The sequence below is a fragment of the Bacteroides sp. LFL-34 genome (assembly GCF_027257075.1).
GTDB classification, from domain to species: Bacteria; Bacteroidota; Bacteroidia; order Bacteroidales; family Bacteroidaceae; genus Bacteroides; species Bacteroides ovatus.
In genome coordinates, this window is the sequence record NZ_JAPQKZ010000008.1 from 115344 (window position 1) to 166171 (window position 50828).

37 protein-coding genes (1 of these 37 only partly in view) are annotated in these 50828 nt (G+C 43.5%); 8 read left to right on the forward strand and 29 right to left on the reverse strand.

From position 1 onward, the window contains the following. Positions 1-189, forward strand: the 3' end of a protein-coding gene (locus tag N5O98_RS06750; RefSeq protein WP_008776058.1) for a magnesium transporter CorA family protein. The gene continues 741 nt to the left of window position 1, outside the view; 189 of the gene's 930 nt are visible here — the last part of the coding sequence; the start codon falls outside the window, past its left edge; it ends in the stop codon at positions 187-189. A gap of 127 nt (positions 190-316) precedes the next feature. Here N5O98_RS06750 and N5O98_RS06755 read toward each other — a convergent pair whose 3' ends face one another. The 4 genes from N5O98_RS06755 to N5O98_RS06770 form a co-directional block, all read right to left on the reverse strand. Continuing rightward, a complete protein-coding gene (locus N5O98_RS06755) occupies positions 317-1858 on the reverse strand; it encodes a DUF5723 family protein (protein ID WP_118161316.1) in 1542 nt (513 codons plus the stop codon). Positions 1859-2038: 180 nt separating this feature from the next. Beyond that, entirely contained in the window at positions 2039-2641 is a 603-nt protein-coding gene (locus tag N5O98_RS06760; RefSeq protein WP_004298244.1) for a ribonuclease HII, read from the reverse strand. Between the two features lie 89 nt (positions 2642-2730). Then, positions 2731-4935, reverse strand: coding sequence for a sodium-translocating pyrophosphatase (locus N5O98_RS06765; RefSeq protein WP_118161317.1), 2205 nt, complete (start codon positions 4933-4935; stop codon positions 2731-2733). Between the two features lie 476 nt (positions 4936-5411). After that, the gene (locus N5O98_RS06770; RefSeq protein WP_134978789.1) at positions 5412-8240 is read right to left on the reverse strand and encodes a two-component regulator propeller domain-containing protein; all 2829 of its coding nucleotides are present in this window, start codon (positions 8238-8240) and stop codon (positions 5412-5414) included. Positions 8241-8482: 242 nt separating this feature from the next. Between N5O98_RS06770 and N5O98_RS06775 the strand changes: the two genes are divergently transcribed. Beyond that, positions 8483-10852 carry a TonB-dependent receptor gene (locus tag N5O98_RS06775; protein WP_118161318.1) on the forward strand — a complete coding sequence of 790 codons (2370 nt, stop codon included), beginning with the start codon at positions 8483-8485 and terminating at the stop codon, positions 10850-10852. 82 nt (positions 10853-10934) lie between these two features. Next, positions 10935-13124 (forward strand): alpha-galactosidase, encoded by a 2190-nt coding sequence (locus N5O98_RS06780; protein ID WP_004298248.1) that lies wholly within the window; start codon positions 10935-10937, stop codon positions 13122-13124. Positions 13125-13501: 377 nt separating this feature from the next. On the opposite strand, the gene N5O98_RS06785 is transcribed toward N5O98_RS06780, so the two are convergent. The 8 genes from N5O98_RS06785 to rimP form a co-directional block, all read right to left on the reverse strand. After that, positions 13502-14713 carry an aminotransferase class V-fold PLP-dependent enzyme gene (locus N5O98_RS06785; protein ID WP_008776065.1) on the reverse strand — a complete coding sequence of 404 codons (1212 nt, stop codon included), beginning with the start codon at positions 14711-14713 and terminating at the stop codon, positions 13502-13504. 19 nt (positions 14714-14732) lie between these two features. Then, positions 14733-16076, reverse strand: coding sequence for a Fe-S cluster assembly protein SufD (gene sufD, locus N5O98_RS06790; RefSeq protein ID WP_004298250.1), 1344 nt, complete (start codon positions 16074-16076; stop codon positions 14733-14735). A 13-nt stretch (positions 16077-16089) separates the two neighbouring features. Continuing rightward, positions 16090-16842, reverse strand: a complete 753-nt coding sequence (gene sufC, locus N5O98_RS06795) for a Fe-S cluster assembly ATPase SufC (RefSeq protein WP_004298251.1) — start codon at positions 16840-16842, stop codon at positions 16090-16092. Between the two features lie 43 nt (positions 16843-16885). Beyond that, the gene (gene sufB, locus N5O98_RS06800) at positions 16886-18364 is read right to left on the reverse strand and encodes a Fe-S cluster assembly protein SufB (RefSeq protein WP_004307399.1); all 1479 of its coding nucleotides are present in this window, start codon (positions 18362-18364) and stop codon (positions 16886-16888) included. Position 18365: 1 nt separating this feature from the next. Continuing rightward, on the reverse strand, positions 18366-18899 hold the full coding sequence (locus N5O98_RS06805) for a CvpA family protein (protein WP_008776068.1): 534 nt from the start codon (positions 18897-18899) through the stop codon (positions 18366-18368). A gap of 186 nt (positions 18900-19085) precedes the next feature. Then, positions 19086-22184, reverse strand: coding sequence for a translation initiation factor IF-2 (gene infB, locus N5O98_RS06810; RefSeq protein WP_118161319.1), 3099 nt, complete (start codon positions 22182-22184; stop codon positions 19086-19088). Between the two features lie 91 nt (positions 22185-22275). Beyond that, positions 22276-23571 carry a transcription termination factor NusA gene (gene nusA / locus N5O98_RS06815; RefSeq protein WP_004298255.1) on the reverse strand — a complete coding sequence of 432 codons (1296 nt, stop codon included), beginning with the start codon at positions 23569-23571 and terminating at the stop codon, positions 22276-22278. Between the two features lie 2 nt (positions 23572-23573). Further along, entirely contained in the window at positions 23574-24041 is a 468-nt protein-coding gene (gene rimP / locus N5O98_RS06820; RefSeq protein ID WP_004298256.1) for a ribosome assembly cofactor RimP, read from the reverse strand. A 172-nt stretch (positions 24042-24213) separates the two neighbouring features. On the opposite strand from rimP, the gene N5O98_RS06825 reads away from it, so the two are divergent. After that, positions 24214-24609, forward strand: coding sequence for a hypothetical protein (locus tag N5O98_RS06825; protein ID WP_004298257.1), 396 nt, complete (start codon positions 24214-24216; stop codon positions 24607-24609). A 124-nt stretch (positions 24610-24733) separates the two neighbouring features. Here the strand turns inward: N5O98_RS06825 and N5O98_RS06830 are convergent, their stop codons facing one another. After that, positions 24734-25432, reverse strand: coding sequence for a YgjP family zinc-dependent metalloprotease (locus N5O98_RS06830; RefSeq protein WP_004309453.1), 699 nt, complete (start codon positions 25430-25432; stop codon positions 24734-24736). Positions 25433-25561: 129 nt separating this feature from the next. Here N5O98_RS06830 and N5O98_RS06835 point away from each other — a divergent pair, with 129 nt between their 5' ends. Further along, positions 25562-26344, forward strand: coding sequence for a head GIN domain-containing protein (locus N5O98_RS06835; protein WP_004298259.1), 783 nt, complete (start codon positions 25562-25564; stop codon positions 26342-26344). Between the two features lie 182 nt (positions 26345-26526). Here the strand turns inward: N5O98_RS06835 and N5O98_RS06840 are convergent, their stop codons facing one another. The 9 genes from N5O98_RS06840 to N5O98_RS06880 all read right to left on the reverse strand — a co-directional run bounded on the left by N5O98_RS06840 (position 26527) and on the right by N5O98_RS06880 (position 37221). After that, a complete protein-coding gene (locus N5O98_RS06840) occupies positions 26527-27006 on the reverse strand; it encodes a hypothetical protein (protein WP_004309452.1) in 480 nt (159 codons plus the stop codon). Continuing rightward, a complete protein-coding gene (locus tag N5O98_RS06845; RefSeq protein WP_004309451.1) occupies positions 26996-27505 on the reverse strand; it encodes an RNA polymerase sigma factor in 510 nt (169 codons plus the stop codon). Before N5O98_RS06845 ends, N5O98_RS06840 begins: the two co-directional genes overlap by 11 nt. Before the next feature lie 61 nt (positions 27506-27566). Beyond that, positions 27567-28340: an acetylglutamate kinase gene (argB, locus tag N5O98_RS06850; protein ID WP_032855921.1), complete on the reverse strand. Its 774-nt coding sequence runs from the start codon at positions 28338-28340 to the stop codon at positions 27567-27569. Positions 28341-28396: 56 nt separating this feature from the next. Next, a complete protein-coding gene (gene speA / locus N5O98_RS06855) occupies positions 28397-30289 on the reverse strand; it encodes a biosynthetic arginine decarboxylase (RefSeq protein ID WP_004309449.1) in 1893 nt (630 codons plus the stop codon). Between the two features lie 69 nt (positions 30290-30358). Further along, positions 30359-31429: a hypothetical protein gene (locus N5O98_RS06860; protein ID WP_004309448.1), complete on the reverse strand. Its 1071-nt coding sequence runs from the start codon at positions 31427-31429 to the stop codon at positions 30359-30361. Positions 31430-31437: 8 nt separating this feature from the next. Next, positions 31438-33204: an HSP90 family protein gene (locus N5O98_RS06865; RefSeq protein WP_004309447.1), complete on the reverse strand. Its 1767-nt coding sequence runs from the start codon at positions 33202-33204 to the stop codon at positions 31438-31440. A gap of 9 nt (positions 33205-33213) precedes the next feature. Next, a complete protein-coding gene (locus N5O98_RS06870) occupies positions 33214-35712 on the reverse strand; it encodes an SEL1-like repeat protein (protein WP_004309446.1) in 2499 nt (832 codons plus the stop codon). A gap of 256 nt (positions 35713-35968) precedes the next feature. After that, the gene (locus tag N5O98_RS06875) at positions 35969-36496 is read right to left on the reverse strand and encodes a shikimate kinase (protein ID WP_004309445.1); all 528 of its coding nucleotides are present in this window, start codon (positions 36494-36496) and stop codon (positions 35969-35971) included. Positions 36497-36618: 122 nt separating this feature from the next. Then, positions 36619-37221 (reverse strand): nitroreductase family protein, encoded by a 603-nt coding sequence (locus N5O98_RS06880; protein ID WP_004298268.1) that lies wholly within the window; start codon positions 37219-37221, stop codon positions 36619-36621. Positions 37222-37361: 140 nt separating this feature from the next. Between N5O98_RS06880 and N5O98_RS06885 the strand changes: the two genes are divergently transcribed. Then, on the forward strand, positions 37362-37997 hold the full coding sequence (locus N5O98_RS06885) for a ribonuclease H1 domain-containing protein (protein ID WP_004298269.1): 636 nt from the start codon (positions 37362-37364) through the stop codon (positions 37995-37997). Positions 37998-38026: 29 nt separating this feature from the next. Further along, positions 38027-39799 (forward strand): ArnT family glycosyltransferase, encoded by a 1773-nt coding sequence (locus N5O98_RS06890; RefSeq protein WP_032855917.1) that lies wholly within the window; start codon positions 38027-38029, stop codon positions 39797-39799. On the opposite strand, the gene N5O98_RS06895 is transcribed toward N5O98_RS06890, so the two are convergent. The 7 genes from N5O98_RS06895 to N5O98_RS06925 form a co-directional block, all read right to left on the reverse strand. After that, a complete protein-coding gene (locus N5O98_RS06895) occupies positions 39786-41765 on the reverse strand; it encodes an LTA synthase family protein (RefSeq protein WP_008776077.1) in 1980 nt (659 codons plus the stop codon). The two genes, N5O98_RS06890 and N5O98_RS06895, sit on opposite strands and share 14 nt — an antisense overlap. 46 nt (positions 41766-41811) lie before the next feature. Next, complete coding sequence (locus N5O98_RS06900) at positions 41812-42231, reverse strand: GtrA family protein (protein ID WP_004298272.1); 420 nt, start codon at positions 42229-42231, stop codon at positions 41812-41814. Further along, on the reverse strand, positions 42215-43171 hold the full coding sequence (locus tag N5O98_RS06905; protein ID WP_004309442.1) for a glycosyltransferase family 2 protein: 957 nt from the start codon (positions 43169-43171) through the stop codon (positions 42215-42217). The genes N5O98_RS06900 and N5O98_RS06905 overlap by 17 nt, the downstream gene beginning before the upstream one ends. After that, complete coding sequence (locus N5O98_RS06910; RefSeq protein ID WP_118161320.1) at positions 43168-43971, reverse strand: polysaccharide deacetylase family protein; 804 nt, start codon at positions 43969-43971, stop codon at positions 43168-43170. Before N5O98_RS06910 ends, N5O98_RS06905 begins: the two co-directional genes overlap by 4 nt. 14 nt (positions 43972-43985) lie before the next feature. After that, positions 43986-45821, reverse strand: a complete 1836-nt coding sequence (locus tag N5O98_RS06915) for an ABC transporter ATP-binding protein (protein ID WP_004298275.1) — start codon at positions 45819-45821, stop codon at positions 43986-43988. Positions 45822-45941: 120 nt separating this feature from the next. Further along, positions 45942-47075, reverse strand: a complete 1134-nt coding sequence (locus tag N5O98_RS06920) for an AAA family ATPase (protein ID WP_004298276.1) — start codon at positions 47073-47075, stop codon at positions 45942-45944. Between the two features lie 78 nt (positions 47076-47153). Then, positions 47154-49235 (reverse strand): BT4734/BF3469 family protein, encoded by a 2082-nt coding sequence (locus tag N5O98_RS06925; protein ID WP_004309440.1) that lies wholly within the window; start codon positions 49233-49235, stop codon positions 47154-47156. Positions 49236-49492: 257 nt separating this feature from the next. Between N5O98_RS06925 and N5O98_RS06930 the strand changes: the two genes are divergently transcribed. Continuing rightward, positions 49493-50828, forward strand: a 1336-nt coding sequence (locus tag N5O98_RS06930) for a transposase (RefSeq protein ID WP_269495570.1), incomplete at its 3' end; no start/stop codon positions are given.

Below are 50828 nucleotides of genomic sequence, written 5' to 3' on the forward strand. Positions count from 1 at the left end.
ACAATCATGAAACGCATGACAAGTCTGTCCATCGTCCTGATGCTCCCGACATTGATTGCCAGTTTCTATGGTATGAATGTGGATATTCATCTGGAAGAGGTACCCTTTGCTTTCTCTTTGATCGTACTATTTTCCATCGGATTGTCAACTCTTGCGTTTGTGATATTCCGGAAGATAAAATGGTTCTAATACAAAAAACAGCTTACCATCTGTGATCCTTTAGAGGATTCTAAGACGGTAAGCTGTAAATTATACGTTTTTTATTCTATAGAGAATTAATTAAAAGAGAATGTTTAGAGAGAGAAATTAAAATATCTTATCCTTCTTTACTTGCTTTTCTTCCGCCCAACGGAATAGAAACTCCAACGAATCCATTCACAGAGTTAGAGTTCTTGCCTAAGAACATATAGTCAGTTCCGACAAACAGAGGACCTAATTTCAGACCCAGACCGAAAGATTTACCGGCTGACTGGATAGCTGAGTAACTAAGTGCTACATTGAACCAGCTTTTCGGACGGTAGTTTGCAGAGAATGTTAATTCTGTAAGAGCATCAGGCTGTACAAAACGAGTGGTTGACAATACACCCACTGCTAATTTGTTATTGAAGAATCCATATTCTGCACCTAATACTAGGGTAGAAGCAAGACGAGATTTACGAGATTCTTTAGCATCGCTTACTTCGAGTTGCAACATGTCATAGTCAAGTACATCACCATTTGTTACACGGTCCATATATCCTTGAGCGTCATTCTGCAACTGATTTACAGCGTTCATAACAGTATTCGGATTATTCGGATCAACCATATTTGCATAGGTACTTCCTTTAATATCAATCGGATCCGGATTAGCAGATGCAATCTTTGTACTTGATTTTGACCAAGAGATAAAACCTAAGTCAAGAACAGAAGCAGATACAGTCAGATTATCCAATATTTTATAAGAAGCTCCTAAATCGATACCAAAACCGTACCCAGCTATACCCAATTTACCGCTATCGAAATCAAAGTCAGTTACATAATCTTTACCCTCTTCTTCTTGCAATTCCAAGCCTTTGAAAGAACTTTTCAGTTCGGCACCAACAGTCAAGTTTGCATGATAGTTATTAAACTTATCCTTTAATTCTTGTGCTGCCTGTGCTGCCTGTGAAGGGCTCATAGAATTCCAATAGCTCTCACTTGACCACTGATTTATTTGTTGATCACTAGGTAAATTAGCGCTCATTGCAACTCTATTAAGTTTCAACTCCATGTTACCAATACCCAATAAAGCTTTCACTCTAGCACCAACTGTCAAACGGCTATTAATCTGACGTGAAAGTCCTAAACCAATTTCAGTATAAGCATTAATGTTCAATTGCTGACCACTAATATCATAGTTACTATTTCTCCAGTTTTCTTCAACTGTTTCCATCTCATTCAAGAAGGTAAACATATTCTTTGTCAGGTTAGCACCGATATCTGTACGAAGACCGATATTGAATGACCAAAAGTTTTTTCCTTTATACCATCCTGCAGAAAGAATTTCTGTACTGAAGTTCACATTCAATTTATTATTATCTTTCAGACGATTCATGAAATCCGGTTTGGTGTAGAAATCATCGCCATCATCAATAATATCAATGATATCCTGATAGCCTAACGAAGTAGAACCAACCGTTGCATTAACAGCACCGATCACTGGAAGGTTAAAGTAACCTTTAGTCGGTGTTAAAGCCGGATTCAGTTGTTGACGATAGTGAGTACCTTCCATGAAATAGGAAGTACGTAAAAACTGTGCATTTGCAGAAAGAGTGCAAACCAACATAATAAAAAATACCCCAATGAGCTTAGAAGACCATAATAGCTTGTTCGTTGCCATGATTTTAAACTTTTTAATTCTTATTATTGTTCGCAAAGATATAGCATTTCAATAACAAATAAAAGCACTAGGCAACACTTTTTTAGCCTAAACGGAACAATTTCACGGTTATCCGTAACAAAATCGTGCTTATTCTGCAAAAAAATGTAGAAAATGTGTGTAAAATGAAACAAAGCGACTTTAGAAGCTCAAAGTCAACTGGCCATCTCCCAACAGATTGAACGTCATGCGATGGTAAGGAGTAGTGCCACGTTCGGCAATGGCGGCACGATGTTTTTTAGTTGGATAACCTTTATTGTGGTCCCAGTCATAATATGGAAATTCTTCGTGAAGACGGTTCATATAATCGTCTCGATATGTTTTGGCTAAAATTGAAGCTGCTGCTATCGAAAGATATTTCCCGTCTCCTTTCACTACTGTAGTATGGGGAACACCGGGGTATTTAGTGAAACGATTACCGTCGATCAGTAAATGTTGGGGACGGGTGGTCAACTGATCCACTGCACGATGCATCGCCAGAAAAGAAGCCCGCAGGATATTTATTTCATCAATTTCTTCCGGTGACACAATGCCAACTGCCCAAGCTATCGCTTCTTTCTCTATTACCTCACGCAATGCATAACGTTGCTTTTCGGTCAGTTGTTTGGAGTCATTCAACAGTTCATTCTTAAAATCCTTCGGAAGAATAACCGCAGCAGCATATACCGCTCCCGCCAAACACCCACGACCGGCCTCATCACATCCGGCCTCAATCAGATTCTCGTTCAAATAAGGTAATAACATATTTATCGCTTCTATTTTGATACAAAGGTAATTCAAATTAAAAAAGGAGACTTGTTTTGTCTCCTTTTTCTTATTTCTCTTCTGCTTTTTTAGAATAAACTCCAAGCAACCGTAAGTCCTGCCATCACAATGGCGACCATGCTCATAAGCTTTATCAAAATATTCAAGCTCGGACCGGAGGTATCTTTAAACGGATCACCTACTGTATCTCCTACTACGGTTGCTTTATGCACTTCACCGCCTTTTCCACCAAAGTTACCTTCTTCTACATATTTCTTTGCGTTATCCCATGCACCTCCGGCGTTAGCCATAAAGATAGCCAACACGAAACCACTGCTCAAGCCACCAATCAGCAGACCGAGTACGCCGGGAACACCAAAGATAAATCCTGTAAGAATCGGAGCAACAATAGCAATCAAGGAAGGAATAACCATCTCACGCTGCGCACCCTTTGTCGATATTTCAACACAACGTTCGTAATCCGGCTCGGCTTCTCCGGTCAGAATACCCTTTATATCACGAAACTGGCGACGCACTTCGTCAACCATGTGTCCTGCCGCACGCCCTACTGCATTCATTGTCAAACCACAAAACAGGAAAGCCATCATTGAACCGAGGAACATGCCCGAAAGTACTTTCGGATTCATCAAGTGTACTTCGTAATAATCCATGAAGTCGATAAAAGTGGCATTTGCTACGCTGATAGAACTTCCATCTGCAAAAGTCAGGTCCACATTACCAAGACGTGTCAGACCGATTCGGATTTCTTCAATATAAGAAGCCAGCAAAGCCAGACCTGTCAGCGCAGCGGAACCGATTGCAAAACCTTTTCCCGTGGCGGCAGTTGTGTTACCCAATGAATCGAGCGCATCAGTACGTTTGCGAACTTCAGCACCCAGGCCGGACATTTCCGCATTACCTCCCGCATTATCCGCAATCGGACCGTAAGCATCCGTTGCCAATGTGATACCTAAGGTAGAAAGCATACCAACAGCTGCAATACCGATACCATACAATCCCATGCCGACATTACCGAAATCACCTGCGGAAGCCAACAGATAGGAAGCAATGATACCAATCACTACCGCAACTACAGGAATAGCTGTAGAAAGCATACCCAAACCGATACCGGAAATAATGACAGTAGCAGGGCCAGTCTTACCGCTTTCACTTAGTTTCTGGGTAGGACGATAAGATTGAGAAGTATAATATTCCGTAGAACGTCCGATGATAATACCTACTACCAGTCCGACTACTACGGCACAAGAAATCCAAGTCCAGTTATCTAGTTGCAAAAGCCACAGGATTAAGAATGTAGCTGCAACAATAAGCACGGAACTAAGGTTTGTGCCGAAAGCCAATGAACCGAGCAAGTCTTTCATGGTCGCATTCTCTTTAGTACGGACAGCGAATATCCCTATAATAGAAAGGATAATACCAACAGCTGCAATCAACATCGGAGCAATAACTGCCTTGAATTGCATCACTGTATCTGCCGAATGGATAAAAGCAGCAGCACCCAGTGCAGCTGTTGCCAGAATCGAGCCACAGTAAGATTCATATAAATCGGCTCCCATACCGGCCACGTCACCTACATTGTCACCTACATTATCGGCAATAGTAGCAGGATTACGAGGGTCATCTTCCGGAATTCCGGCTTCTACTTTACCTACCAAGTCGGCTCCAACATCGGCTGCCTTCGTATAGATACCACCACCTACACGGGCAAAGAGTGCTTGCGTAGAAGCACCCATACCGAAAGTCAGCATGGTAGTAGTAATCACACAGAGTTTATGAGTAGGTGTCAGCGCATCAGCAGGAATCACTGCATTCAACAACAGATACCAGAAAGATATATCGAGCAATCCCAGGCCAACTACAACTAATCCCATCACCGCGCCGCTTCGGAAAGCAATCCTCAACCCTGCATTCAGAGAATTACGGGCGGCATTAGCGGTACGAGCCGACGCATAAGTCGCCGTCTTCATCCCTAAAAATCCGGAAAGCCCGGAGAAAAATCCGCCTGTAAGAAAAGCAACGGGAACCCATGCGTTCTGTACATGAAAGCCATAGGCCATAATTGAAAACAAAATAACCAATCCCAAGAATACCCAGCCTACTATTTTGTATTGCTGTTTCAGATAAGACATAGCTCCTTTGCGCACAGCAGCAGCTATCTTTATCATTTGGGGTGTACCTTCGCTCTCTTTCATCATTTGCTTATGAAAGTAATAAGCAAAGCAGAGGGCTAACACGGAAGCGACTGGAACCAGCCAGAAAAGAATGTTGTCCATAGGATCAATTTTTAAAGGGTTTACGGAGGCTAAAAGTATGGAAATCAAATGAAATAAGCAAGTAAAAAAGAAAGAATTTATAAAGCTGAATTATTCTATCTTTTAATCTCTTTAAACAAAATGGGCACACTGTAGTTATTTACTTCATTCCCTCATTTCTATACGGAAATGAACTAATTTCGAGCTTGTGCAGATTTATTTTTGATACCTAATGGGGTTATGGCTAATGATACATGAATTTATTCGTCTGGCAATTGTTGTTCTTTCGTCTGACAATTGTCAGACGAAAGAACAACAATTGCCAGACGAAAGTTCAACAACTGTCAGACGAATAAATCTATATATGATGAATATTAAATCATCGCATATTACCAATTAAATCTTAGAAGAACTAAGATTAGTTCATTCCAGTACCGAAAGGAGCTAAAACCTGTTCACCACCCCATGATAAAATAACGAATAATAGCCCATAGTTACTAATCCTCTGCCATTCTCTGCTTATTTTGTTGGGCAAACTCTGTAGGAGTAACTCCGAATTGCTTCTGAAATATCTTTGCGAAGTAAGAAGGCGACTGGAAACCTACTCTGTCAGAGATTTCGTTGATGCGCAATTCTCCCTCCTGCAATAGTTCTGCCGCACGTTTTAATCGGATGATACGGATAAAGTCGAGTGAAGAAAGATCGGTCAGCGCCTTAATCTTACGATGCAGGCTGGAGCGGGACATATTCATGGCTGCAGCCAATGCTTCCACATTATAATTGGCGTCGGAAAGATTCTCACGCACTTTGGCTATCAGTTGGGACATCAGTTGTTCATCAGCCCGTGACATCGCACCCCCTTGCGGAGTACAAGCTCCGTAAGTGATCTGATTAATAAACATCTCATGCGTACGATGGGATTCACGCTCACGCGCCAGTTCTGCCAATAATTGCTGCTCACGGATCTTTTGTACTTCCCGGCGGCGATAGGCGCGAAGAGTCAAGACAAAGCTGCCGGACACTACAATGATATAGATAAGGTAAGCCCACACTGTACGCCACCAAGGTGGAAGAATACGCACTGATAAAGTAGCTTCTTCCTGATTCCAGACACCATTATTATTACTGCCCCGCACACGGAACAGGTAGTCTCCCGGCGGGAGCTGGGCATAAGACGCTGTATGCACATCAGATGTATAATTCCAGTCATTATCTATCCCTTCCATTTTGTAGGCATAGCGATTTGCACCCGGTGAGGTATAACTTAAAGCTACAAAATCAAAGCTGACGTTAGAACGGTAAGGCAGTTGCACACCATCTGCCGTGAAAGGAGTTTCACGTCCCTGCACGTACATTTCGGTGATATAGACTGGAGGCACAAAAGTATTCGGATGGACAATTTGCGGATTAAAAGAGACCAATCCATTGATAGTTCCCATCCAAATAGTACCATCAGAGGCAGCCAAGGCCGATTTATAGTTAAACTGGTTATCAGGTAACCCGTCATTTCGGTTGAAGACTTGCAGGCTGTCTGTTTCCGGATGAAGACAAACCAGCCCACGGTCTGTTCCGAACCAGATACGATGTTGCCGGTCTTCCACGACTTTATATGTTACGTTGTCCGGAAGCCCGTCCGCTTTGGTGTATGTCCGGAATCTTCCGGTTTCGGGGTTAAAACGCAACAATCCACCCCGGTCTGTAGAAAACCAGATAAAGCCTTTACTATCCTCCGAAATACCTGTCACTTCATTCGTTCCGATAGAAGTGCTGTCCCCCGGTATACATTTATAGCTGACCATCTGATCTGTCTGCGGATGATACCGGAATATTCCACTGCCCATCGTTGCCACCCATATATTGCCGGATTTATCTTCGAGAATATCACGCATATAAGCATACCCGAATTGCTCCATTTTCTCAAAAGTCTGTCCTTTGTCGGCCGAACGGAAGATGTTCCAGCCATCACCCAACCAGATTGCTCCCCCACGATCGCGGTAAAGGGCAAACACGGAACCTTCACTGATACCAAGTTGTGCGGGATAGAACGTCTGAACCTGATCTTGAGGAACAATCAGGTCAATGCCCCCTTTAAAGTAACCTGCGCCAACCAAATCATCCGAAGCGAACAGGCTTAATACATTCTGACGGTCAGGCGACTGGGGAATTTTAGTGAAAGTCTGTGTTCCCGGATTCCAGTAGCAAACACCGCCATCCTGTGTACTAACCCACACCACTCCGTCTTTTCCTTCCGCCAATTCACTGATGCGTCGTCCGCTGACTGTACCGGGCGCTCCCGGAAGATAAACCGAAAAATCGAGCGTACGTACAGGCAGATAGCTGGCTCCTCCAAATTGCGTACAGATCCAGGTTCCCCCTTCACGATCACGATAAATCTTATCGACGATAGCATCTCCAAGCCCATACTTCCCTCCGGCATCGGCAGGAATATGTTGCACACTGTTGTGTTTCTCATTAATCACATAAACGCCATTCTGCGTACCCACCCACAGCTCGTCTCCGAAGCAAACAGCGTAGCGGATAATTTTTCGATGTACTTCGGGCGCAGGGAATATACTCACTTCTCCAGTCTTTTTATTGAACCGTTTCAGTTCCTCTTCATGCACTCCGACAATCAGTTCATCGCCATAATCGCACAGAGTAAAGATGAAATCCCCTTTAAGGGCTTCTGTTGCATAGGGCACAAACTTATCCTGCTCCGGACTGTAACGGTAAATTCCCGCTCCATACGTACCCACCCAGACCGTACCTTCTTTATCTACACAGATAGACTGCGGAAAGTCCTTGCTTTTATCCTTACTGGGACAGGGAATATAGCGGAACAGTTTACCCGTCTCCACCTGATAGCGGAAAACTCCCTGATTCGGTGCATTCACCCAGATATTTCCTGAATGATCTGCCAGAATATCTTCAATCCAGTTGTATCTGATTTGCTCTCCGCTCTCTGTGCGGGCATCAAAGAACGAAAACTTCCCGGTAGCAAGCTCTTGAATATAAACACCATCATCCGTACCTACCCATAATTGACGGTGATTATCCTCAAAAAGAGCGGATATGACCTGATTGCCATGCTGCAAAGTTTCGTCATAGCAGTTATAAAGCTTCATCGACACGCCGTCATAACGATTAAGACCGTTGCGCGTACCCAGCCAGATAAAACCGTAACTATCTTGAATAATGGACTTGACATGACTGTTCGAAAGACCGCTTCCTCCATCTACACGGATAAAGTTATACTGTCCCGTCGCGGCAAAATCCGGAAGGAAAAAACAAATAGAAAGGAGAAAAAGCAGCAATTTCCTTTTCATACACAGATATTAGATAGCGACAAATATAGTTTTTTTTACGCTAAATGCATAGGAAGGATGAAACATTTGTTGCACGGATGGCAATAAATGTCGCACTGCAAAGGGCTATCGCACACTTGAAACATCTCTTGCACATCTTGACAAAAAAGAGTATAGCCACTTGTTTCTCCTCCTCCTATCTTTGCCTTCGTCAAAATGACACAACCGATGTGAACTTCCAAATCTTTAAATGAATACAAGTGATGAAAAAAGTAACCTTTAGTTGCCTTACTCTAGCAACCCTGTTGCAACTGATTCCTTCCAACGGGAATGCAGCGAACATTCAGGTGAACAAGAAAAAGACGAACCGAACCGAAATGAAGCAGGATACGATTCCTGCCAACTCTACTAAAAAAGAATCAGAAGAAGGCGAACGCAATGTGATGCTGAATGCTTCTGACGCCAACAAACCCCGCGAAATTCAAATCGGCCTTCCCAGCGAGGACGTTAATGTCTATGAGAATGGACTTCCTGCCGTATATTCCTCTACCGTTCACAAACTTGCCGCTCATTGGCGTAGCGACAGCAGCCTGGGAGAAGTAGGACTTTTATCTCCTTCCGAATCGGCCATCACGACCGGTAATATTGCTTACTCCGTCAACTCATTCAGCAAACTGGGACAAAAGGATTTCCAAGGTATATTAAACTACCGCACCAATCATTTCGGTATGCAGAACTTCGACTTCAATGTTTCAGGAGCCATCAATAACCAATGGCTTTACACGGCAAGCATTTACCAGAACTTCGACCCGGGAAGTTTCGACCTGGAATTTACGAACTATGCAGACCGCACAGAGATTTATCATGCCGGCCTGACCCGTCTCTTCAACAACGGACGCGGCAAAATATCTTTGCTCTACAAACACTCCCGCAGTGAAAATCCGGCCAGCTATGCCAATGCAGCTCCTTTTATCTATGTCGGCGACGGCTCGGTCAAAGAGATAGACGGTTTCAAACTGGGAACAAATTCTTATGTTCCGCAGAACGGTTCTTTTCCATACATGGACGTAAGAGACGGAAAGATGAAAACATGGAATTTGGGCGATGGTTCTGAAAACCGTGCCAATGAGATTGCATTGATCTCCGATTATCGTTTCAGGAACGATCTGCTATGGAAATTCAATCTGAAATATATAGATGCTCCACGTGCCAACTATGTCGACTTCGGAGGCAGCACCATCAGCGAAGTAACCGCCAACGATGGTTTTACGCTATCAAACGGTGATCCGTATGAGGGACTGGCAGAAGGTCGCCGCACCTGGTTGCACGTAGGCAAAGTGAAAAACTTCCTAATCACTTCCGAGCTAAACAAGACCTTTGGCAACCATGATCTGCGTCTGGGAGTGAACGAATGGTATTACCATCTTGATTATTATTCCTCTTCTCTGCAATGGATGGCCACCGTACAGAACTATCCACAGTTGCTGACTTCCACAACTACAAGTTCCCTGGGCCCTACTCTGACCGGTCAGCGCGTACAGACATACGGGTACAACGAACTTAGTCCCGAATATACAAAGGGATATGAGAACAAACTCGCCCTTTACTTTACAGACAACTGGCAAGTAACTCCCCAATTCAATATCTATTATGGCGGACGCCTGGAATATTACCGGATGAGTGCCGATCAAATATCCGCTTCCCGTTTCCCGGGTTTCCGCATCGGCGACTTTACCACTTATAGCAAAGAGGAAGAAACAGGAAATATCATTGCCACACAACGCAGCATTCATCCCGCCAAAGTGGTAAAGGATAAACTGAACTATGCCGCCACGCTCCGCGCCACTTACAACGTAACCGGGCAATTCGGCCTGACTGCCGACGGAACAGTAGCCACCCGCTTCCCACGTATCAACGAATATGCCGGAACAGGTCCTACGGAAGAGCAATACAAACGTGTCACCATACCGTTAATCCGTGGCGGTTTGTTCTACAAGAACAAGTGGATCAACCTCACCTCTATGGTTACCTATATCTCTAAATCTAATAATATTGACCAGCAAAACCTGACGAAACCGGGAACGGAAGAAGGAAAGACCGTATTGCTTATTTATAATATCAAAACACTGGGATGGACCACATCTGCCGAAATCGACCCGTTCAAAGGTTTTCACCTGCACGCTCTGTTCACGTATCAGAAACCTGTTTACAAGAACTATAACGCAAGCGTCACATTCAACGATGGTTCGGAAATGTCTGTCAACGCCAATGGGATGATTGTAAAAGAGATTCCGCAGATTCTTGTCGAACTCGACCCAAGCTATAATATCACGAAGGACTTACGCCTTTGGCTTAGTTTCCGCTATTTCGGCAAGACTTACGCCAATCTCCAGGAAGCCCTCTATTTCAACGGTCGCTGGGAAACTTTCGGGGGGATCAACTGGAATGTAAACAAGCATCTTTCTTTAGGGGCAACAGTCATCAACTTCCTGAATCAGAAGGGGGCCAGCGGAACCATCAACGGTTCGGAACTGATTACCAAAGAAGAAGCTGCCCAGTATGCAGGCAACTATATGAGTGGAAATTATTTACGCCCATTTACCGTAGAATTTAGCGCAAGCATTAAATTCTAGTTCATTCCTGACGAATTATAATTATCTTTGCGGCATTCTATGCCCACAAACTAACTAATACCTAATTAATTATTAAAAAACCATGAAGAAACTTCTCGTATTACTTATGGCATTGTTTACCCTGGCGCAAGTGGACGCCCAGGAAAAGAACGTTATCCGCATCGCAACGGACAACACAGACTTAATTCTCCAAGTAGCTCCTAACGGACGACTCTATCAGGCTTATCTGGGCGATAAGTTACTGAACGAGAAAGACATCAACAACTTTTCTCCTTACGTAAAAGGAGGAAGTGACGGTAGCGTATCCACCCGAGGATGGGAAGTATATCCGGGCTCCGGCGCCGAAGATTATTTTGAACCGGCTGTAGCTATCACGCACAATGATGGAAACCCAAGTACGATTCTCCGCTATATATCCTCCGAGCAGAAGGCAGTGGCGGGCGGAACGGAAACGATCATTCAACTAAAAGATAATCAGTATCCGGTAGAAGTCACACTACATTACATCGCTTATCCGAAAGAAAACGTCATCAAGACGTGGAGCGAAATCAAACATGCTGAAAAGAAGCCTGTGACCTTATGGCGTTATGCTTCCACCATGCTTTATTTCTCCGGAAACGAATATTACCTGACAGAATTCAGTAGCGATTGGGCAAAAGAAGCACAAATGAGCACACAACCTCTGTTGTTCGGTAAAAAGGTGATCGACACCAAACTGGGAAGCCGTGCTGCCATGCACACCCACCCGTTCTTTGAGCTTGGTTTTGAACAACCGGCACAGGAAGCGCAGGGACGTGCCATGCTAGGTACTATCGGATGGACAGGAAACTTCCAGTTCACTTTCGAAGTGGACAACGTAGGTAACCTCCGTGTAATCCCCGCCATCAATCCTTATGCATCTGATTATGAACTGAAGCCGAATGAAGTGTTTACAACTCCTGAATTCATCTTTACTTTCAGCAACAACGGTACGGGCGAAGCCAGCCGCAACCTTCACGCATGGGCACGCAACTATCAGCTGAAAGACGGACAAGGCGACCGTATGACTTTATTAAACAACTGGGAAAATACTTACTTCAAATTCAATGAGGAACTGCTTGCCGAACTGATGAAGGAAGCTAAACATCTTGGTGTAGATATGTTCCTGCTGGATGACGGCTGGTTTGGCAACAAGCACCCACGCAACAGTGACAATGCCGGACTGGGTGACTGGGAAGTGATGAGATCCAAACTGCCGGGCGGTATTCCTGCCCTTGTACAGTCTGCCAAAGAAGCCGGAGTGAAATTTGGTATCTGGATTGAACCGGAAATGGTTAACCCTAAAAGTGAGTTGTTCGAAAAACATCCCGACTGGGCTATCCAACTGCCTAACCGCGAAACATATTATTACCGTAATCAGCTGGTACTCGATCTTAGCAATCCGAAAGTACAGGACTTTGTATATGGTGTAGTGGATAAGATCCTGACAGAGAATCCGGAAGTGGCTTTCTTTAAATGGGACTGTAACTCTCCAATTACAAATGTTTATTCTCCATATTTAAAAAATAAACAGGGACAGCTTTATATCGACCATGTACGTGGTATATACAATGTATTGAAACGTATCAAAGACAAATATCCAAACGTGCCAATGATGCTCTGCTCCGGCGGTGGCGCCCGTTGCGACTACGAAGCTCTGAAATATTACACAGAATTCTGGTGCAGCGACAACACAGACCCGATAGAACGTCTGTTTATCCAGTGGGGATTCTCACAAATCTTCCCGGCAAAAGCCATGTGTGCACACGTAACCAGCTGGAACAAGAACACAAGCGTGAAGTTCCGTACGGATGTGGCAAGTATGTGCAAACTGGGCTTTGACCTTGGACTGAAGGAACTGAATGCAGACGAACAGACTTACTGCCAGAATGCAGTTGCCAACTGGACGCGTCTGAAAAAAGTGATTCTGGACGGCGATCAATACAGATTGGTTTCTCCCTACGATGGCAATCACATGTCTCTCATGTATGCCTCACCGGATAAGAACAAAGCTGTGCTTTATACCTACGATATCCACCCACGTTTCGGTGAGAAACTGCTCCCGGTAAAACTTCAGGGACTGGATGCGAAGAAAATGTATAAGGTGAAAGAAATCAACCTGATGCCGAATTCCAAATCGAATCTGGCTGCCAATGAGAAAACTTATTCAGGAGATTATCTGATGAAAGTGGGAATCAATGCTTTCACAACAAATCAGGCTTTCAGCCGCGTAATTGAGCTGACTGCTGAATAAAAAGGAAGGAAATAATCGATAAAAAAGGGGGATTCGCTGTTATCAGCGTTTCCCCTTTCTTTTTACATACAATAATATTCAATTCATCTTCAATCGCAACAGCTGTTTCAATGGTTACAACTATTCTATTAGACGGAGGAAGTCTCTAAAAAAGTTGCAGCTACACCGTAACTTTTTACGATATAGCTGCATTAATGTTAAAGAGAGAGAATTTATATAATATAAGCATGGTCTCACGACCCTCCTGATATTCAATGAACATTTTGTTTCTTTACCTATTAGACGCACGAAAGCTCAAATCACTGCACTCGAGGCCCTCTTTTTTTAGTTAAAGAATAAAAAAAGCCGCTACTCCACAGGAATAGCAGCTCATATCTTTAAAACATCTTGCTGACACGTTCAATTCCTGCCACCAAAGTGTCTATTTCCGATTTGGTATTGTACATGGCAAACGAAGCACGTACAGTTCCTTCTATGCCAAGACGTTGCATGAGAGGTTGTGCACAATGATGCCCTGTTCTCACGGCAATACCTAGACGATCCAGCAACGTGCCGAGGTCGAAATGATGGATATCTCCCACCAGGAAAGAAATGACCGCTCCCCGTTCGGCTGCTTCACCAAATATACGTATATGGGGGATTTCTTTCAGACGTTGCAAAGCGTAAGTTGTCAGTTCATGCTCATGGGCGGCTATCTGTTCAATGCCATGTCCGTTCACATAATCAAGGGCTTTTGCCAGTCCGGTAGTTCCGATATAGTCGGGCGTACCGGCTTCAAACTTGAAAGGAAGTTCATTAAAAGTGGTCTTCTCGAAAGAGACATGCTGAATCATCTCTCCTCCTCCCTGATAAGGTGGAAGGCGATCTAACCATTCTTCTTTTCCATAAAGTACTCCGACACCTGTCGGACCATATATCTTATGGGCGGAGAATACCAGAAAATCGGCATCCAACTCCTGTACATCCACTTTCATGTGAGGAATAGACTGTGCAGCATCTATCAGGCAAGGTACACCATGCGCATGAGCTGTTGCGATCATCTCCTTCACCGGATTCACTGTACCCAGTACGTTCGATACATGAACTACGCTGACTATTTTCGTGCGTTCGGAAAATAGTTTTTCATATTCATCCAGCAGAAGTTCGCCTTTATCATTCATCGGGATGACTTTTATGGCAATTCCTTTACGGGCAGCCAACAGTTGCCAGGGAACGATGTTGCTATGATGTTCCATCACGGAAACAATCACTTCATCCCCTTCTTCCATAAACTCGTCGCCGAAGCTGGAAACAAGCAGGTTGATACTTTCTGTTGTTCCGCGTGTAAAGACAACTTCATTCGTGCTATGGGCATTGATAAACTCACGTACCGTTTCACGGGAAGCTTCATGCAGTTCCGTAGCTTGCTGGGAAAGATAATGTACGCCGCGATGCACATTGGCATTGACGGAATAATATTCATCCACCAACGCATCAACCACCAGACGGGGTTTCTGTGTTGTCGCACCGTTGTCGAAATAAACCAAAGGTTTACCGTAAACCGTACGGCTCAATATCGGAAAATCTTCACGTATCTTTTGAATATCCACGTTCATTATTTTTTAGTGGTTACTTACAAATGGCACAACCCTGACATCTATTCAACTCGCCACGGAAACGTTTCTCTACTAATAGATGCAAACGATCTTTCAGCGCTTCCAAACGAATGGTATCGATCACTTCGTTGACAAATGCGAACATCAACAGCAGACGGGCTTCTTTCTCTGCAATACCGCGCGAACGCATGTAGAATAATGCGCCTTCATCCAACTGGCCTACTGTTGCTCCATGCGAACATTTCACATCATCCGCATAAATCTCCAATTGAGGTTGTGTATACATTCTTGCATCACGCGTAGCACAAAGATTCCGGTTAGTCTGTTGGGAATTCGTATGTTGTGCATCGGGGCGCACGAGTACCAATCCGGCAAACGCACCTACCGACTGGTCGTCGAGCACATACTTGAACAGCTCATTGCTGGTACAGTTCGGTACGGCATGGTCAATACTTGTATGATTGTCTACGTGCTGGTTTTTATCGGCAATCGCCATACCACAAAGGTTTATTTCGGCTCCTTCTCCTGCCAGCAACACTTCGGTCGTGTTGCGGGTAGTACCATTATGCAAAGTCATTCCGTTGAGCAATACATTGCTGTTGGCCTCTTGCTTTACATACAGGTTACTGATACGAACTGTGCTTGTATGTGTTTCTTCCAGTTCATACATATCGAATACCGCATTCTCACCAGCAAATACTTCAATAACTTGTGTCGCCAGGAAGTTCACATTATCCATTGCATGGTCACAAATCAGCAAACGGGCTTGCGCGCCATCCTCCAGGATAATCAGTACGCGACGGTTCACCATAAAGTTAACATCTGCACGCAGGATATTTACCAACTGGATTGTTTTTTCCACCACCACATTCTTCGGCACATAAAAGACAACGCCATCTTGTGCAAAAGCGGTATTGAAAGCAGTCACACCATCTTTAGAGGTATCTGCCAGTTGACCGTAATATTTCTTCACCAATTCCGGGTGTTGCTCGGCCACTTCTTTCAGGCTACCGAAAATCACACCTTCCGGCAGATTTCCTGTGGGAAGCGCTCTATTATAAAATGTGTCATTTACCACAAAATACAAGGAGGTACTCATATTCGGCACATCACACTTAAACACTTCATACGGATTGACCGGAATAGCCAAACGATTCAAGTTCAAACCGAAATCCGGTTCAAAGTACTTGCTCACATCCGTATATTTGTACTTCTCCATCTTACGGGTCGGAAATCCGAGTCGCTCAAAATCGGCAAATGCTGACGCACGAGGTGCATTCAGCACTTCGGCACTATGCTTACAGATCATCGCTTCCGTCTGTGAGAAAAGTTCTATATATTGTTGTTCAACCATCATCGTTTTATATTTGTCATTCTCCTACTTCTTTCTTGATCCAATCGTATCCTTTTTCTTCCAGTTCCAGAGCAAGTTCCGGTCCGGCAGTTTTTACGATACGACCTTTATAAAGGACATGCACAATATCAGGCTTGATATAATCGAGCAAACGTTGGTAGTGGGTAATAACGATTGTACTTGTTTCAGGAGTTTTCAACTTGTTCACCCCTTCCGCAACAATACGGAGCGCATCAATATCCAAACCGGAGTCTGTCTCGTCGAGGATGCTCAAACGCGGTTCTAGCATAGCCATCTGGAAAATCTCGTTCCGTTTCTTCTCACCACCGGAAAAGCCTTCATTCACCGAACGGTTAGCCAGTTTATTATCCAACTCTACCACCGCACGTTTCTCACGCATTAGTTTCAGAAACTCACTGGCTGTCAGTGCAGGCAGACCTTTATATTTACGTTGCTCATTCACAGCAGCACGCATAAAGTTCACCATGCTCACACCCGGGATTTCCACCGGATACTGGAAACTAAGGAAGATTCCTTCATGGCTACGATCTTCGGGGCTCAACTCCAACAGATCCTTTCCATAAAAAGTGACCGAACCTTTTGTTACCTCAAAAGCCGGATTACCCACCAATACGGAGGAAAGCGTACTTTTACCGGAACCATTCGGTCCCATAATAGCGTGCACCTCACCGGGATTCACCGTCAGGTTAATACCTTTCAATATCTCTTTGCCATTAATGCTGGCATGCAGGTCTTTTATTTCTAACATGATTATATTTACGATTTTACGATTTACTATTAAAAAGTCAACATCACCCCACGCTTCCTTCCAATGAGATGGTAAGCAGCTTCTGTGCTTCTACCGCAAACTCCATCGGAAGTTTATTCAACACTTCCTTTGCATATCCGTTCACAATAAGTCCGATAGCATCTTCTGTCGGAATACCGCGCTGGTTGCAATAAAATATCTGGTCTTCACTAATCTTGCTTGTCGTAGCTTCATGTTCTACCACTGCCGTCTCATTGTGAATATCCATATACGGGAAGGTATGTGCACCACACTTATCTCCCAGCAACAGAGAGTCACACTGGCTATAATTACGGGCATTATCCGCTTTCTCGGCCACGCGTACCAACCCACGATAGGAGTTCTCACTATGTCCGGCAGAAATGCCTTTACTTACAATCGTACTACGAGTGTTCTTACCCAGATGAATCATCTTCGTTCCGGTATCTGCCTGCTGATAGTTGTTCGTTACAGCTACGGAATAGAATTCAGCGGTCGAGTTATCGCCCGTCAGGATACAGGAAGGATATTTCCAGGTGATTGCCGAACCGGTTTCCACTTGTGTCCAGGATAATTTACTGTCCACTCCTTTACAGTTACCGCGTTTAGTCACAAAGTTGTATACACCGCCCTTGCCTTCTGCATCTCCCGGATACCAGTTCTGAACGGTACTGTATTTTACCTCTGCACGGTCATGCACAATGATCTCAACGATAGCGGCATGCAGCTGATTTTCATCCCGCATCGGAGCCGTACATCCTTCCAGATAAGAAACATACGAATCATCATCCGCTACAATCAGCGTACGCTCAAACTGTCCCGTGTTACGGGCATTGATACGGAAATAAGTGGAAAGCTCCATCGGGCAACGTACTCCTTTCGGAATATACACGAAAGAGCCGTCAGAGAACACTGCGGAATTCAACGCTGCAAAGAAATTGTCCCGATAACCTACTACCGAGCCCATATATTTCTTCACCAAATCCGGATGCTCCCGCACGGCTTCACTGAACGAGCAGAATATAATTCCTTTCTCCATCAGCGTTTCCTTGAAGGTAGTCTTTACGGAAACAGAGTCCATAACGGCATCCACTGCCATTCCACTAAGAGCCATTTGCTCTTCCAAAGGAATTCCCAGTTTATTAAACGTCTTTATCAGTTCAGGATCGACTTCCTCCATGCTCTTCGGTCCTTCTTTCTTCTTTGTCGGATCGGCATAATAAGAAATCGCCTGATAATCAATTTCAGGGATACGGAGATGTGCCCAGGTAGGCATTTCCAGCGTCAGCCAATGGCGATACGCTTTCAGTCGAAACTCCAGCAACCACTCCGGTTCGTCCTTTTTCGATGAAATCAGACGAATGACATCTTCATTAAGTCCACGCTCAATGATGTCCGTATGCACCTCTGTGGTGAAACCGTATTTATATTTCTCCTCCGCAAATTTCCGGACAAACTCATTATCAGTCTTCTTTTCAAGTTCGTCTTTCTGATTGGGTTTCATTTTATTGGGTTCTTGTTGCATCTTTATCTTTATTCTCTAATATATATTGTTGCGTCATATTCTTCGCAGCAGGGAAAAAGATCCCCGCAAACGTTTCCATCGGATAATATAACAAAGATTCTTCCTTTTTTGTTGCACTAATTAACTTATTATCGCTGTCCACAAACTCTATCGCACCAATCACTACACTCGTTAACAACAGAAACTTAAGTGCTCCCAGCCCACTTCCTAACCAGCGATTCAACCAGTTCAACGAAATAGCCTGCATTGCTTTTGTCAATAGCGAGGCAATCAATACAAAGATCAATGGTACGGCAATCCAGATCATGATAAAAGCCAACACTTGCGCAACTGTCATTGAATCCGTCACTGTCGGGCAAAGCTTTTCCGCCAAAGAAGCATACAGAGCTTTCGCTGCCAACAGACCGACTATTAACCCCAAAATAGAAGCCAACTGACGAATGAAGCCTTTTACAAAACCTACAATCGCTCCGGCGCCTATTACAATAAGGATAATTATATCAATCGTTGCCACGTTTATTATGTTATAAGCTATAAACCAATAAGTCGTATATAAGCTGATTATAATGAGAAGGTGCCGAATGATAAAAAATAAGGTGGTAAGGTGGTGTTCTGCAAACAGTACCACATTACCACCTCTTTATCAATCATGACCTCTGCTATATTATAACATTATAATACACTTATAACCTTACTATATTTACAGCGTCTGTTTCACTTCTATTTCTTCGAATGTCTCGATCATATCGCCTACCTTCATGTCGTTGCAGTTCACCAGACTGATACCACACTCGAAGTTTGTACCTACTTCCTTCACATCGTCCTTGAAGCGTTTCAATGCGTTGATGTTTCCGGTAAAGATTACGATACCATCGCGGATCAAACGAGCCTTGTCGCTGCGTTTCACCTTTCCGGTCTTCACCATTGCTCCGGCTACAAGACCGACTTTCGTAATATTGAATACTTCGCGGATTTCGATGGTTGCAGTAATCTGTTCCTTTACTTCCGGAGCCAACATACCTTCCATAGCAGCCTTTACCTCTTCGATTGCATCGTAGATGACAGAATACTTACGGATGTCAACACCCTCTTGGTCGGCCATCTTACCGGCAGCACCCGAAGGACGTACCTGGAATCCGACAATAATCGCATCCGAAGCAGCAGCCAGAGAAACATCAGATTCAGAAATTGCTCCCACACCCTTATGGATAACATTTACCTGAATTTGTTCCGTAGACAACTTAATCAACGAATCGCTCAACGCTTCCACAGAACCATCCACGTCACCCTTAACGATGATGTTCAATTCCTGGAAGTTACCCAAAGCAATACGACGACCCAATTCATCCAATGTAAGGATCTTCTGCGTACGCAAACCTTGTTCACGAGCCAGCTGCTCACGTTTATTAGTGATCTCACGAGCTTCCTGATCGCTTTCGACTACATGGAATGTGTCACCTGCGGCAGGAGCACCATTCAATCCCAGAATCAATGCCGGTTCGGAAGGTCCTGCTTCCTTGACGCGTTGGTTACGTTCGTTGAACATAGCCTTCACACGTCCGTAGCTGGTTCCCGCCAATACGATGTCTCCTACTTTCAAAGTACCGTTAGATACCAATACAGTAGCTACATATCCGCGTCCCTTATCCAGTGAAGATTCGATGATGGAACCCGTAGCATTACGGTTCGGATTTGCCTTCAGGTCGAGCATTTCCGCTTCGAGCAATACTTTTTCCAGCAAGTCTTCCACACCCATACCTTTCTTGGCAGAGATATCTTGTGACTGATATTTACCACCCCATTCTTCAACAAGGTAATTCATTGCAGCCAGTTCTTCTTTAATCTTATCCGGATTTGCAGTCGGTTTATCTACCTTATTGATTGCAAATACAATAGGTACACCGGCAGCCATCGCGTGATTGATCGCTTCTTTCGTCTGTGGCATCACGTTATCATCGGCAGCCACAATAATGATAGCAATATCCGTTACTTTGGCACCACGTGCACGCATAGCGGTAAACGCTTCGTGACCCGGAGTATCGAGGAATGTAATACGACGACCGTCTTCCAATTGCACGTTATAAGCACCGATATGCTGGGTAATACCTCCGGCCTCACCGGCAATTACATTCGCCTTACGGATATAGTCAAGCAAAGAAGTCTTACCGTGGTCAACGTGTCCCATCACCGTTACAATCGGAGCGCGCGGTTGCAAATCTTCCGGAGCATCTTCTTCTTCAACGATAGCTTGTGCCACTTCCGCACTTACATATTCAGTCTTGAATCCGAATTCTTCAGCCACCAGATTGATGGTTTCAGCATCCAAACGCTGGTTGATGGAAACCATGATACCAATACTCATACAAGTAGCGATAACCTGGTTAACAGAAACATCCATCATCGTTGCCAATTCGTTAGCCGTAACGAACTCGGTCAACTTCAATACCTTGCTGTCTGCCATTTCCTGATCTTCCAGTTCCTGCATACGGTTGGAAGCCATTTCACGTTTCTCTTTACGGTATTTGGACGTTTTATTCTTACCTTTGGTTGTCAGACGTGCAAGGGTTTCTTTTACCTGTTTTGCTACGTCTTCCTCGCTCACTTCCTGTTTGATAACCGGTTTCTTGAAGCGATCTTTATTGTTGTTATTTCTTCTGTTGTTATTTCCCTGTCCGTTGGCCTGGCCACCCTGACCGTTACTATTGCCGCCTTTACCCTGTACATTAGGTCTTGGAGCAGCAAAGTTGGAAGTTGCAACATTGTTAACGTCCACCTTCTCTTTATTGATACGGTTACGTTTCTTCTTGTTAGCAGCCGCTTCCGCACTGTCCTTAGGTCCGCTCTTCGCCAATTTAGAATCATCCTTACGGATTTCCTTGATGATAGCTTCCTTCATCAACTTCTTCTGATCCTGACGGATTTTTTCCTTTTCTTCACGTTCGCGACGTTTCTCTTCCTTCGATTTCTTCTTGGGACGAGTAGACTGATTCAATGCAGCCAAGTCGATCTGACCGATCACATTAATCTTTGCGCCTAATTCCGGTTGACGGATTTTGAAAACACCATCATCCTCCGGAGCCTTTTCCGCTACCGGGGTTACTTCAGCCTGTGCAGTTTCCACCTTTTCTTCTTCTTTATGTTCTTCCGCCTTCACAGGTGCAGCTACTACTACCTTCGGCTCTTCTTTTTTCACTTCTTCTACTACTTTTTCAACTTCTACCGGCTTCGTCTCCACTACAGGTTCCGGCACTACTACGGGTTCAACCAGCACTGGAGTAGGCTCTACTACAGAAACAGGAGGTGTCACCACCTCTTCCTCCTTCACCTCGGGTTCTCTCTTCTCGGGCTCCTTTTTCACTTCGGGTTTAACGACAGGCCGTTCCACAACCGGTTCTTCCTGTTTCTGTTCCGGTTCTTTCTCTACCTTTTCAGGTTTACGACCGTTCAATTTATCCAAATCTATTTTTCCGACAGGTTTAAACTTCGGACGTGCATCCTCAGGTACGACTGTCTTAATCACATCTTCCGACTTCGGCTTTTCGGGCTGCTTTTCGAAGCCCTCAATCGATACCGACGCCTTATTACGTTCCTTATTCTGACGTTCCTGTATGAAACGCTCCGATTCAAGTCTAAGGTTCTTATCTGTACTAAACTCCTTTACGAGTATAGCGTATTGCTCCTCGCTAATTTTAGTATTAGGATTAGCCTCAACGGTATGCCCTTTCTTTTGCAGGAACTCAACTACCGTCGCGATTCCTACGTTCAAATCTCTTGTAACTTTGTTTAACCTTATCGTCATATTTTAAAATTAATGAATAAATGGAGCTTGTTTAATTGAAAATTGAGAATTAAGAAATAAAAGTCTGCTGCATTATATTGTATCGCAACTTTTAATCTTTAATTTCATCTTTATTTTCAATTGAAGGATCTTCTTCTTCAAACTCCGATTTCAAAATGCGTATTACCTCGTCCACTGTCTCTTCTTCCAAGTCCGTCTTTTCAATCAACATCTCACGAGGAGCATTCAACACAGCCTTCGCTGTATCGATGCCGATAGCTTTGATAGCGTCGATCACCCATCCGTCGATTTCGTCTCTAAACTCGTCGAGATAGATATCTTCGTCAGCTACATTCTCATCCAACTCACGGAACACGTCGATAGTGTACTCAGTTAACATACTGGCCAGTTTGATATTCAAACCGCCTTTACCGATAGCCAGCGAAACTTCTTCCGGTTTGAGGAATACCTCTGCTTTCTTCTCTTCCTCGTTCAGACGAATAGAAGAAATCTTAGCCGGGCTTAAAGCGCGCTGTATAAACAATGAGATGTTCGATGTATAATTGATTACGTCGATGTTCTCATTGCGAAGTTCACGAACAATGCCATGAATACGACTTCCCTTTACACCTACACAGGCTCCTACAGGGTCGATTCTGTCATCGTAAGATTCCACCGCGATCTTGGCACGTTCGCCGGGGATACGGGCAATCTTCTTGATGGTAATCAAACCATCATTAATTTCGGGTACTTCCATCTCGAACAGGCGTTGCAGGAAAACGGGAGAAGTACGTGACAAGATAATCTTAGGATTATTATTCTTGTTATCCACGCGAGCAACTACTGCACGGGCCGTTTCACCTTTACGATAAAAGTCGCTCGGAATTTGTTCGGTCTTAGGTAACAGCAATTCGTTTCCTTCATCGTCTAAAAGCAACATCTCTTTTTTCCAGATCTGATATACTTCTGCATTGATGATAGTACCTACCTTATCTATATATTTATTATAAATACTGTCTTTTTCGAGTTCCAGAATCTTGGAAGCCAGTGTCTGGCGAAGATTCAGGATCGCACGACGTCCGAACTTGGCAAAGATAACCTCGTCAGTCACCTCTTCACCTTCTTCGTAAGAAGCATCAATTTTCTGTGCTTCGCTCAACGAAATCTGCATATTCGGGTTAGTCAAATCTTCATCGGCCACAACTTCACGGTTACGCCATATCTCGAAGTCACCCTTGTCCGGGTTCACGATTACGTCGTAATTTTCATCGGTGCCAAACATTTTCGCGATTACGCTACGGAACGACTCTTCGAGTACGCTAACCATCGTCGTTCTATCGATATTCTTCAGTTCCTTAAATTCCGAAAATGTATCAATCAAGCTGATTGTTTCTTCTTTTTTGGCCATAACTATTTAAAGCTAATTAAGTATTTAGTATATTTTATTTGCTCATAAGTGAAGGTTTCGTCCTCTTCTACCAATTTCGGGCGCTTTGATCCTTCGGTTTTTACTTTCTTTTGTACGCCTACCGTAAACTTCTCTTCATCGGCATCTTTCAGTATACCGGCCAGCTTCCGTCCGTCTCCGGTCAGCACTTCCACCTCTTGTCCGATGTGGATATAATACTGTTGCAGAACTTTAAAGGGTTGTCCGATCCCAGCCGACCCTACTTCCAGTTCATAATCTTCCTCTTCGCGGTTCAGTTTCGACTCTATGAAGCGGCTAAGCTCCACGCAATCTTCAATCCAAACACCTTCTGCATGGTCTATTTCAACCACAATCTTGTCATCCGGGCTCACGGTTACCTCTACTAAAAAGTAGTCTTTTCCTTCCAGCCACTCTTCTACAATCTGACAAACAGTTTTCTTTTCTATCATTTATTAGCTATATAAGAACAAAAAAAGGAGCTTAATTGCCCCTCCACCTTTCATCCGTTTTCGGTTGCAAAGATATAAATAATCTGTTCGACTACAAAACATTAAAGAAAAAAAGTATGAATTAACAGTGCTATATTCGTATCTTTACGCCGTAATTCAAAAAATAACGACTATGGCACATCGTCTCAACACAAATAAACAGTTTATGGTAGGTAACGGAATTCTTGCTTTTGCCGTCATTTTTGTCGTGGTTATTTTTGTCTATATGAGCATGCGGCTACAACGGGAAAAGCAGGAAGAACGTCATTTCATCGAAAGCTATACGATCAGTCTGGTAAAAGGTTTTGCCGGAGATTCTATCTCTTTATTTGTCAACGACAGTCTGATCTCCAACAAAACCATGTCGGAAGAACCTTACACTGTAGAAATAGGACGTTTTGCCGAACAGAGCGCCTTGTTGATTGTAGATAATAACACAGAATTAGTGTCTACGTTTGATCTTAGTGAAAAAGGAGGAACTTATCAGTTCGAAAAAGAATCAGACGGGATTAAACAATTAGCCAAGTAATAAAGGTATTAACTAAGTCTGTGCCACCATATTGGCACAACCATGCCATCGCATTGTCACGACTGTGCCAGCGTGTTGACACAAGTGTGCCAACACGATAGCACTATCCTGGCAATAAAGTATTCTAAATCTCCGTACGATACTTTCTCAATTCCCCCCGCAAAGCCAATGCTTTTCCTTCTGTAAATTGATTGAGCAATACCCAAAATCGTTCGCTATGATTCATCTCGCAAGTATGACATAATTCGTGCAGCAACACGTAGTCTATCAAATGAGAAGGTAACAGAACCAGGTAATAGGACAAATTAATATCCTTTCGAGCCGAGCAACTGCCCCATCTGCCCTGACTGGAGTTTATTTTCACACTCGAATAAGGAAGTCCGCATTGCTTGGACAAGGAAGCCAAACGTGAAGGAAGGATACTTTTCGCATTCCGCCTCAACGATTCTTCAATCACCTTATGCAACCAGCTTTGCAGTTTCTCGTCCGTAAAATCCGCATGAGGCGGACAAACAATTTCCATAACCCCCAACCGGGAATTAGCCAGAAACTGATCCTTTTCACCGGACACCAAGGACAACTTAAAGTGTTCCGCATCAATTTTATAGTCCAAATCAATCAATGGCCGGGCTAATTTTTGACGGGAGGCCAGAAGTTTACCACGCAGATTCTCGATTGCCTGCTTCACTTCTTTCAATGTAGTGCCGGGAGGAACTGAAACATAAACAGCATCACTCTTTGTACGAAACACAAGACTCCTCGCACGTGAATTGACACGCACTATCAGACGTCCTAATTCGTCATCTTCTACGATCTTATCCATTATAATCCTCCTATCAACAGCCACAAAAGTAATAAAAAAGAAGATTCCAATGAAAAACTTCGCGGAAGATGCAACTTTATATCAGTTTCTTCCGTCTAACTGTCATATCAATCATAGAAAAACATAATTATGAAAACAAGTTTATTGCTCGTATTAGTCACCGGATTGTCTCTAGTACTTACTGCCGGCTCTTGCTTGCAGGGAAAACACGTAGTAGGCAGCAAAAACTACATCTCCCAAGAAGTAAAAGCCGATCATTTCAATGAAATCAAACTATTGGGAAGTGCCAATATCAGTTATCACCAAGACACACGCAGTCACGTGGAGATACATGGTTCCGACAACATTATACCACTTGTAGAAACGTATGTAGACGGTAATACATTAATGATAAAATTCAAGAAGAATGTCAGTATATGGAAAGGAAAACTGGAAATAAAAGTTTTTGCTCCGGAACTGAATAAGCTGTCAATCAACGGATCGGGAAATATAAAATTAATCAATGGAATACAAACCTCTAAAGATATCGAGTTCCATATAAATGGTTCGGGGAACATTCAGGGAGAAGGGCTTAATTGCCGAAGAATGGCTGTTTCAATTAACGGATCGGGAGATGTTAGACTGCAACAAATAGAGAGCCAGGAATGTCAGGCAGGAATTTCAGGTTCGGGTAATATTAATCTTAAAGGTAAAGCCATTCAAGCAAAATATGCTATTGCCGGATCGGGAAACATTCAGGCCGCAGATTTAGAAGCAGAGAATACGGATGCAAGTATCAGTGGATCCGGAAACATCAGTTGTTATGCAAGTCAAAAACTGGTTGCCCGCGTGAAAGGAAGTGGCGATATTGCTTATAAAGGCAATCCACAAGAAGTGGATGCTCCACGGAAAAACATACGGCAGATCAAATAAAGACAATTTGAACAAATACAGTCTAAAAGCATAAAAGGGCTACTGCATCACGCGGTAGCCCATTTATTTAGTTAGTTTCATTATAAAAATTTGAGAGAATTGAAAACTTCACAGTTTCGCCTTCGTTGTTGTTTTAATTAAGCACACTAACTATATTATATGTTTAAAGCAAATGAAAATGTCTATTCGTTTATAACTTGCACCTTATGGTTGATCTTCGCCAGGCTATCAGCCAGAACCTGTTCCGCTTTCACATCATTTGAGATAGCGACCGATGGTGCTGTTACTTGTTTACCAATGGTATCCGTTGCCAATACACTTCCGTCATCTCCGGAGAAAGAATGTTGTGCCACATTCCCCAAAGAAAGGATGATTGCAATCACGGCAGCGGCTTTGAATAGAGGAATAAAACGACCGGTCAGTGTCAAGCGTTTCGCTTTTACGACCGTAGGCTCCACCTCTGCCAGAATACGTGTATCAAAGTCTTCGCCCAGTCCTACTTCCTGCTGAACCTGTTGATAAACAAACAGGTTTTTATAGCGAAGCAAATGAGCCGGAACTTCCTCCTTTGCGAAGAAGTCGCGCAATGTTGCTTCCTCCTCAACGGAAGTTTCGCATTGCCAGTATCGCTCCAGGAGCTGTTCTATATCCTTATAATCCATATTCGTCAATTTTTAAATACCTTTGTTTTACTTTTTGTCTGGCTCTGAAGAGGTTCACTTTCACTTGTTCCTCTGTCAGATTCAGCAACCCTGCAATTTTCTTATAGCTTTCACCTTCAATGTCCCTCAGTTGCATGATAAGCCGCTGTTTTTCGGGAAGTTCGTTTACCAGTCTATTAATAATGTTCATTCTTTCATCATGAATCATCTGGTCATACGGACTGTTTGCATCAGGTTCTTCCTCCATTTCGGGGGTGAGTTCCACGTTTTGAGCTTCTTTCTTTTGACTTCGATCTATCGCCAGATTCTTTGCCACTGTCAGGCAATAGGCTTCGACCGATTCAAATTGAGACCACTCATCACGCTTATTCCACACTCTTATCATGGTGTCCTGAACGACATCCTCGGCTTCGGCCCTATCCAGGGTGATTCTGAGAGCCAATCGAAAGAGTTTATCCTTCAACGGCAAAATATCGTTTCGGAAGCTGATTTCTTGCATCTCTATAATAATGACGGGCTAGGATATGAAAAGTTACAGTCGCCCACTACTTTTTTTTGAATTATTTTTTTATTCTTGTTCCACCAGAGTTATTAATCGCTGATGCTAAGGTGATTACCACTTCAGATACTCCTGCATTTATTGCTTCAAAAGAATTCTCCAACTTGGGAATCATACCTCCCTGAATAACGCCATCAGCTACATATTGTTCAAATTCGGCACGGGTGATTTGGGGAATCACACTGTCATCATCATTCTCGTCACGCAACACGCCTTTCTTCTCAAAACAATATACCAATATCACATCAAACAAGGCCGACAACGCTTTCGCTGTCTCCCCAGCAATGGTATCTGCATTCGTATTCAGCATATTGCCGTGGCCGTCGTGCGTCAATGGAGCCATCACAGGAACAACGCCTTTATGTATCAAATCCGACAATAAAGTAGCGTCCACCTGTTCCACATCTCCCACAAACCCGTAGTCTACTTCTTTCACCGGACGTTTCACCGAACGGATTACATTCATATCCGCACCGGTCAATCCGAGTGCATTGACTCCGCGTGCTTGCAGACCTGCCACAATATTTTTATTCACCAATCCGCCATACACCATCGTTACGACTTTCAATGTTTCGGCATCGGTAATCCGACGACCATTTACCATCTTGCTTTCAATACCCAGTTGTGCGGCAATCTTTGTTGCCGAACGACCGCCACCATGAACCAACACTTTATGTCCGTCGATAGCGGCAAAGTCATTTAACAACTGACGAAGGGTGGCTTCCTCTTCTACGATTTTGCCACCCACCTTAATAACTGTTAGTTTTTCTCTCATTTCTTGATTTCTAATAAGTTCACCGAATGGAGAATCCGGCTCCGGCACCCTGCCGGTTATTCCAAATAAGTATATCCGTAAAGCCCCGAACGATAGTTGGAAAGGAATTCTTTTCCTTCTTCCAAAGAAATCTTTCCTTCTTTCACTGATTTCGTCACCCAAGTTTCGAGCGTACGTACCAGTTTCTTCGGATTGTACTGCACATAGTCCAACACCTCCGCTACCGTTTCTCCGTCGATAATCTGTTCGATATTATATCCTTTCTCGTTCACCGAAACATGCACGGCATTCGTATCACCAAACAAATTATGCATATCTCCCAAAATCTCCTGATAAGCTCCCACCAGGAACACAGCCACATAATAAGGTTCTGTTTTCTTCAGTGCATGTACAGGCAGATAATGAGCCACGTTACGGGTAGAGATAAAGTTGGCAATTTTGCCGTCCGAGTCGCAGGTTATATCTTGCAAGGTAGCCGAACGCTCCGGTTTTTCATCCAACCGCTGAATAGGCATGATCGGGAATATCTGGTCAATTGCCCAAGAGTCAGGAAGTGACTGAAACAACGAGAAGTTACAGAAATATTTATCGGCAAGCAGTTTGGACAATCCACGGAATTCATCGGGCGCATGCTTCAAACCGGCTGCAATCTGATTAATCTCACGTGTAATAGACCAATACAGACGCTCGATTTGTGCGCGGGTTTTCAGATCCACGATTCCATGACTGAACAAGTCCAATGCTTCCTCCCTGATCTGCTGCGCATCGTGCCATGCTTCCAACATCTTGTTCTGGTTCAGCGAATCCCAGATTCCATATAACTCCTGCACCAATTCGTGTGCATCCGGAGCAATTTCCTCCTCGTCATCCCATTCGGGCAATGTAGCGGTTTCAAGTACCTCAAAGATAAGAACAGAATGATGTGCCGTCAATGCGCGTCCACTCTCCGTTATGATATTCGGGTGTGGGATACCATTTTTATCGCTCACGTCCACCAAAGTAGAAATAGAGTCGTTTACATATTCCTGGATGGAATAATTCACGCTGCCTTCGCTATTGGACGAACGGGTTCCGTCATAATCCACTCCGAGTCCACCGCCAATATCTACAAATTCCACATTGAATCCCATCGAATGCAACTGCACGTAGAACTGTGAAGCCTCACGCAAAGCCGTTTTGATACGACGTATCTTTGTCACCTGACTGCCGATATGGAAATGAATCAATTTCAAACAATCCTTCATCCCTTTGCTCTCCAGGAAGTCGAGCGCTTCGAGAAGTTCACTGGAAGTCAAGCCGAATTTGCTGGCATCACCTCCAGACTCTTCCCACTTTCCGCTACCGGAAGAAGCGAGTTTGATACGTATACCGATGTTAGGCTGCACATTCAGCTGTTTTGCCATCTTTGCAATCAGCTTCAGTTCGTTCATCTTCTCTACAACGAGGAAGATACGTTTACCCATTTTCTGGGCAAGCAAAGCCAGTTCGATGTAACTTTCGTCTTTATATCCGTTACAGACAATCAATGAGTCAGAATCCGTATTGACCGCAATCACTGCATGGAGTTCCGGTTTGGAACCGGCTTCCAGTCCGAGATTGAACTTCTTTCCGTGGCTGATAATCTCTTCCACCACCGGGCGCATTTGGTTGACCTTAATCGGATAAATTATAAAGTTCTCGGCTTTATAACCATACTCTTCGGCCGCTTGTTTAAAGCAGGAAGACATCTTTTCAATACGGTTGTCCAAAATATCCGGAAAACGTATCAACATGGGAGAAGCCACATCACGCAATTGCAACTCATCGACCAGTTCTTTCAGATCGACAGTCACTCCGTCTCTACGAGGTGTAACAACTACATGACCTTTGTCATTAATACCAAAGTACGAGGTACCCCAACCTGTGATGTTGTAGAGTTCCTCAGAATCTTCAATACGCCACTTTCTCATTTTCTGTTATTCAGTGTTTTTAGTAAATAATTGGACGGCAAAAATACGGATTAATCTACATGTTGGCAATTAATTAGACATTAAATCTTTCAAACGGTCCATATAACCACTATTTCCGTTACGGGCGTCATAGCGACATGCCAGCTCTTCTGCCTGTTGATAGAAATAATTGCGAAGTTCGTTTACCTGATAAATTCCATCCGGACGATAAAGCGGGAACTCTTCCGGCAAAGACAACGAGACTTCCGGACGGGTTTCATATTTCAGAGCCTCTACCATATCACAGGAGAAACGATAACTCTTCAGCGTATTAGTACGCAAACTCCAACCGATACAGCGTTCGGCATATTCCCAAGCTCTTTCCGGCTTCGTCATCATATAATAGGCAATAAACAATCCCAGATAGAGCAAAAGATATTCATCCTTCTCTCTTCCCACCAATGCTTCTTCGGCACGTGCACACATATCGGCGGCAATCTCCGGTTTACCTGCTTTCTGCGCATAATAAGCAAGCTTCAAATAGGCCCGCAAATTGGCTTCATAACAAGTGACCTGCTTATTAATCAACGGTTGCGCGCGGCTGTAAGCCTCATCAAACTGTCCCGTTTCCAGATAATAATCCAGCATAAAGTTCAATTCACAAGCCTCACACGACTGATCGTCTATCTTCTCATTCAACATTTTATCAATGTATTCTTTCGCCTTGTCATACTGCCGCATCCAGACACATTCCACAGACCAGCGGTGATAATAACTCCGCAAAGAATATCCGTTCCGGAGGATACGGGTTTTATAATCCTCCCCAATTGCCTGTACCTGCTCCATCGGGATCTCCGGAAGATCGAACGTACAAGCCCATATCCACTTATATTTCCACAACAAGTCATCTTCCTTAATCACATCCTTGTGGTTCTCGTAATCATCCAGAATTTTAGAGAACACGGTAATCTCTTCAGCATCCGCCGAAAGAAGATTCAGTTCATAAATAAGATCCAGTCTCAACTCCGTAGCCCATTCCACATCTTCGTTCTCATCAGCGATGCGGATAGCTTCTTTCAATAGATTGGCTTTTTCGCGGGGATGCAGGTTGTTATTCTGTGTCTGCAACAGCAATTTTTGTATTTCAAGTGTGTATCTCATACTCTTTTTTAATTCAGGAAATTTATAAAATCATTCATTTTCGAAGTCATCAGTTCACTTAGCGAATGGTTGAAAAGCTCCATTTCTTCGCTGTTTACCGGATATTTACCTTGCAGAAGCGATTGTACATACAATATATGCACCACATGCTGAAACAGTTTATTGTCTCCTTGTATTTGCAATAAGGTCTGCACCATTTCATTATCCGCATTGAAAGTGAGTGTCGGCGGAATCTGCTTTGTAGTATTCACAGCTCCCAGTACAGCCGCCAACGGATTATTAGCACTTTTAGCAGCATTCTCCTTTTCCTCCGCCACAAAAATAACCGGAATATCCACCGGAGTAAAATGCTTCAGACGACAGATACAGCCAAATCGCTTCAACAACTCGTTCGCTTTCACCTCAAAAGCCTGAAACTCCTGGTTCGCCTCCACTTCACCAAACTGCTCCAGCAACCGTGAAGGAGATATTTCATCCAAAGTAAGCTCCGGATTCAGGCGGACATACTTTTTCAACAACGTTTCATCAAACGTATAAGCAGCATTCACGACCAGCCAACCCTGTGCTCCGGCTATACGCCGCACTTGCCGGAAATCCTCCAGATTCTTGGTATAACATATCACATTACTTGCCGAACGAATACTTCCAAAGCTACGTAACCCCTTATTGGTTTCAAAAGGAAGGTAATCCATAAACAAACGAAGCAATTCATTATCCTCCGAAGCAATCGCCTTGATATGAAAGTGATGAACATCCAGAATCCGGTTGAACATGGCACGGTCATTCTGCACCAATCCCCGCAAATAATCCTTGATAGCCACCCCGATCTCTTTCCGGGCATCTTTCAGTTGGTCATTACTCACCAAAGACTCCCGGGAAGCGGTAGACAGCAACCCGTCCGCATTCACCAGACAACGGATAAAGAAAGCCCACGACGGCAACAGATTGCAATCATCCTCACTCAACAGCATACGTTTGAGATAGACCTTATGAGAGTTGCGCACTGAAAATTGTGTACGGAAAGGCAGGACATAAAGCACCCCTTCCACCTTGCCGCTTTCAGTATAGATCCGGAAAGCATCGAGAGCAGACGACTGAAACACTTTCGCCCCATAATCCAGCAACTCCTTACGAGTCGCCTTCGGGTCAAGCCATACAGGCGAAGGCGTATTTACCAACTCCTCTTCCCCCTGATAATGCAGATAGATAGGATACGGCAGCATTTCTCCGTAACCGACCAGTATCTTCTTAAATGTTTCATATTCAAAAAGATGCATCCAATCTCCTTTCGGGTGCAATACTACCTGCGACCCGATGGGCCGTTCTTCGTCTGATAAAGTCAGCTGATACGTCCCATCCACTTTTCCACACCAGCAAACAGGCTGTCCGCCCATTGCAGAACGACTCTCTACGGTGATTTCATTGGTCACCACAAAACAAGATAACAATCCGATACCGAACCTTCCGATAAAATCGTCCGCATCGGGAGTATCCCGCTTTGAGCTCTCCCCGATAACAGTCAGAAAGCGATAAACTTCCTCCTCTTTCAGTCCGATACCATTATCCCGAAATACCACTGTCTTGTCCTCATTCAGAAAGACATCGATGCGACCTTTATAATTCTCGTCAATATTGCGTAGTGCCGTGATGGCATCTACGCAATTCTGCAACAGTTCGCGAACAAAAGTATTCGGGTTACTATAAATGTGCTCTGATAACAGGGCAATCATACCTTTAAGATTGACCTGAAACAGATTATTCCCTTCTTTTTCCATGTTCCTCTTTTACTTCCTCCTCCTTCCGGTGATTTTAAGAGCTTTCTCATTGCCATTCTCTGCGGCCTTTTCGAACCACTCCATTGCAATTTCATCGTTTTCTTCCACGCCATTTCCTGTCAGATAGGCATTTCCAAGTTCAAATTGTGCTTTATCGTTATTTTTCTCGGCAGCTTTCAGCAACCATTGCACTGCAGCTTCCGGATCAGGGTTACAACCTTCGCCATACATCATCATCTTGCCCAGATAATAAATTGCAGCGACATTCTCATTCCCCGCCGCATCCGTGAACCAGCGATAGGCCTCGGCATAATTCTGTTTCACACCTACTCCGTTATAATAGCAAAGTCCGGTACGATACATACTTGTCGTATTTCCATTATCCGCAGCCAGTGTATAATATTTAAAGGCTTCCGTTTCATTCTCTTCCACTCCGATACCCATTTCATAACAGATACCCAGTCCTTCACTATACCATTCATATTCGGCAGCTTTCTTGAAATAAGCAAAAGCCTTTTCCGACTCATTCAGGCTATCATAGTCATACAGATAATACTCACCCACACGCAGCATAGCCATCGGAATCTCATTAGCCACTGCCTTTTCATACCATTCCACTGCCGTTTTATTATCTTCCAGACAGGGACCGCAACCGAAGAAATAATAATCTCCCATCTTAAACTGAGCATAGCCATAATCCTGTTCAGCAGCCTTCATCATATATTCCACTGCCTTCTGTGGATTCTCTTCCACGCCATTACCATTCTCATAAGCCATCCCCAGTTCCGTCAGACAACGGGCTTCATTCTTTTCCGCCCCTTTACTAAACCATTCGAGTGCCCTATCCCAGTTTTCTTCCGTTCCGATACCTTCTCTATAGCAACGTCCCAAAGCAAAGATCGCATCATTATCGTCCGCTTCAGCTGCCTTTGTATACCAGGCAAAGGCCTCTTCCGGTTTCACTTCACCAAGAACACCCTTTTCCATATAAAGACCTACACGGAACATTGCATAAGGATAACCCTGTTCGGCAGCCTTGCTAATCAGTTCAAATGACTTTTCATAATTCTTCTCCACTCCATCGCCATTCTCATATAAGAATGCCAGTTCCACAAGGGCAAAGCAAGCACCCAGTTCGGCCGCTTTTTCATAATATTCCCTTGATTTTACAGGGTCCTTCACACCGCTATATCCATTAGCCAAATAAAGAGCCACACGGCAATACCCATCGGCATTATTCAGTGAAGCCGCTTTTTCATAAAACTCTAAAGCCTTCACATAATCCGGTTCTTCAGACAAGAAGCCACGTTCATACATCCAGCCCAAACGATAAGCTGCACTTCCCGAACCCAATTCAATGGCTTTCTCCAACAACTCTTTCGCGCGATTCATGTCTTCCGGCACCAAATCACCGTTGAAATAAATATTGGCCAGTCCTTCGATACCTTGTATATAATCATCCTCCACGCAACGGTTCAGACACATCAGTCCACGTTCCACGTTCTTATATTCATCATTATACAGGTAGATCAATGCCAGTTCATACGCACTGTAGGGTTCACAATAAAGCATGCCCTTTTCCAGCCATTCAATCGCCTTAGGCATATCCAGCCATTCCTCCTCCTGATAGTTATATCCCAGGAAATTGGCGGCAGACCACACACCGGCATACCAAGCCTTTTCCCAAAGTTCAAAGCTCAGTTCTTTCGGTTTATTCAGTTCCGGGTAACGGAAATAAAGCGTAGCCAGATTTTTAAGACTATAAAGATTGGGAACTATTTCCAGGGCTTTTTCGTAATAAGCAGCTTCCTCTGCCACGTTACCTTCCGCCCTGTCGAGCGCATCCCCCAACGCTGCATATACATGAGCACGCAAACGTTCACCTTCAGGCAGTTCGGCAAGCAGTTCATTCCGTATCTGTAATGCCTTTGCTTTATCCCCTGCAAATTCTTCGGCAAAAGCACGATAATGCTTTCCCCATAAAATAGCTTCGGGAGAAGTGAGAGCTGCAAAACGCCGTTCACCCTCTTCTTTATCTTGTTCGCAATAGAATCCCATGTATCGCCAATAGGCAACAGTTGCTTCCGCTTCAGCCCAACCCATATCGGCGGCCTTCTCGTAGTATGGAAACAAATAACTCATGTCCCGCTTTCCATAACGGGCTTCGGAATATTGTGCACCCTTCTGCGCCCATCCCGCACCGCTAAACTTTGCCACACGATCGCATACCTGCATCACCTTTTCCCACCAGAATTCATATTCTTCCGCGTTGAGTTCCACCTCTACGTTACAGTCAAAAGCACTGAATATCAGTTCAAAAAAATCTTCTGTTAATTTCTCGTCTTCTTTTGTGTCCAAAGCATATTCACATACAGCCAATGCTTCCCACCAGTTTTCCGCACTTAACAATGAAGCCGGTGTATACTGCGGAAACCATACCCTTGCAGGCTGTCCGGATGCTTTAATTTTAGCGGATAACTCCCCAAATTTCTCTTTTAAAGTTTTCATGATATAGAACTTTACCTTAATTTTGTGTTACTAGTCAATAAAAAATCTCATAACGAGTGCAAGGTACAAATATTGACCGAATGCACAAACAAGAGTCTCAAAAAAAACGAAGTTCCAACAAAAAGAGAACATTACAACTACCTGATTTCTGAATACAGTAAAATTCCTCCCAATAATCATTCATTATCAGGCACAAATTACACACATTCCACAGCTTTCCAAATGACGATTACACAAAATATAACGACTGTTACTTCTACAATCCCAAAAGTTGTCGCAAACATTGCACCGATGTTTCAATCTGCCAACGATCTTCCAATTCGTCTGCATTAAAGATATATTGTGCCTGATGATAAAAAGGAGCACGCTTCTCGAGTGCCTGAACAATGAACGCTTTCAGTTCTTCATCCTCTTTACCCTGAAGAATAGGACGTTGTTGTTTAGCCACACGCAAGCGCCTGAACAACACATCCGGATGCACCTCCAGAAAAACAGTCTTTCCGGTCCGGTTCATAAAATCCATATTATCATAAAAACAAGGCGCTCCACCCCCCGTCGAAATTACCACATTCTCAAACTCAGCTACTTCATGGAGCATATTTCTCTCCAGCTCCCTGAATCCTGTTTCGCCTCGTTCAATGAATAATTCTCCAACGGTTTTGTGAAAACGCTCTTCAATATACCAGTCCAGATCGATGAACGGTATATTCATTTGCCGGGCAAAAGCCTTACCCAACGTCGTTTTTCCGGCACCCATATAGCCGGTAAGGAAGATACGAACCATAAATGATTAATTTTGCTCACAAAATTAATCATTTAATGAAGAATGAAGAATGAATAATGAAGAATTGGATGGCATAATGGCTAAAATTCTTTATTCTTCATTCTTCATTCTTCATTCCCGATTTATTTAAAGATTCTCACCCGTTCTTCAAGCGGCTGGAATTCTTTTTCACCCGGTTTGCCGAGAGGAAGTCCGAACGGCATTTCCGCAATCAAATGCCAATGTTCCGGCAAATCCCATGCACGGCGCACTTCTTCATCAATCAACGGGTTATAGTGTTGCAGCGATGCTCCGAAACCTACATCTTCGAGCATTACCCAGATAGCTAACTGGTGCATGGCAGAAGTCTGCAATGACCATCCCGGGAAATTCTCCTGATAAGCCGGGAAAGCCTCCTGAAGCCCTTTCACAACCTTCTGATCCTCAAAAAACAATACAGTGCCATACCCACAGGCAAAGGAATGATCTATCTTCTCTTCTGTCTTGACAAACGCTTCAGCCGGTACAATCTTCTTTAATGCGTCCTTCACAATCTGCCACAATTTCTTATGCGATTCTCCCAATAGAAGTACCACACGGGTAGATTGCGAATTGAATGCCGACGGTACGTGGCGCACGGTCATATTAACGATACATTCGATCTCCTGATCGGATATAGGTGACTGATTAGTAATTGAATAGTAAGTTCGACGTTGTTTCAAAGCTTCACTAAAAGATCTTTCCATAATAGTTCCTTTCTTATTTTATATTCTTAAAACTCTCTTTTTTTTATAACAAGTAGCCCCCCTAACTTGTTCAGTTAGAGAATATATTTGTACCTTCGCAGCGTCAATTCATTGACTATCTAAAATTATCGTCAGAAAAAATGGCTAAACAGAAATTTTATGTAGTATGGGAAGGTGTCACCCCCGGAGTTTATACTTCCTGGACAGACTGCCAACTTCAAATCAAAGGATATGAAGCTGCCAAATACAAATCATTTGATACGCGCGAAGAAGCGGAACGCGCGTTGACAATGTCTCCCTATGCTTATATCGGCAAGAATGCAAAGGCTAAATCAGGAGGTCCTAAACCTTCTTCGGATACTTTACCTTCTTGTGTGATCGACAATAGCCTGGCTGTCGATGCAGCCTGTAGCGGTAATCCGGGACCGATGGAATATCGCGGCGTACACATTGCCAGCCGTCAGGAGATTTTTCATTTCGGCCCGATGAAAGGCACGAATAATATCGGCGAGTTTCTAGCCATCGTACACGGGTTGGCGTTGCTGAAAAAGAAAGGTTTCGATATGCCCATTTACAGTGACAGCGCGAATGCCATCAGCTGGGTGCGACAGAAGAAGTGCAAGACCAAACTCCCCCGAACCCCGGAAACAGAAGAACTCTTCCTGTTGATTGAACGGGCAGAAAAATGGTTGCAGGGAAACACCTATACCACCCGTATCCTGAAATGGGAAACCAAAGAATGGGGAGAAATTCCGGCCGACTTCGGCAGAAAATAAAAGAACATAAATTTCAATATAAGAAAAAGATGAAAACATTGACTTCAAGCAAAGCTTTCTGGCTGTTACTAGTCATTTGCGTAGTTACTATCCTGCCTTTCCTCGGTTTATCGGAGTACCACACCAAAGGGGAGCCTCGCGAATCTATTGTCTCCTACTCCATGCTGGATAGCGGAAACTGGATTTTACCCAGAAACAACGGAGGAGAAATGGCTTACAAACCGCCTTTCTTCCACTGGAGCATTGCTGCTGTTTCGGCAGCAGTGAATGGAGGGCAAGTCACAGAAATGACCTCCCGCTTGCCGTCTGCCATCGCCCTGATCGCCATGACCCTCTGCGGCTTTCTGTTCTTTGCCAAAAGAAAAGGAGTGGAACTGGCGTTGTTGGCCGCCTTTATTACCCTGACTAATTTTGAGCTGCACCGGGCCGGAGCAAACTGCCGGGTGGATATGGTATTGACAGCGCTCACCGTTGGCGCTCTGTATTGTCTCTACAAATGGTATGAGAAGGGACTCAAAGGTATTCCCTGGCTGGCCATTCTCCTGATGAGTTGCGGAACACTGACTAAAGGACCGGTAGGTACTATCATTCCATGTTTAGTGGTAGGCATCTTCTTGTTACTCCGGGGTGTCAACTTCTTCAAAGCATTCTTGTTACTTTCCGCCTGGGCCATTCTTTCACTCATCCTGCCTTTCTGCTGGTATGTCGCTGCTTACCAACAAGGTGGAGAAGAGTTCCTGGCATTAGTTATGGAAGAAAACTTCGGTCGTATGACTAATACCATGAGTTACAATTCATGCGTGAACCCCTGGCATTATAATTTTGTGACCCTATTTGCCGGATACGTTCCCTGGACACTGTTAGTCGTGCTCTCCCTGTTCAGCCTGACTTACCATAAATTCAGCATCCAACCGGCAGCCTGGTGGAAACGCTTCACCACATGGATAAAGAATATGGACCCGGTGGATTTATTCTCTTTCACCAGTATCGTTGTAATCTTCGTCTTCTACTGTATTCCGCAGAGCAAACGTAGTGTATATCTGATGCCGATCTATCCTTTCATTGCTTATTTCCTTGCCAAATATCTATTCTATCTGGTCAAGAAGCAATCTAAAGTCATCAAGGTATACGGAAGTATTCTTGCAGTAATCAGCCTGCTACTGTTCACCTGCTTCATCGTATTAAAATGTGGACTCATCCCTGAAACTATTTTCCAGGGTCGTCACGCGCAGGACAATATTAATTTCATGCGTGCAATACAGAATATCAGCGGAGCAGGGGCCTTATTCCTGATTGCCATTCCTACCATTCTCGGTATCTACTGGTGGTTCTATCAACGGAAAAATGCATTGAACAACCGTTTCCTATACGCTCTCGTTGTGCTTACAATGGGATTATACCTTGCATTGGACGGTGCTTATCAGCCGGCAGCATTAAATTCGAAGTCGGTCAAATTCATCGCTACAGAAATAGAAAAGGTTGCGCCGGAAAGCGAAGGAACGATGTACGAATTCATTGAAGAAAGTCTGCATGCAGCAGGTGACCCCGTACATTATTTCGAACTCAATTTCTATCTGCACAATCGTCTCGACAACTTCTATGAGAAACGTCCTTCGGAAGGTTTCTTGTTAATCGGCACGAATGATGCAGAGAAATATCTTCCCGAATTCGAGAAAGAAGGGTATCAGTTTGAGGAGGTATATGAATCCCCTAAACGAGTACTCCGGCAAATAGCCAAGATATACAAGTTCGTTAAAAAGCAACAGCCTGAAAATACCGAAACGACTCCTATTGTTGAGTAAAAGGTATAGAATTAAGCGTTTTTCCATGCTTCACAAGGAACTCCGCCGATTGGAGCATGGAAAAACTATATTCTTTTAAAGGCAAAAAGCTATCATCCATCGGAACAGCATTCAATTTGCCGTTACCGATATCATAAGTAAGTTCCTGCTGAGTCTCGTAATTATAAAGGTAGAGTAACGTGTCATTGCGTCCCACCACCATATTGTCAGCAGTATAGAACATACAGGGACGTTCTTCCTTCAGCAAGTCCACTCCAAAATTATTCTGTAGATAATCAATATTCAACAGCCCTAATATTGTTGGCTGTATATCTACCTGACCGCCAAATGCAGTTTTCTCTTCCGGCTGAATACGGTTGGAGTAAATCATCAGTGGAATATGATTATAAGATTCCGGCAGTTCACATTCGGCGTCTCCCACCAGTTTGCCATGATCCCCTTCCAATACGAATATCGTATTATCAAACCAGGGTTGTTTACGCGCCTCTTCAAAGAACTGACGCAAAGCCCAATCCGCATACTCAACGATCTGCATCTCCGGTTCACTTGTTTTCGGATGGAAGAAAGGAGGTATCACATACGGCGGATGATTACTGATGGACAGTAAAGTAGCAAAAAACGGTTGTCCGGTGGCAGCCCGCTGATTCAATACCGGAATTGCATAGTCATACAAGAAATCATCCTGCACTCCAAAGCTATTCACAACCTTATCAGCCGGATAGTCTTCTTGTGAAAACACTTCATCATAGCCGTTCGTCCGGAAGAAAGCGTTCATATTATCATACTGCCCTTCATGCGTCATAAAGAAAAGGTTGTAATAGCCGTTTTCTTTCAGTACGGTAGGCAGTCCCGAATAGCGGGGAATGACAGAGCCTTTCATCAGGTTCCGTTTCATCATAGCCGGAAAAGAATACAAGGTGGCATACAAACCATGGTTCGTATGGATTCCTGCCGAATAGAAATTGCGGAAACTGATAGAACGGGTATACAGGCTATCCAGGAAAGGAGTCAAAGTCTCCGATTGCCCGAAATGCTTCATAAACTTGGCGGACATAGACTCCATCATAATCAAGACGACATTAGGACGGCGTTGTTGCACGCTATCCGCTTTTGCAGCACGCCTGTAAACAGCCAACGGGGAAACATTCGCATCTCCCGGACGGTTGAGCAGAGCTTGCGCCTTGGTGATGGCTTCCTGTTCATCCATCAGATGCAAGTATTTATTTTCAGGCCTCATATCATCCATCACACTCGTCAGCAGGTTAAAAGTAGGACTTACTCCCAGTTGATTGAGAAAAGCATCCTGACAGAAATATGCCGCACTTACTTTGATCGGGTTATAGCCTGTACGCCCCCGGATTCCAAAGATGCAGAGTCCGATTAAGCAAGCACCGATCAGAACCGCCCCTCCTCGCTTCCAATAAGGAAACGGAGCGGAAATGGTAAGGCTACGATGATGGAAATAACGTGCCAGATAGATAAGCCAAACTACGAATCCGGCCAGAAAGAGAAGGAATAATCCGATGGACAGATAATAGGCACTTTCCCCCAATATCATTCCGGCGGTAGTTCCCGCATAACCGAACCATTCGAATATGGAAGAGTTGATATGTTTAAAGAAATAGGCAAAATAAGGAATGTCCGACGCACTGATTAAATAAACCAATCCATAAAAGACACTGAAAAAGATCGTAAAGAAACGAAACAACGCTTTCCCATAATAGTTGCAAACTCCACACACTACCGCAACCACCAGAGGCAACAGAAGGATGTAACAGCCTATCACATTGTCAAACCAGACACCATGCACAAAAGCAAGCATCGGAAGTGTCTTATCCGACAAGGCTTCAGAGGTCAACTGATGATAAGATGAGATAAAAAGCACCAGGCGAAACAGTCCTGCGATCAGTAAAGCCGAAACATGTATGGTAAGAATATATACAACAAGATTTAGAAAACGTTTCATAATAGCCTTTTCTTTTTATGAATTAAATGAAAGGGATTGAATAGTGTTATTTCCTCCCTTTATAGATATAAACGAAATGAAGAATCAGGAAATTGATAGGCACCACGATAATCATTACCAGTATCGGTGCAAGCAGTTCACCCGCCCCTATCCAGAGGAAGAGATTCAGTAAGCCGATCTCAAGCAGGTAATTAATCAGATGACTAAAACCAAAGCCGATCGCATTATGCGAGGATGGTTTGGAACGAAAGGTGAAGAAAGTAGTCAGGAAGTAGTTGCAGACAAATCCTACAGCATAGCCGGCCGTAAAGGAGATATTGGCATTCGCAACCAACAAGACCAGGCAATATACGCCGTAGTGAATGGCTGAAGATATAGTGCCGACAACTCCAAAACGAACAAACTGCCAGAACTTATCCCGCCAATCCGGGTGCTTCTCAAGTATAGCCTTACTTATTCTGATCATCGTACAACACTTCTTCCACATTATAGAGCGGACGACGTTTTACCTCTTTATAAATCTTGCCAATATACAGTCCGACAGCTCCTATGGATAATAAAACAACCCCGCCAACAAACCAGATAGACAACATCAAAGAGGCCCAGCCATGTTCCGCAGTACCCGAAATCAATGCGTAAAGAACATAGATTCCAATCAAAATACTGATAAAAACAAAGATACCTCCCAGATAAACGATTCCGTAAATGGGCTTTACCGAGAAAGAGGTTATTCCGTCCAAAGCCAGACTGAACATCTTTCTCACTGTATATTTGGAAGTTCCGGCTGTCCGTTCCCGGATCACATCATCTACCGTAGTAGAAGGGAAACCCAGCAACGGGATAATACCACGCAGATAGACATTACGTTCCTGATAATGAGACAACTGTTCCAGCACTCTCCGGCTTAGAAAACGAAAATCCGCATGATTGTAGATAGTCTCCACTCCCATCCTGTGCTGTAATTTATAAAAGGCTGTTGCAGAAAGACGTTTCAACACGGGGTCTGCCTGACGAGATACTTTCACTCCATATACAACATCATATCCTTGCGTATAGGCATCGATCATCTCCTCAATCGCATTCAGATCATCCTGCAAATCGGCATCAATGGTAATAACGGCATCACTCCAGTCTTTAGCGGTCATCATACCGGCCATGATTGCATACTGATGTCCCACGTTCCGTGCCAGATTCATTCCTTTTATATAAGGATTCGTTCCGTGCAGTTTCTTAATGATGCTCCATGTACGATCTTTGCTGCCATCATTCACAAAGAGCACAAAGCTGTCGGCACTGATCTTTTCTTTCGCCACCAACTCATCAAACAAGGCTGTCAAACGGGCGGCCGAATCTTCCAACACTTCCTCCTCATTATAGCAGGGGGATACAATAGCCAATTTTATCATTTTTCGTCCGGTTTATTTAGTTCAGCCAGTTTTATCTGTGCAAATTCCGAGTAAGTGATAAAAGCATATCCTTTTTCTTTCAGTTTGCGGATAAGCATATCCAGACGTTCCTCCATTCCTTTACCGGAATGATTGCGGATAATAAAAGGCATCTTAAATTCAGGATGTTCACCCAACGGGTAGAATTCCCACGGGTGGAAATAAGTCACAAAATATCCGTCATGCTTCAATACCCGGTTTACCAGGAGTTGATACAGCCACATCGGCAGATTATGACAAGACAACCAGAATAGCGGGAAACGAATCCACGGAGTTACAGAAGCCGGAATCTGAAGTAACTTACCCGTCATAAAGCAGGTACGGGGCTCCGACAAATGCATATATCTTCCGGGGATAAATGCGGGATTCAATGAGGAGTTATATACATACCCCATCCGTTCAAGTTCCGTATCTGATACGGGGAACATACGCGGCTGGCGATAACCTTGTATCGTCCTGCCGGTAAGGCGTTCCAGAATTTCTTTTGAACGACTGACATCCGAAGCCTGTGGCTGCCAATGGTCACATCCATGCGCAGCAACTTCATGCCCTTCGTCCATAATGCGCCGCATCACTTCCGGCGCATTTTCTGCAAAATTGCTTGTACAAAAGAAAGTAGCTTTCACCCCGTTTTTTTTCAGGCAGTCCAGTATCTTGTTCGTACCATAGACTGACACTTTCATTGCTTCATCCAGCGGAAAGTCTACACCATGCTCGCGAGGTACATCAAATTCTTCTGTATCAAAACTTAATAATATCATTGCAATATCAAGAATTACAACTGCTGCATATCATGCAGACGTTTATAGTAACCGTTTAACTCAATGAGTTCTTCATGCTTACCACGTTCCACAATCTCACCCTCATACAGTACACAGATTTCATCTGCATTCTTAATCGTAGAAAGACGGTGGGCAATAGCAATCGTCGTACGTGTTTTCATCAAACGTTCCAACGCTTCCTGTACAAGACGTTCTGATTCGGTATCCAAAGCAGAAGTAGCCTCATCAAGAATCAGAATCGGAGGATTCTTCAAAATAGCACGCGCAATACTGATACGCTGACGCTGACCACCGGACAATTTTCCGCCACGGTCACCGATATTCATATTATATCCTTCCGGTTTCTCCATAATGAAATCATGCGCATTGGCAATCTTCGCCGCCTCTACTACTTGTTCCATTGTCGCATTCTCCACACCAAAAGCAATGTTATTGAAGAATGTATCATTAAACAGAATAGCCTCCTGGTTTACATTACCAATCAAACTGCGCAAATCTGCAATACGTACATCACGAATACTTGTTCCGTCAATGGTAATATCACCTTCCTGCACATCGTGGTAACGCGGCAACAAATCGACTAATGTAGATTTACCGGATCCCGATTGACCAACCAGTGCGATTGTTTTTCCTTTGGGAACTGTCAGGTTTACATGCTTCAACACCTCTCTTTTACCATCATAGCTGAAAGAGATATCTTTAAATTCGATTCTATCATTCAAACCTTTCAACGGTTTCGGATTCGGAATTTCCTTAATCTTATTCTCTGCCTTCAGGATTTTGTCCACACGTTCCATGGAAGCCAACCCTTTCGGAATGTTGTATCCCGCTTTAGCAAAGTCTTTCAATGGATTGATTACACTATATAAGATAACCATATAGAAGATGAATGTAGGAGCATCGATGGTTGCATTCTTTCCTAAAATCAATGTACCTCCAAACCACAATACAGCTACAATCAGAATCGTTCCTAAGAACTCACTCATCGGATGAGCCATAGCCTGACGTATAGCAACCTTGTTTGTCGCATCCCGGAGCTCGTTGCTACATTTGGTGAAGCGGTTAATCATTTTATCTTCCGCAATAAAAGCCTTGATGATGCGCAAGCCTCCCAGTGTTTCTTCTAATTGTGACATCGTATCACTCCACTTAGCCTGTGCTTCCAGTGATTGACGTTTCAGTTTTCTTCCGACGACTCCCATCAACCAACCCATTCCCGGTAATACAATGATAGTAAAAAGAGTCAACTGCCAACTAACCGTAACCAATGTCACAAAATATATAATAATCAGAATCGGGCTTTTCATCAACATATCCAATGAACTGGTAATGGAATTTTCCACTTCCCCCACATCACCACTCATACGAGCTATAATATCTCCCTTTCTTTCTTCCGAGAAGAAAGACATCGGCAGACGCATTACCTTAGCATACACCATAATACGAATATCACGTACCACTCCTGTACGTAATGGAATCATCACGGCTGAAGAAGCAAAGTAACAACCGGTTTTAAACAATGTCATCACCATCAGGAATAGTCCCAAGAAAATAAGAGCTACAGTGGGACCATTATCCACAATCATCTGAGAGATGTAATAATAGAAGTTATTCTTGGCAACATCTGCTAAATCGCCACTACCCCATTCCATAAAATGGTACACCTTATCTGCTCCTTCTGTTTTAAACAGAATACTCAAGATAGGAATCAAAAAAGTAAATGAGAACACATTGAATACAGCAGACAAAATATTCAGCAAAATAGCCCAGCCGATATACTTCTTATAAGGCGACACAAAACGTCGCATTAGTTGTAGAAATTCCTTCATTATTTACCATTAAAAAAGTTAAGACCGCAAAGATACAATAAAACAGATTAACAGGCAGCAGTTTCTATTAATTATTAACGCGATTTATCGAAAAGCCCTCTTCAATAAATGAAATATGACTTAATAATTCTCTTTCAGCCAAATACCCAAGAAACGATCATATATTTGACAAATACCCATTTCCTGAGTCACAAAATCCTTTTCCAGCAACCCTTTTAGTGCTGCCTGAACTGAACTAGCAGAAGCCAGTTTGTATTTTTTAATAAAAGTGCCGGAAGTGAGAGCTTTAGCCCTTCCTTCTTTAGTGATAGCAATTAGCAGTTCCTTTTGTTTCTCCGGCAAACGAAAAAGAATTTCCGAATAAGTATATCTGAATGAATCAATAATCTGCCGAATAGCCCCTGACACCATTCCCACTTTACAAACTCCGTACTCCGGGGTCATATCATAAAGTGTATTCAATACTTTTTGTATATACCATGTGATTCCTTCAAACTGTTGATAAACTGTGGTAACAGCACTTTCCTCTATTTCTTTGCCTGCACGTTTGAAATGCATACTTGCAAAACGAATATATTCTTCTAAAGGAATACTTTCCAAATGCATCATTGACACACTTTGATAAAAAGGTCTGGAAGGCGTCAAAAACATATTCCCCATCACATGTCGCTGGCTCCCGGCAAAAATGAAACGCGCATTATTACAATGCTGCACATAAGTCCGGAGAGTAGCCTCTACATTTTTCTCCACATATCCAGTAATCTGCTGAAATTCATCAATAGCAATCAAACAAGGCTTATCCGCTTGCTCTAAATACCGGAAGATTTCATCAAGCGTAGTAGCCGGAGCTTGTATATCTCCTAATCCCAGATTCAAAGAAGGCATACCATTCACATCAAAAGAGATACTAGCCTGCAAAGATTTTACACATTCCCAAAAGCCATGCAAAGCTTTCTTCCCCATAGGTTTCAGTACTTCCAAAATCTCCTTACTAAGTGCAAAGACCAAATCACGCAATGAACGGCTATCATATATATCAATAAAAAAGGTATAGTAACCCTGTTTAATTTCAGGAAACTGAAAGCAATGACGGATCAGCCCTGTTTTTCCCATTCGCCGGGTAGAGACAAGAGCCAAATTATTCCCATTCATCACCTCGCGCACCAACTGTTCGCTCTCAAAACGGCGATCGCAAAAATAATCAGCAGAGACATATCCGCTTGTTATAAAAGGATTTCTTATCATAGTCTTCATACATCTCACGTTATTACGCAAAGATAATTATTATAAAATAATAAAAGCCATCTACTATACATTATTTCATCATCATCCTTACTCTACAGGCATCACATGATAATAAACCCCACGTGTTTTCCTAAACGACTTTACTCTCAGCCTCTGCAATATACGTCCGAAATAATTAACTTGTCCGGCAGAGAATTTCATTTTACTTGCCTTTTGTATCCGCTGCAATATATCCGCAGCAAGCAACCATTCTCCCTCTTCTTCCTCTTCCGCTGCCCGGTAATATACCTGAAACAATTGTTCAATCGCCGGCGACTGTTCAAACTCCCGGTTAGCCTCCGTCATAATCGCCTCCTCTTTTTCATCAAACCAATAGCGCTCATTACTCCGCAATGCAGCCATTGCCTGTGCATATAACTGCTCATAATCAATAGGGCGGACCACATCTATCACTCCCGTCACCTCGACACCGATAAAACGGCGACTGCCGGAAGTATCCGTCAACAGATCCTTATGATTACTTGTGCCTATAAAAGAAGCGTACCGGCGGAGTTCCTCCACTGCCGAAGCATTCGGACGTCGCGTATTGACAACAGGCTTTTGCAGAATATGCTTGAGAAAAGACTGCTGACTGATGCCAATCTGATCGAACTCATCCATATTAATCAATAAAAAGCGATTCAAATACAGTTCAGCATCCCGTTTCCGACTGAAATCGATACTGTCCGTATAATATGCCTGTAAACATGGTGGTAAGATCAAGCGGCAAAATGTAGACTTACGATAAGCTTGCGGGCCTATCAATATAGGCGAAGTGCTATTCGCATGATTCTTACCCATCCCACGCCAATGTGCGACCATACTAAGAAACCAACGACGAAACAATTGAGTCCAATAAGGATGGTCACAAGGAACCCGTTTGGCTAAATTGCCAATATAATCCTTACCGTTCCAACGAGGAAGGTCATAAAGAAACTCTTCAATAGGTTGATAAACCGGTACATGATCCGAATTCAGGAAACGCACGACATCTTTATCCCAAAGTTTAAGCCCCTCATATTGTGCATTCATTGTAATGCTTGCCATCAACCGTTTATCCACCGGAAGAAAATAAAAATTAAAGCTATTCCGTTCGCGACATTCCACTTGTGACGTTAGTTGGTTGAAACGGAAATCATAACGCCGTTTCATAAACTCATCCATCTGCATGACAAATAATTGTTCCGGCAACAGGCTGCTCTTACTCGCAAATCCCTCTGAAGTCCGATATACATTCCGTACAGTCCCCCGAACCAATGTATCATCTTTTGGCAAACGATAATGCGCCCGACACCATCGCACCGTATCTTCTTCAGGAATACCGGCGCGAAAACAATACCCGGCCAGATTTATCAACAAAGACTGTTTATCACCTTCTTCCGGTTGATAACCATCCTCCTCATCCAGTGCACGTGCGAAGGCTGCTTCAAAAAGAACAGAAAGCGCATCACATCTTTCATACCCCGGTGCAAGCCGTTGCAATGGTGAAGTTTCCGTTTGCACCCGTTCACGATAAGTGGTTTCGCCCGGCATAGCCACAGGTTGTTTCATATAAATAGGCATCGCTTCGGGATTAAAATACAAATCCGGATCAAAAGTCCAGCGACAATATTGTTCCAATGAAGGTTCTTTCAGTTCGATATCAAAAGGAAGTTGGGGCTGATAGAATTTCACAGCCAACCGATAGGCGTGTGCATGAAAAAGCTCTGCCTGTTCACGGGTTTCCGGTAAAAGGTCATTGGGATAAGTAAAACGGACCCATATCTTCACTGACTTTCCGGAAGAACCGGTGAAAGCTAAATAAGTTTGCGGCAGCTCCCTCACCCGCTCTTTCACTTCATCCGCTTCCATATTCCCGGATAAGTTATTCACCTGAATCATCACAATTCCGTTGTATTCACTCATGGTCGTTATTCCGTCTTTGCGGAAAAAGGCCGCTGCAGGTATCACCTTCTGCACTTTCTGCACATAGTCATTTTTATCACCCGGAAGCATAAAAGGCAGGACTTCTCTCATTTTTGAAACAGACTGTGCTTTGGTTTCCACTTTCATTTGCTCTACGAGCTGTTCGATTCTTAACGTACGCATAGTGTTCACCTTGCCATCGTCTCTTACCAATGTTATTCTCATTGCTTAATTAATTTATTTGTCCTGCATGTGTTTGTAGGGCGATTATTACCACAGACAAATGTACGGTTAATATCCCGTATAAACAAATTTGACACCTCCCAAACGCACGTCCACTAGTAATGATTTGGGTTCTTCGTCAAATTTGGTGGTAATCTCTTTTTTATTTCAACTGTCTTCTTCTTTCTTAATCCTATTAAAAGTTGTAGATATGTTTGCTTTTTAGTAACTTTAAAGACACCACATCATTAAGAGTTACAATGCAACAAGTCATATCTACAACGTACAAATATACATCAAAAAAAGAAAATGCTCCTACAAATAGGGGATTATTCCATGATTTCAGATTCAGTCTTGGCTACAATAATCTGCAACAAGATGGTATCTCTGAAGCTGTTGGCTCATTGACGGTCTTTCTACATACGGCTGGCAAAGGGGCTTCCTGTCCTTATTGCGGACATTTCAGTCACCGATTGCACAGTTACTACTCCCGTCATATTGAGGATCTTGAAGTTTACGGTCATACTTTGGAGTTAGTCATCAAGGTTGGCAAATATTATTGTGACAATGTTTCTTGTCCACAAAAAATATTCTGCGAACCGTTGTCTTTTCTGGCTCGTCGGTATGGTAGACGGAGCTATCTTGTTGAGGAACGCATCAGATCGATAAGTTTGGAACTTACTTCCCGAAAGGCCTCTTCTCTTTTGCAACTGTTCCATATAACAGCCAGTAGTTCTTCCTGCTTACGCATCCTACAACAGTGCGGACAACACAATCCTATGCATAATAAAAGTATTTATGTAGGTATTGATGATTTTGCCTATAAAAAAGGTAAGGATTATATGAGTGTGGTCGTAGACCAGATGACACACATACCTATTGCTTTGTTAGAGGATAGAAACGGAGAAGCACTTGATAACTGGCTCATCCGGAATCCTCAAATACAATATATAACGAGAGACCGTGGAAGATGTTTCACAGAGGCTATAAACAGAATAATTCCTGGTGTTACACAAATCTGCGACCGATTCCATCTAATCAAGAATATGACGGACACGATGATACCGGAAATAGAGAAAATAATCCGTCAGACCAAGAAAAAGCTCAAATACGAATATCCTGACAGAGACACGGCTTCTTCGTTAATTCTTCAGGACATATTTAACATGGGAGATGTCCGACACAGAGAAAAATTGAAGATATACAGGGAAAGCTTGAACTTAAAAATGCAGGGGATGACCATTGAGCAGACAGCCACACATTTGGGTAAGAAAAGTCGCTACATTTATAAGATTATTCACAACAGAAGAATAGGGGCATACTTGAATGAGCAACAGAAGACAGCTCTTAAATATGTATCCGAACTGGCTACAATCATTAGTGCGGGCTGTATTACTCGAAAAATATTGGCACAAAAAATGGGGAGTAAAATCAGTGGCGCACTTATTGGAAGGATAACATCCAGCTTGCGAAAAAGGTATCAACAAAAGAGGAAGGAAGTCAAGGAGCATAATGAGAGCATTGAAAACGGAAGTAAAACACAGAGAGTTTCACAGAATCAGATACGCAAATACATTCTAAAGGGAGAATCGGATA

What these genes read in the sequence shown, in the direction of transcription:
- N5O98_RS06755 (WP_118161316.1), bottom strand. Translation starts at nt 1,858, where the DNA reads ATGGCAACGAACAAGCTATTATGGTCTTCTAAGCTCATTGGGGTATTT.
- N5O98_RS06760 (WP_004298244.1), bottom strand. Translation starts at nt 2,641, where the DNA reads ATGTTATTACCTTATTTGAACGAGAATCTGATTGAGGCCGGATGTGAT.
- N5O98_RS06765 (WP_118161317.1), bottom strand. Translation starts at nt 4,935, where the DNA reads ATGGACAACATTCTTTTCTGGCTGGTTCCAGTCGCTTCCGTGTTAGCC.
- N5O98_RS06770 (WP_134978789.1), bottom strand. Translation starts at nt 8,240, where the DNA reads ATGAAAAGGAAATTGCTGCTTTTTCTCCTTTCTATTTGTTTTTTCCTT.
- N5O98_RS06775 (WP_118161318.1), top strand. Translation starts at nt 8,483, where the DNA reads ATGAAAAAAGTAACCTTTAGTTGCCTTACTCTAGCAACCCTGTTGCAA.
- N5O98_RS06780 (WP_004298248.1), top strand. Translation starts at nt 10,935, where the DNA reads ATGAAGAAACTTCTCGTATTACTTATGGCATTGTTTACCCTGGCGCAA.
- sufD (WP_004298250.1), bottom strand. Translation starts at nt 16,076, where the DNA reads ATGATGGTTGAACAACAATATATAGAACTTTTCTCACAGACGGAAGCG.
- sufC (WP_004298251.1), bottom strand. Translation starts at nt 16,842, where the DNA reads ATGTTAGAAATAAAAGACCTGCATGCCAGCATTAATGGCAAAGAGATA.
- sufB (WP_004307399.1), bottom strand. Translation starts at nt 18,364, where the DNA reads ATGAAACCCAATCAGAAAGACGAACTTGAAAAGAAGACTGATAATGAG.
- infB (WP_118161319.1), bottom strand. Translation starts at nt 22,184, where the DNA reads ATGACGATAAGGTTAAACAAAGTTACAAGAGATTTGAACGTAGGAATC.
- nusA (WP_004298255.1), bottom strand. Translation starts at nt 23,571, where the DNA reads ATGGCCAAAAAAGAAGAAACAATCAGCTTGATTGATACATTTTCGGAA.
- rimP (WP_004298256.1), bottom strand. Translation starts at nt 24,041, where the DNA reads ATGATAGAAAAGAAAACTGTTTGTCAGATTGTAGAAGAGTGGCTGGAA.
- N5O98_RS06825 (WP_004298257.1), top strand. Translation starts at nt 24,214, where the DNA reads ATGGCACATCGTCTCAACACAAATAAACAGTTTATGGTAGGTAACGGA.
- N5O98_RS06830 (WP_004309453.1), bottom strand. Translation starts at nt 25,432, where the DNA reads ATGGATAAGATCGTAGAAGATGACGAATTAGGACGTCTGATAGTGCGT.
- N5O98_RS06835 (WP_004298259.1), top strand. Translation starts at nt 25,562, where the DNA reads ATGAAAACAAGTTTATTGCTCGTATTAGTCACCGGATTGTCTCTAGTA.
- N5O98_RS06840 (WP_004309452.1), bottom strand. Translation starts at nt 27,006, where the DNA reads ATGGATTATAAGGATATAGAACAGCTCCTGGAGCGATACTGGCAATGC.
- N5O98_RS06845 (WP_004309451.1), bottom strand. Translation starts at nt 27,505, where the DNA reads ATGCAAGAAATCAGCTTCCGAAACGATATTTTGCCGTTGAAGGATAAA.
- argB (WP_032855921.1), bottom strand. Translation starts at nt 28,340, where the DNA reads ATGAGAGAAAAACTAACAGTTATTAAGGTGGGTGGCAAAATCGTAGAA.
- speA (WP_004309449.1), bottom strand. Translation starts at nt 30,289, where the DNA reads ATGAGAAAGTGGCGTATTGAAGATTCTGAGGAACTCTACAACATCACA.
- N5O98_RS06860 (WP_004309448.1), bottom strand. Translation starts at nt 31,429, where the DNA reads ATGAGATACACACTTGAAATACAAAAATTGCTGTTGCAGACACAGAAT.
- N5O98_RS06865 (WP_004309447.1), bottom strand. Translation starts at nt 33,204, where the DNA reads ATGGAAAAAGAAGGGAATAATCTGTTTCAGGTCAATCTTAAAGGTATG.
- N5O98_RS06870 (WP_004309446.1), bottom strand. Translation starts at nt 35,712, where the DNA reads ATGAAAACTTTAAAAGAGAAATTTGGGGAGTTATCCGCTAAAATTAAA.
- N5O98_RS06875 (WP_004309445.1), bottom strand. Translation starts at nt 36,496, where the DNA reads ATGGTTCGTATCTTCCTTACCGGCTATATGGGTGCCGGAAAAACGACG.
- N5O98_RS06880 (WP_004298268.1), bottom strand. Translation starts at nt 37,221, where the DNA reads ATGGAAAGATCTTTTAGTGAAGCTTTGAAACAACGTCGAACTTACTAT.
- N5O98_RS06885 (WP_004298269.1), top strand. Translation starts at nt 37,362, where the DNA reads ATGGCTAAACAGAAATTTTATGTAGTATGGGAAGGTGTCACCCCCGGA.
- N5O98_RS06890 (WP_032855917.1), top strand. Translation starts at nt 38,027, where the DNA reads ATGAAAACATTGACTTCAAGCAAAGCTTTCTGGCTGTTACTAGTCATT.
- N5O98_RS06895 (WP_008776077.1), bottom strand. Translation starts at nt 41,765, where the DNA reads ATGAAACGTTTTCTAAATCTTGTTGTATATATTCTTACCATACATGTT.
- N5O98_RS06900 (WP_004298272.1), bottom strand. Translation starts at nt 42,231, where the DNA reads ATGATCAGAATAAGTAAGGCTATACTTGAGAAGCACCCGGATTGGCGG.
- N5O98_RS06905 (WP_004309442.1), bottom strand. Translation starts at nt 43,171, where the DNA reads ATGATAAAATTGGCTATTGTATCCCCCTGCTATAATGAGGAGGAAGTG.
- N5O98_RS06910 (WP_118161320.1), bottom strand. Translation starts at nt 43,971, where the DNA reads ATGATATTATTAAGTTTTGATACAGAAGAATTTGATGTACCTCGCGAG.
- N5O98_RS06915 (WP_004298275.1), bottom strand. Translation starts at nt 45,821, where the DNA reads ATGAAGGAATTTCTACAACTAATGCGACGTTTTGTGTCGCCTTATAAG.
- N5O98_RS06920 (WP_004298276.1), bottom strand. Translation starts at nt 47,075, where the DNA reads ATGAAGACTATGATAAGAAATCCTTTTATAACAAGCGGATATGTCTCT.
- N5O98_RS06925 (WP_004309440.1), bottom strand. Translation starts at nt 49,235, where the DNA reads ATGAGAATAACATTGGTAAGAGACGATGGCAAGGTGAACACTATGCGT.